At 61.9% G+C, this 56,218-nt stretch carries 54 protein-coding genes and 1 tRNA gene (1 of these 55 cut by a window edge); 16 read left to right on the top strand and 39 right to left on the bottom strand.

From position 1 onward, the window contains the following. Positions 1-2,388 carry the 3' portion of an efflux RND transporter permease subunit gene (locus FGK63_RS14465; protein WP_138843490.1) on the top strand. 1,419 nt of this gene lie to the left of the window's left edge, so the window shows 2,388 of its 3,807 coding nt (coding positions 1,420-3,807); its start codon lies off the left edge, out of view; it ends in the stop codon at positions 2,386-2,388. Here FGK63_RS14465 and FGK63_RS14460 read toward each other — a convergent pair whose 3' ends face one another. The 3 genes from FGK63_RS14460 to FGK63_RS14450 all read right to left on the bottom strand — a co-directional run bounded on the left by FGK63_RS14460 (position 2,389) and on the right by FGK63_RS14450 (position 7,233). Continuing rightward, positions 2,389-3,945, bottom strand: coding sequence for a phospholipase D family protein (locus tag FGK63_RS14460; protein ID WP_138843488.1), 1,557 nt, complete (start codon positions 3,943-3,945; stop codon positions 2,389-2,391). Positions 3,946-4,029: 84 nt separating this feature from the next. Beyond that, complete coding sequence (locus FGK63_RS14455) at positions 4,030-5,853, bottom strand: ABCB family ABC transporter ATP-binding protein/permease (RefSeq protein WP_138843486.1); 1,824 nt, start codon at positions 5,851-5,853, stop codon at positions 4,030-4,032. Positions 5,854-5,910: 57 nt separating this feature from the next. Then, complete coding sequence (locus FGK63_RS14450; protein WP_246044038.1) at positions 5,911-7,233, bottom strand: LysM peptidoglycan-binding domain-containing protein; 1,323 nt, start codon at positions 7,231-7,233, stop codon at positions 5,911-5,913. A 178-nt stretch (positions 7,234-7,411) separates the two neighbouring features. Here FGK63_RS14450 and FGK63_RS14445 point away from each other — a divergent pair, with 178 nt between their 5' ends. Next, on the top strand, positions 7,412-7,963 hold the full coding sequence (locus FGK63_RS14445; RefSeq protein ID WP_138843483.1) for an LOG family protein: 552 nt from the start codon (positions 7,412-7,414) through the stop codon (positions 7,961-7,963). Here FGK63_RS14445 and rarD read toward each other — a convergent pair. From rarD to FGK63_RS14430, 3 genes are read right to left on the bottom strand one after another with little or no spacing between them, the layout of a single operon-like run. Further along, complete coding sequence (rarD, locus tag FGK63_RS14440; RefSeq protein WP_138843481.1) at positions 7,870-8,820, bottom strand: EamA family transporter RarD; 951 nt, start codon at positions 8,818-8,820, stop codon at positions 7,870-7,872. The genes FGK63_RS14445 and rarD overlap by 94 nt on opposite strands. A 43-nt stretch (positions 8,821-8,863) precedes the next feature. Further along, positions 8,864-9,745, bottom strand: coding sequence for a metallophosphoesterase (locus tag FGK63_RS14435; RefSeq protein ID WP_138843479.1), 882 nt, complete (start codon positions 9,743-9,745; stop codon positions 8,864-8,866). Between the two features lie 4 nt (positions 9,746-9,749). Beyond that, a complete protein-coding gene (locus FGK63_RS14430) occupies positions 9,750-10,349 on the bottom strand; it encodes a superoxide dismutase (protein WP_138843477.1) in 600 nt (199 codons plus the stop codon). 107 nt (positions 10,350-10,456) lie between these two features. Here FGK63_RS14430 and FGK63_RS14425 point away from each other — a divergent pair, with 107 nt between their 5' ends. Further along, positions 10,457-11,218 carry an FkbM family methyltransferase gene (locus FGK63_RS14425; RefSeq protein ID WP_138843475.1) on the top strand — a complete coding sequence of 254 codons (762 nt, stop codon included), beginning with the start codon at positions 10,457-10,459 and terminating at the stop codon, positions 11,216-11,218. 32 nt (positions 11,219-11,250) lie between these two features. Here FGK63_RS14425 and FGK63_RS14420 read toward each other — a convergent pair whose 3' ends face one another. From FGK63_RS14420 to FGK63_RS14400, 5 genes are all read right to left on the bottom strand, one after another. Then, entirely contained in the window at positions 11,251-11,817 is a 567-nt protein-coding gene (locus FGK63_RS14420; protein ID WP_138843473.1) for a sarcosine oxidase subunit gamma, read from the bottom strand. Beyond that, the gene (locus FGK63_RS14415) at positions 11,810-14,824 is read right to left on the bottom strand and encodes a sarcosine oxidase subunit alpha family protein (RefSeq protein ID WP_138843471.1); all 3,015 of its coding nucleotides are present in this window, start codon (positions 14,822-14,824) and stop codon (positions 11,810-11,812) included. The genes FGK63_RS14420 and FGK63_RS14415 overlap by 8 nt, the downstream gene beginning before the upstream one ends. 69 nt (positions 14,825-14,893) lie before the next feature. Continuing rightward, positions 14,894-15,223, bottom strand: coding sequence for a sarcosine oxidase subunit delta (locus FGK63_RS14410; RefSeq protein ID WP_138843470.1), 330 nt, complete (start codon positions 15,221-15,223; stop codon positions 14,894-14,896). 4 nt (positions 15,224-15,227) lie between these two features. Further along, on the bottom strand, positions 15,228-15,596 hold the full coding sequence (locus FGK63_RS14405) for a TfoX/Sxy family protein (RefSeq protein WP_246044037.1): 369 nt from the start codon (positions 15,594-15,596) through the stop codon (positions 15,228-15,230). 16 nt (positions 15,597-15,612) lie between these two features. Continuing rightward, positions 15,613-16,857: a sarcosine oxidase subunit beta family protein gene (locus tag FGK63_RS14400; RefSeq protein WP_138843468.1), complete on the bottom strand. Its 1,245-nt coding sequence runs from the start codon at positions 16,855-16,857 to the stop codon at positions 15,613-15,615. Between the two features lie 174 nt (positions 16,858-17,031). Here FGK63_RS14400 and ccmI point away from each other — a divergent pair, with 174 nt between their 5' ends. The 3 genes from ccmI to FGK63_RS14385 are packed head-to-tail and all read left to right on the top strand — an operon-like array spanning position 17,032 to position 18,985. Further along, entirely contained in the window at positions 17,032-18,261 is a 1,230-nt protein-coding gene (ccmI, locus tag FGK63_RS14395; RefSeq protein ID WP_138843466.1) for a c-type cytochrome biogenesis protein CcmI, read from the top strand. Further along, a complete protein-coding gene (gene ruvX / locus FGK63_RS14390; RefSeq protein ID WP_138843464.1) occupies positions 18,258-18,722 on the top strand; it encodes a Holliday junction resolvase RuvX in 465 nt (154 codons plus the stop codon). Before ccmI ends, ruvX begins: the two co-directional genes overlap by 4 nt. A 17-nt stretch (positions 18,723-18,739) precedes the next feature. Further along, positions 18,740-18,985 (top strand): DUF1289 domain-containing protein, encoded by a 246-nt coding sequence (locus tag FGK63_RS14385; RefSeq protein WP_138843462.1) that lies wholly within the window; start codon positions 18,740-18,742, stop codon positions 18,983-18,985. Positions 18,986-18,997: 12 nt separating this feature from the next. On the opposite strand, the gene FGK63_RS14380 is transcribed toward FGK63_RS14385, so the two are convergent. From FGK63_RS14380 to FGK63_RS14350, 7 genes are all read right to left on the bottom strand, one after another. Then, entirely contained in the window at positions 18,998-19,354 is a 357-nt protein-coding gene (locus tag FGK63_RS14380) for a YybH family protein (protein WP_138843460.1), read from the bottom strand. Positions 19,355-19,398: 44 nt separating this feature from the next. Beyond that, on the bottom strand, positions 19,399-20,127 hold the full coding sequence (locus tag FGK63_RS14375; protein ID WP_138843458.1) for a SpoIIAA family protein: 729 nt from the start codon (positions 20,125-20,127) through the stop codon (positions 19,399-19,401). Positions 20,128-20,166: 39 nt separating this feature from the next. Continuing rightward, positions 20,167-20,952, bottom strand: coding sequence for a hypothetical protein (locus tag FGK63_RS14370; RefSeq protein ID WP_138843456.1), 786 nt, complete (start codon positions 20,950-20,952; stop codon positions 20,167-20,169). Next, positions 20,946-21,770 (bottom strand): sulfite exporter TauE/SafE family protein, encoded by an 825-nt coding sequence (locus FGK63_RS14365; protein ID WP_138843454.1) that lies wholly within the window; start codon positions 21,768-21,770, stop codon positions 20,946-20,948. Before FGK63_RS14365 ends, FGK63_RS14370 begins: the two co-directional genes overlap by 7 nt. Before the next feature lie 29 nt (positions 21,771-21,799). Then, entirely contained in the window at positions 21,800-22,795 is a 996-nt protein-coding gene (gene dusA / locus FGK63_RS14360; protein WP_425471857.1) for a tRNA dihydrouridine(20/20a) synthase DusA, read from the bottom strand. Positions 22,796-23,030: 235 nt separating this feature from the next. Continuing rightward, on the bottom strand, positions 23,031-23,636 hold the full coding sequence (locus FGK63_RS14355; protein WP_138843452.1) for a UbiX family flavin prenyltransferase: 606 nt from the start codon (positions 23,634-23,636) through the stop codon (positions 23,031-23,033). Further along, positions 23,633-25,141 carry a UbiD family decarboxylase gene (locus FGK63_RS14350; protein WP_138843450.1) on the bottom strand — a complete coding sequence of 503 codons (1,509 nt, stop codon included), beginning with the start codon at positions 25,139-25,141 and terminating at the stop codon, positions 23,633-23,635. The genes FGK63_RS14355 and FGK63_RS14350 overlap by 4 nt, the downstream gene beginning before the upstream one ends. A gap of 134 nt (positions 25,142-25,275) precedes the next feature. Here FGK63_RS14350 and ubiT point away from each other — a divergent pair, with 134 nt between their 5' ends. From ubiT to FGK63_RS14325, 5 genes are read left to right on the top strand one after another with little or no spacing between them, the layout of a single operon-like run. Continuing rightward, on the top strand, positions 25,276-25,818 hold the full coding sequence (ubiT, locus tag FGK63_RS14345) for a ubiquinone anaerobic biosynthesis accessory factor UbiT (RefSeq protein ID WP_138843448.1): 543 nt from the start codon (positions 25,276-25,278) through the stop codon (positions 25,816-25,818). Further along, positions 25,818-26,795, top strand: a complete 978-nt coding sequence (gene ubiU / locus FGK63_RS14340; protein WP_138843911.1) for a ubiquinone anaerobic biosynthesis protein UbiU — start codon at positions 25,818-25,820, stop codon at positions 26,793-26,795. Before ubiT ends, ubiU begins: the two co-directional genes overlap by 1 nt. 4 nt (positions 26,796-26,799) lie before the next feature. Beyond that, positions 26,800-27,705 carry a ubiquinone anaerobic biosynthesis protein UbiV gene (gene ubiV, locus FGK63_RS14335; protein WP_138843446.1) on the top strand — a complete coding sequence of 302 codons (906 nt, stop codon included), beginning with the start codon at positions 26,800-26,802 and terminating at the stop codon, positions 27,703-27,705. Positions 27,706-27,714: 9 nt separating this feature from the next. After that, positions 27,715-28,908, top strand: a complete 1,194-nt coding sequence (locus tag FGK63_RS14330) for an NnrS family protein (protein WP_138843444.1) — start codon at positions 27,715-27,717, stop codon at positions 28,906-28,908. Then, entirely contained in the window at positions 28,905-29,426 is a 522-nt protein-coding gene (locus FGK63_RS14325) for a DUF2478 domain-containing protein (protein ID WP_171052657.1), read from the top strand. The genes FGK63_RS14330 and FGK63_RS14325 overlap by 4 nt, the downstream gene beginning before the upstream one ends. Before the next feature lie 29 nt (positions 29,427-29,455). Here FGK63_RS14325 and FGK63_RS14320 read toward each other — a convergent pair whose 3' ends face one another. Genes FGK63_RS14320 through FGK63_RS14305 form a run of 4 tightly spaced genes read right to left on the bottom strand, consistent with a single transcriptional unit; the run spans position 29,456 to position 35,791 of the window. Further along, a complete protein-coding gene (locus tag FGK63_RS14320) occupies positions 29,456-31,435 on the bottom strand; it encodes an oxidoreductase (protein WP_138843440.1) in 1,980 nt (659 codons plus the stop codon). Next, complete coding sequence (locus FGK63_RS14315; protein WP_138843438.1) at positions 31,432-32,166, bottom strand: NAD(P)-binding domain-containing protein; 735 nt, start codon at positions 32,164-32,166, stop codon at positions 31,432-31,434. Before FGK63_RS14315 ends, FGK63_RS14320 begins: the two co-directional genes overlap by 4 nt. Continuing rightward, positions 32,166-34,211: an oxidoreductase gene (locus FGK63_RS14310; RefSeq protein WP_138843436.1), complete on the bottom strand. Its 2,046-nt coding sequence runs from the start codon at positions 34,209-34,211 to the stop codon at positions 32,166-32,168. Before FGK63_RS14310 ends, FGK63_RS14315 begins: the two co-directional genes overlap by 1 nt. Positions 34,212-34,222: 11 nt before the next feature. Continuing rightward, positions 34,223-35,791 (bottom strand): trimethylamine methyltransferase family protein, encoded by a 1,569-nt coding sequence (locus tag FGK63_RS14305; RefSeq protein WP_138843434.1) that lies wholly within the window; start codon positions 35,789-35,791, stop codon positions 34,223-34,225. A 106-nt stretch (positions 35,792-35,897) separates the two neighbouring features. Between FGK63_RS14305 and FGK63_RS14300 the strand changes: the two genes are divergently transcribed. After that, positions 35,898-36,506, top strand: coding sequence for a TetR/AcrR family transcriptional regulator (locus FGK63_RS14300; protein WP_138843432.1), 609 nt, complete (start codon positions 35,898-35,900; stop codon positions 36,504-36,506). Positions 36,507-36,766: 260 nt separating this feature from the next. Here FGK63_RS14300 and FGK63_RS14295 read toward each other — a convergent pair whose 3' ends face one another. The 5 genes from FGK63_RS14295 to FGK63_RS14275 all read right to left on the bottom strand — a co-directional run bounded on the left by FGK63_RS14295 (position 36,767) and on the right by FGK63_RS14275 (position 41,079). Beyond that, positions 36,767-37,318: a hypothetical protein gene (locus FGK63_RS14295; protein ID WP_138843430.1), complete on the bottom strand. Its 552-nt coding sequence runs from the start codon at positions 37,316-37,318 to the stop codon at positions 36,767-36,769. Between the two features lie 63 nt (positions 37,319-37,381). Further along, positions 37,382-37,891, bottom strand: coding sequence for a hypothetical protein (locus tag FGK63_RS14290; RefSeq protein ID WP_138843428.1), 510 nt, complete (start codon positions 37,889-37,891; stop codon positions 37,382-37,384). Further along, complete coding sequence (locus FGK63_RS14285; protein WP_138843426.1) at positions 37,891-38,142, bottom strand: hypothetical protein; 252 nt, start codon at positions 38,140-38,142, stop codon at positions 37,891-37,893. Before FGK63_RS14285 ends, FGK63_RS14290 begins: the two co-directional genes overlap by 1 nt. Before the next feature lie 34 nt (positions 38,143-38,176). After that, positions 38,177-40,765, bottom strand: coding sequence for a hypothetical protein (locus FGK63_RS14280; protein WP_138843424.1), 2,589 nt, complete (start codon positions 40,763-40,765; stop codon positions 38,177-38,179). Then, positions 40,762-41,079, bottom strand: coding sequence for a hypothetical protein (locus tag FGK63_RS14275; RefSeq protein WP_138843422.1), 318 nt, complete (start codon positions 41,077-41,079; stop codon positions 40,762-40,764). The genes FGK63_RS14280 and FGK63_RS14275 overlap by 4 nt, the downstream gene beginning before the upstream one ends. Positions 41,080-41,656: 577 nt before the next feature. Here FGK63_RS14275 and FGK63_RS14270 point away from each other — a divergent pair. Further along, positions 41,657-41,929, top strand: a complete 273-nt coding sequence (locus tag FGK63_RS14270; protein WP_138843420.1) for a hypothetical protein — start codon at positions 41,657-41,659, stop codon at positions 41,927-41,929. A gap of 521 nt (positions 41,930-42,450) precedes the next feature. Then, a complete protein-coding gene (locus FGK63_RS14265) occupies positions 42,451-43,191 on the top strand; it encodes a hypothetical protein (protein ID WP_138843417.1) in 741 nt (246 codons plus the stop codon). Between the two features lie 111 nt (positions 43,192-43,302). Here FGK63_RS14265 and FGK63_RS14260 read toward each other — a convergent pair whose 3' ends face one another. From FGK63_RS14260 to FGK63_RS14220, 10 genes are all read right to left on the bottom strand, one after another. Continuing rightward, a complete protein-coding gene (locus FGK63_RS14260; RefSeq protein ID WP_138843415.1) occupies positions 43,303-43,662 on the bottom strand; it encodes a hypothetical protein in 360 nt (119 codons plus the stop codon). Between the two features lie 479 nt (positions 43,663-44,141). Further along, positions 44,142-47,714 carry a DUF927 domain-containing protein gene (locus tag FGK63_RS14255; protein ID WP_138843414.1) on the bottom strand — a complete coding sequence of 1,191 codons (3,573 nt, stop codon included), beginning with the start codon at positions 47,712-47,714 and terminating at the stop codon, positions 44,142-44,144. 536 nt (positions 47,715-48,250) lie between these two features. After that, the gene (locus FGK63_RS20780) at positions 48,251-48,424 is read right to left on the bottom strand and encodes a hypothetical protein (RefSeq protein ID WP_171052656.1); all 174 of its coding nucleotides are present in this window, start codon (positions 48,422-48,424) and stop codon (positions 48,251-48,253) included. 169 nt (positions 48,425-48,593) lie between these two features. Then, on the bottom strand, positions 48,594-48,803 hold the full coding sequence (locus tag FGK63_RS14250) for a hypothetical protein (RefSeq protein WP_138843412.1): 210 nt from the start codon (positions 48,801-48,803) through the stop codon (positions 48,594-48,596). Further along, positions 48,800-48,985 (bottom strand): hypothetical protein, encoded by a 186-nt coding sequence (locus FGK63_RS14245; protein ID WP_218961144.1) that lies wholly within the window; start codon positions 48,983-48,985, stop codon positions 48,800-48,802. The genes FGK63_RS14250 and FGK63_RS14245 overlap by 4 nt, the downstream gene beginning before the upstream one ends. Before the next feature lie 95 nt (positions 48,986-49,080). Continuing rightward, the gene (locus FGK63_RS14240) at positions 49,081-49,590 is read right to left on the bottom strand and encodes a hypothetical protein (RefSeq protein ID WP_138843408.1); all 510 of its coding nucleotides are present in this window, start codon (positions 49,588-49,590) and stop codon (positions 49,081-49,083) included. Between the two features lie 2 nt (positions 49,591-49,592). After that, entirely contained in the window at positions 49,593-49,832 is a 240-nt protein-coding gene (locus tag FGK63_RS14235; protein WP_138843406.1) for a hypothetical protein, read from the bottom strand. 20 nt (positions 49,833-49,852) lie between these two features. Continuing rightward, positions 49,853-50,428 carry a hypothetical protein gene (locus FGK63_RS14230; protein WP_138843404.1) on the bottom strand — a complete coding sequence of 192 codons (576 nt, stop codon included), beginning with the start codon at positions 50,426-50,428 and terminating at the stop codon, positions 49,853-49,855. A gap of 207 nt (positions 50,429-50,635) precedes the next feature. Continuing rightward, positions 50,636-52,294, bottom strand: coding sequence for a site-specific integrase (locus tag FGK63_RS14225; protein WP_138843402.1), 1,659 nt, complete (start codon positions 52,292-52,294; stop codon positions 50,636-50,638). A gap of 113 nt (positions 52,295-52,407) precedes the next feature. Then, positions 52,408-52,494 (bottom strand) — tRNA-Leu (locus FGK63_RS14220). Positions 52,495-52,635: 141 nt separating this feature from the next. Between FGK63_RS14220 and FGK63_RS14215 the strand changes: the two genes are divergently transcribed. After that, positions 52,636-53,295 carry a DsbA family oxidoreductase gene (locus tag FGK63_RS14215; protein WP_138843400.1) on the top strand — a complete coding sequence of 220 codons (660 nt, stop codon included), beginning with the start codon at positions 52,636-52,638 and terminating at the stop codon, positions 53,293-53,295. After that, complete coding sequence (gene lipB / locus FGK63_RS14210) at positions 53,295-53,993, top strand: lipoyl(octanoyl) transferase LipB (RefSeq protein WP_281282122.1); 699 nt, start codon at positions 53,295-53,297, stop codon at positions 53,991-53,993. Before FGK63_RS14215 ends, lipB begins: the two co-directional genes overlap by 1 nt. A 423-nt stretch (positions 53,994-54,416) precedes the next feature. Here lipB and FGK63_RS14205 read toward each other — a convergent pair whose 3' ends face one another. Both FGK63_RS14205 and FGK63_RS14200 read right to left on the bottom strand, forming a co-directional pair. Continuing rightward, positions 54,417-55,349 (bottom strand): cation diffusion facilitator family transporter, encoded by a 933-nt coding sequence (locus tag FGK63_RS14205; protein WP_138843396.1) that lies wholly within the window; start codon positions 55,347-55,349, stop codon positions 54,417-54,419. Between the two features lie 19 nt (positions 55,350-55,368). After that, positions 55,369-55,794 carry an HIT family protein gene (locus FGK63_RS14200; RefSeq protein ID WP_246044035.1) on the bottom strand — a complete coding sequence of 142 codons (426 nt, stop codon included), beginning with the start codon at positions 55,792-55,794 and terminating at the stop codon, positions 55,369-55,371. Positions 55,795-56,218: the final 424 nt, after the last annotated feature.

The raw sequence follows: 56,218 nt of genomic DNA, 5'->3' as shown, positions 1-56,218 counted from the left end.
GCCTCGCTGGTGGTTGCGTTGATCTACCTGCCGGTGATGGGCGGCGTCTCGGGCCGCCTCAGCCGGGTTTTCGACCGCGCCTCGAATTGGCTGCGCGCGCGGACGCCGTGGTGGCTGCGCGCCCTACTGGTGCCCCCTGCCCTCTACATGATCTTCCTCGGCGCCATGCAGTTGCTGAACCCGCATTACCTGCTGCCCCAAGGTGCGCCGGGCGGGACGGCCCTGGGCGCTCTGATCTTCCTGTCCGGCGCGTTTGCCGGCTCGGTGACGCTGGGCGCGGCGCGGATCGAGTTCGCCGACGACCGCATCCACACCGCCAAGGAACACACGCTGTTCGGCCGCTTCATCCAGTTCATCGCCGGCAACCCGATCATGCCGATCGTGTCCATCTTCGCGGTGTTCTTCGCGGTCTACCAGGTCGCCTTTGTCATTTTCCCCGAGAAAACACGCGGCGTGGAGTTCTTTGTCGAAAGCGAGCCTGAACAGGCCACCGCCTATGTCCGGGCGCGGGGCAACCTGTCGCTGGCGGAAAAGGACGCGATGGTGCGCGCGGCAGAAGAGGTCATCGGATCGCACCACGCAATCACCAACGTCTTCGCCTTCGCCGGCCAGGGCGGGCTGAACCAGAATACCGGCGGCTCGCAGGCCCCGGCAGACACGGTTGGCCGGGTCCAGTTCGAGATCATCCCGTGGGAGGACAGGCCCAAGGTGTCGCAGCCCGTTGCTGGCGGGCGATTCTCGCGCGAGGTGGTCGCCCCCGACTATGACGGCGATGCGGTCATCGAACAGTTGAACGCGGCACTGGCAAAGCTTCCCGGGTTCGAAGTCGAGATCGAAGTGCTGGGGCGCGGCCCCGCCTCGGCCAAACCTGTGCATTTGCGGATCAAGGGTGACAGCTGGGACGACCTGACCACGGCGACCGAAGCTGCGCGGGCAACCTTCGACGCGACCCCGGGGCTGATCCGGATCGAAGACAGCTTGCCCCTGCCCGGCATCGACTGGCAGATCGACGTGGACGTGGCCAAGGCCGGCCGGTTCGGCGCCGACGTGGCGACAGTGGGCGCGATGGTGCAACTGGTGACTCGCGGCATCCTGCTGGGCGAAATGCGCCCCGAAGGCAACGACGAGGAAATCGACATCCGCGTACGCCTGCCCGAACAGGACCGGGTGCTGTCAACGCTCGACACGCTCAAGGTGCGCACGCCGGAAGGGCTGGTGCCGCTGTCGAATTTCGTGACCCGAACGCCGGTGAAAAAGCTGGCGCAGATCAACCGCGTCGACCAGGAACGGTACTATGACGTCAAGGCGGATGTCGAACCCGGCCTGACCAAGATCGTGACGACCGACGAAAACGGAACCGAATCGCGGCTGGCGCTGGTTCGCGAGGCCGCCGATGGCGCGTCTGCCCAAGGCGAAATCGTCGAAAGGGCCGACGGCAAGCCCTTTGAACTGGTCCAACTGACCGAGGCGGACAATGTCGAGGACCTGCGCGCCGCCATAGCCGCGGGCGAGGCCAGGTTCGCGCCGGTCAATCCGAACGAACGGATCGCCGTTCTGACCGAATGGCTGAACACCGACCCCCTGCCCGCAAGCGTAAGCTGGGAATGGACCGGCGACCAGGAAGATCAGGCCGAAAGCCAGGAGTTCCTGTCCAAGGCGTTCCTCGCCGCGCTGGGGCTGATGTTCGTGATCCTGCTGGCGCAGTTCAACTCGTTCTACAACTCGGTTCTGGTTCTGCTGGCCGTCGTCCTGTCGACGACAGGCGTCCTTATCGGGATGATGGTGATGGACCAGCCCTTCTCGATCATCATGACCGGCACCGGCATCGTGGCTCTGGCCGGGATCGTGGTGAACAACAACATCGTGCTGATCGACACCTATCAGGAGTACAGCGGCTACATGCCGAGGATCGAGGCCATCGTGCGCACCGCCGAGGCACGCATCCGCCCGGTGCTTCTGACCACGCTGACCACGATGGCGGGCCTGACGCCGATGATGTTCGGCCTGTCGCTCGATTTCATAGGCGGCGGCTATTCCATCGACAGCCCCACTGCGCTGTGGTGGAAACAGCTGGCGACGGCCGTGGTGTTCGGACTTGGCATCGCGACGGTGCTGACCCTGATCGTGACCCCCTCGTTCCTGGCCCTGCGCGTCTGGTTCTCGACCTACATGGTCTGGTTGGGCCGGTTGCTCGCCCGACTGACCGCGGGCCGCTCCAGCCGCATCGCGCGCGACATGGCGCTTGGCCGGACCGCGCGCAACCTGCACGCGACCGAGATCATCTGGACCGAGGATACGCTCCAGCCGGTCGATGGCGGCGAAAGCCGGGCACCCGAGGATGCCGACGGCGACATGCCGCCGACCAAACCGCTGCGAGCTGCCGAATAGCTACAGCATCCACTGGATTGGTAGCCAGCCCATGACCCGGACCAACGTCCGGCTCATGCCGCTGGTATTCGGTTCCTCGACGTATAGACGCTCGCTGCCATCCGCCAGGGTTTCGCGCCAGACCATGTTCCCGTTGTCGTCGTACACGACGCGATAGGCCCGCGCGGCCAGGTTGCTGTCGAAATCACCCATGAGTTCTTGGGCAAGATCGGGGCTGCGGACCAGGAAACCCATTTCGGTGTTCAAGGAAGCAGACCTGGGGTCGAAGTTGAAAGATCCCACGAACAGATACTGCCTGTCGATGATGAAGGTCTTTGCGTGCAGACTGGTATTCTCGGATCCGACCAGACCGAATTGCTGCAACAGGTCGGGTTTCACCTGATCCGACTTGAGTTCATGGACCTCGACCCCGGCATCCAGCAGCTTGTCGCGGTACTGCCGGTAACCCGAATGAACCGGCAGCACATCCGTCGCCTCCTGCGCATTGGTCAGCGTCGCGACGCGCAATCCCTCACGCGCCCAGTTCGACAGAATGTCGGTCAGGCGGTCTCCCGGGACGAAATAGGCCGAGACCAGCATGATCTCGCTGTCCGGCCGCTCGATCAGTTTCAGCAGCCGGGAAATCATGAAATCCTCTTCGGACGCTTTGGCCAGACCTTTGCCTGGATCATCGCTGACCAGGTCCATCTCGACCCATTCAAATGCTCGCGCATTGTCCAGAAGCTCGTTTTTCAGCGGCAAGTCCCTTACCGCGCTGGCATAGGGTTCTCCTCCCGGCAGGGCCAGAACCTTCGCGACGGAACGTTCCAGGATGCTCCGCTCGGCCGGCTGCTGCGGCAGCACCAGTGACACCGGGACCGATGACGGGCTGGCCCAATAGAGGTCGAAATCCTCGGACACGGCGCGGGCCGCTTCGCCCAGCGCGACCACGTCGAGATCGAAATAATTGACCTCCAAATCTCGGGCAAAGTAGATGTTGCCGATGTTGCGCCCGCCAACGACGGTGGCGACACCGTCCACCGTGAAGCTCTTGTTGTGCATGCGCCGGTTCAGCCGGCTGAAATCCAGTACGTAAGAGATCATTCTCGGCGATCTGAGCATGAACGGATTGAAGAGCCGCACCTCGATGTTGGGATGGGCGTCCAACTCGGCAAGCTCGGGGTCCAGATCAGGCGTCCCGTTGTCGTCCAGCAAAATGCGCACGCGCACCCCGCGGTCGGCGGCGCGTTTCAGTGCGTCGAGCAGCAGAAGGCCAGTGAGGTCCTTCTGCCAGATGTAGTAACGCGCGTCGATGCTCTGCTCCGCCAGATCCGCCAGTTGAATGCGCGCAGCAAAGGAACTGTGCCCGTCCTGAAGCCGGGTGATGCCCGAGCGCCCCAGGTTCTGTTCGACCAGCGGCAGAACGATCCGGCCCAGCGTCGTCTCGGTGCTGGCAGGAACGGCGGTGGTCGCGGGTGCGGCATCGTTCGACGGCACGGGATAGAGAAATCGAAACCCGAAGCTCGCCACAACCAGAACGACCGCCGAGATCAGGAGAAAACGAAGCAGTTTGAACATCCCGAGCCCCTCAAAAGTCAATGCTCGGACCCAAGCTAGCCGTAAATCCGCAATCACAACAAGGCTGAGACGGGCTCCCGGCGGTCAAGCCGCCTCGGCGTCCGCCTGCTGACGGCTCCAGAGTTGCGCGTAGCGCCCGTCACGGGTCAGCAACTCGTCATGGGTACCCTGCTCGACGATCTCGCCGCGCTCCAGCACCACGATCCGGTCGGCTTCGGCGATGGTGCTGAGGCGGTGGGCGATGGTGATCACCGTGCGCCCCTCGCCCGCGCGGGCCAGCGCATCCTTGATCTCCTGCTCGGTCTCGGTATCAAGCGCCGAGGTAGCCTCGTCCAGCAGCAGGATCGGCGGGTTTTTCAGCAAGGTGCGGGCGATGCCCACGCGCTGTTTTTCGCCACCCGACAGTTTCAGCCCGCGCTCGCCCACCTTGGTGTCGTAGCCTTCGGGCAGCGAAGCAATGAAATCGTGGATCTGCGCCGCGCGGGCGGCGGCTTCGATCTCGGCCTGCGTCGCGCCTTCGCGCCCATAGGCGATGTTGTAACGGATGGTGTCGTTGAACAGCACCGTGTCCTGCGGAACCACGCCGATGGCCGCGTGCAGACTGGTCTGGGTCACGTCGCGCACGTCCTGTCCGTCGATCTTCAGCGAACCGCCGGTCACGTCGTAGAACCGGAACAGCAGCCGCCCGATGGTGGACTTGCCCGAACCGGTCGCGCCGACGATGGCCACGGTCCGCCCTGCCGGCACGTTCAGCGAAATACCCTTGAGGATCTCGCGGTCGGGGTCGTAGCCGAAATGCACATCTTCAAGGCTGACCTCGCCCCCCGAAACCTGCAGAGGGCGCGCGCCGGGCTTGTCCGTCACTTCCGAGGGCTGTTCCAGCAGGTGAAACATCTGCCCCATGTCCACCAGCGCCTGGCGGATCTCGCGATAAACCGTGCCTAGGAAGTTGAGCGGCACGGTGATCTGGATCATGTAGGCGTTGACCATGACGAAATCGCCGACGGTCAGCGATCCGCCCTGAACGCCGATGGCGGCCAGGACCATCACGCCGATCAGGCCGCAGGTGATCAGGAATGACTGGCCAAAATTGAGGAAGGCCAGCGAATATGCCGTCTTCAGCGCGGCCTGGGCATAGGCCTTCATCGACATGTCGTAGCGTTCAGCTTCGCGCGCTTCCGCGTTGAAATACTTGACGGTTTCGAAGTTCAGCAGGCTGTCGATGGCGCGCTGGTTGGCTTCGGTGTCCTGATCGTTCATCTCGCGGCGCAGCTTCACGCGCCATTCGGTCACCGCGAAGGTGAACCAGATATATAGCGCGATGGTGACGGCCACGACGACCAGATACCATACGTCGAACAGCCACATCAGGATGACCGCCACCATCAGCAGTTCCAGGATCAGCGGGCCGATCGAAAACAGCAGGAAGCGCAGCAGGAATTCCACGCCCTTGACGCCGCGTTCGATGATGCGGCTCAGGCCGCCGGTGCGGCGGGTGATGTGATAGCGCATCGACAGGCGGTGGATGTGCTGGAAGGTTTCCAGCGCCAACGCCCTGAGCGCCCGTTGCCCTACCGGCGCGAACAGGGCGTCGCGGAGTTGCTGGAACCCCACGGTCATCATCCGTGCCATGCCATAGGCGACCGTCAGACCAACCGCGCCAAGGGCCAGCGGCGGCACGCCTTCTCCTGCCAGGCTGTCGACCGCGCCCTTGTAGAGGATCGGCGTGTAGACCGCGATCAGCTTGGCCAGAACCAGCATGGACATCGCCAGAACGACGCGCTTTTTGACCCAGGTTTCGTCCTTTGGCCAAAGATAGGGCGCGACCCGGCGGATCGTGCGCCAGCCCGAGCGGCGTTCGTCCTCGGGCGGCAGGTCGTTGGAGTGCAAAGGGGTCAAACGTCTCATCAATTACCTTGCCTGCGGTCCGATCTACCTCGTGCCCCCAAGGGCCAAGAGCGGACATCATTCCGGGATGGTGAAGACCTGCCCGGGATAGATGAGATCCGGATCGCGGATCGCATCCTTGTTCGCCTCGAACACCCTGACGTACAGGATGCCGTCACCGTAGCGCTCGCGCGAGATCGCCCACAGGGTATCGCCCTTCTGCACGGTCACCGCGCGGATCGCCGGCTGCGGCTCCTCCGCTCCGTTATCGGCGGATGGCTGCGGTTGCAGCGTTTCGATCGGCTCGCGCTTGAATGGCGTCTCGAGCCGCCCCACCACCTCGCCTTGTTCGTCCACCGCGTCAAGGCGCAGGGTATAGACGCCGGGCTCGATTCCGTCGATCTCGCCGCGCCATTTGCCCTGCTGGTCGGATGGCAGATCCATGACCCGGCGGTTGTTCAGGTAGAGGCGCACCACCGCTCCGTCCTGCGCGCGCCCGGTCAGTTGCACCTCGCCCGTGTCGGAATAACCGATGGTGTCAAGCGCCACCGGTTCAGGAGGGGCCTCGGCCTGCGCCGCCGGGGCCTGGATCAATTCCACCCCACTTTCGCCGGACCGCAGAACGGCGATCTGGGTGTCCGCTTCGGTCGGTGCGGCTTCTGGCTGCGCCTCTTCGGTGGTCTCGACCTCCGGAGCGTCCGGGGTTTCCTGCCGACCTTGGGTATCGACAGCGCCCGCCGTCCTATCCGTGCCGGCTTGCGCCGGTACATCGGCGGCGCCTTCGGCGGCTTCCGTTTCGCTGTTCACAGTCTCTCCAGCATCGCTCCCGCTCTCAGCGGCGGGCTCGGCGCTTGCCACCTGCTCGGGCTGTTCTTCCGGTTCCGGCAGGGCGGCGATCAGGTAATCGTCCGAGCGGGCGATCTGCCCTCGTTCCTCGATTTCCAGAACCAGCCCCCGCGCGGTGCTGCTGAACGGAAGTGCCACGAACTCGGCGAATTGCCCGCTGCCATCGACCTTGAACGTGTGAACCTCGGCCCCATCGAGCATCACCCTGACCGTGCTGCCGGGCGTCGCATTTCCGGACAACAGAGCGGTGCCATCCGTTTCGACAAAGATCTGGTCCAGTTGCGGAGCGGCCAGAGCCGCAGGCTCCTCCGCCGCGGCGTCGGTTTCAGCAGACTCGGCCGCGGCGGGGGCCGTTTCTTCGGCGCCAGCCGCATCTTCGCCGGCCGGGGTTTCCTCGGCTGGCGTCTCTACTTTGGCCTGATCTTGAGACTCGGACTTGGGCTCGGGCGCGGCTGCCTGCTCGGCAGGTGCAGGTTCGGGTGTTGGATCGCCACCAAAGACCCCCGAAAAATAGAGCCCTGCCAACCCGACGAGCGCTATCCCACCCGCGACCATACCTAGCGCAAATGCACCGAAGCCTCCGCTTCCCGACTTGGCAGCCATTCCGTTCCTTTCAGTCCGTGATCGCGGCCTGCTCTGGCGGCAGACTTTTCGACCACGCAGTTGAGACAATTTATCAATCCCGTTATCAGGGGTCAAAACAGTTCTGACACAAGCCCGGAAAGCCCTGTTCATGCCTCACAAATCCGTCTGTGTGTATTGCGGGTCACGCAATGGCGCAATTCCGGCCTATACCGAGGCCGCCAGGACCTTTGGAAAGCTTTTGGCGAGCGAAGGCTGGCGGCTGGTTTACGGCGCCGGCGACGTGGGCCTGATGGGCGAGGTCGCGCGTGCGGCGCAAGCGGCGGGCGGCGTCACCTTTGGCGTGATCCCGGTGCATCTGGTTCGCCGCGAAGTTGGCAAGACCGATCTGACCCACTACGTGATCACCGAGACCATGCACGAGCGCAAGAAGGTCATGATCATGAATGCCGACGCGGTGGTCGTGCTGCCGGGCGGCCCGGGCTCGCTGGACGAGTTGTTCGAGGCGCTGACATGGCGGCAACTTGGCCTGCACGACAAACCGATCCTGATCCTGAACGTCGACGGCTACTGGAACCCCTTGCGGGCGCTGCTGGACCAAGTGATTTCTCAGGGTTTCGCCGATCCTTCGCTGGGGGAATTCCTGATCTGGGCGGACACGCCCAATGCCGCGATGGACGCCCTGCGGGCCGCCCTGTCCTGAGACAGCGCCGCAAAGGAAAAGATCGCCACGGCGCTCCAGATGAGCGCAAAGGCGATCTGATGCCATAGGGTGAACGGCTCGCCAAAGGCCAGCACCGCGCAGAAGAACTGCAGCGTCGGATTGATGTATTGCAGAACGCCGACCGTCGACAACCGCACCCGCCGTGCCGCATAGCTGAACAGGATCAGGGGAACCGCCGTCAGTGGCCCGGACAGGACCAGCAACAGGCTGGTTTGCCAGCCCGTACCGAAATGACCCTGCCCGTTGCCGTGATACCAGGCCAGGAGAACCAGCCAGAACGGCAGGTAAATCAGGATTTCGCAGGTCACCGAGACCACCGGCCCCAGCGCCAGCCCCTTTTTCAGCGCGCCGTAGACGGCAAAGGACGTGGCGAGGATCAGCGAAATCCAGGGGGTGACTCCCAAACCGACGGTAAGAACCAGAACCGCGGCCAGCGCAAGAGCCACGGCGCCCCATTGCGCGATACCCAACCGCTCGCCGAACCACAGCCAGCCGACGAATACGGTCATCAACGGAAAGATGTAGTAACCCAGCGACGCTTCGGTCGTCCGTCCGATCTGGACCGACAGGATAAAGACGAACCAGTTGACCGAAATCATCGCCGCGGCCAGCGCGATCACCCCAACCTGCCTGCGGCCCCGGAAGGCTGTGCCGATTTCGCTCAGCCGCCCCTGAACCGCCAGGACGCCGGCAAACAGGATCACCGACCAAAGCGTTCGGTGCGACAGGACCTCGGGCGGCGGCACGTGCGCCAAGAGCTTGTAATACAGCGGAGAAAGGCCCCAGATCGTGCAGGCCCCGACCATGGCGAGAATGCCCCTGAATGCTTGCGTCATGACCGCCCTCCGCGCGCAGCGCTGACACTCGGCAGTGCCAAGGTCAAGCGGACATCTCGACCACCGTGATCTCGGGCGTCACGCCGAAGCGGACCGGCAGGATGGAACAGCCGATGCCGCCCGAGACGACGAGATCACGCCCCTTTTCCCGAACATGCCCATAGGCGTAACGGTTGCCATATTTCGAAGGCACTACCGGCGAATACCCGAAACACCTAACCTGCCCGCCATGGGTGTGCCCGGACAGGGTCAGGGCGACGCGTTCCGGCACTTTTGGAAAGATGTCTGGCTCGTGCGCAAGAAGGATGGCCGGGGCATCTTCGGGGATCTTTGCCATCGTTCCCGGCAGATCGTCGACGCCTATGAGGCGGCCGTTGCTTCGCCGCAGGGCAAGCTGATCGCCCAGACCCGCCAGCCACAACCCATTGGGCAACTCGAGGGCATCATTTTCCAGGACGGGTATGCCGTTCTGCTCCAGCGCCGTTCCGGTTTCGACCGGCCCCGCGCCCCGCATCTGCGCGGCCGGGTCATCCCACCAGTCATGGTTGCCCAGAACGGCAAAAACGCCCAGAGGTGCGCTCAGTTTTCCAAGAATGGCAGCTGTATCCTTGACCAGTACGGGCTCGGTCGCGAACCCGTGGCTGGACGTCAGATCCCCAAGCACCACGATCAGATCGGCGCCCAACGCGTTCGTGCGGGCCACGATGCGGCGGAGGCGCGCGCGGGTAACGTAGGGCTCGCCCGCGTGCAGGTCGGTCAGGACGGCGATCCTGACCGGCTTATCCGAAGGCCAGTCGTCGCGCCGGATGCTCCAGCGGCGCACGCGCAGCCGAAGCGCGGGTTCGATGAGGAACCCGTAGGCGGCGACGAAAAGGCCTGCCAGAAATGTCGCCAGCAGGCCCTTGATGAACCCTCTGCGGGTCAATGGATCACATCCGCGACGCGACGTTTTCCCAATTCACCAGCTTGTTCAGGAAGTTGTCCAGGTAAGCGGGGCGCTTGTTGCGGAAGTCGATGTAGTAGCTATGCTCCCACACGTCGCAGCCCAGAAGTGCGGTCTGACCGAAGCAGAGCGGGTTGACGCCGTTCTCGGTCTTTGTCACCGCCAGCGAACCGTCGGCCTTCTTGACCAGCCACGCCCAGCCCGAACCGAACTGGCCGGCGCCGGCAGCGGCGAATTGCGACTTGAAATCGTCAACCGAGCCGAAATTCTCGACCAGCGCCTTTTCCAGCTCGCCCGGCATCTTGCTGTCGCCCGGCCCCATCATCTCCCAGAACTGGTTGTGGTTCCACAGCTGGCTGATGTTGTTGAAGATCCCGTTCTGCGCCACGGCGGATTTGTCGTACGTGCCGGTGATGATCTCTTCCAGCGACTTGCCGTCCCACTCGGTCCCGGCGATCAGCTTGTTGCCGTTGTCGACATAGGCCTTGTGGTGCAGGTCGTGGTGATATTCCAGCGTTTCCGCCGACATGCCCTTGGATGCCAGCGCGTCATGTGCATAAGGAAGGTCTGGAAGTTCAAAAGCCATCTTGGCCCCCTGTTGAAATAAGTGTTGCGTTCCCATGGCTAAATGCTTTGGCTGCAGCCGCAGGTCAAGGGTCGAGGCGAGAAATCGACGAACCCGGAGGCAGGACCATGCTGACCAAAGCGCGCAAGATGTTCTACCGCGCCCGCGGCTACTATGCGGGTCAGCTGAATGGCGAGAGCTTTCGACTGGATCCCTACCATTCGAAATTCTGGCGCAAGGCTTCGGCTGGCAACTGGGAGCCCGAGACCTTTGCCGTTCTCGACCGGCACCTGACGCCCGACCACGATTATCTGGACATCGGCGCCTGGATCGGACCCACCGTCCTTTATGGCGCCCGCAAGGCCCGGCATGTCTGGTGTTTCGAACCCGACCCGACCGCCTTCCGCCATCTGGCCTGGAACCTGGAGCTGAACGGCATCCGCAACGTCTCGGCCTTCGGCGTGGCGCTGTCGGACAGGTTCGGTATGGCGCGCATGGCGTCGGTGCGGGGCGAACCGGGGGATTCGACCACCTCGCTGCTGAACGACGCGACGCATGGCACGGATACACTGACGATCGCCTGGGATCAGTTCGCCGCGGCAACCGATCTGGTTGACGTGTCGCTGGTGAAGATGGACGTGGAAGGGGCGGAATACTCGGTCCTGCCGACCATGCTGCCCTGGCTGAAAGAGCACAAACCGGCGCTCTATTTGTCGACCCATGCGCCCTATCTGCAAGCGTATGAGCGGGCCGGCCAGATGCAGGCCCTGTTCGACGCCCTGTCCTTCTATCCGATCTGCACGGATGACCGGGGGCGGACGGTCACGGCCCGAGACTTCGCAAGTGAAACCAGCCTTGGACGGTTCGGGACTTACCTGTTCACGAATTGAAACGGCCCCCGAAGGGGCCGTTCGCAGCAGTGTCAGTAGACGCCCACTTCGCTGCCCGGCTGCGCAGCAACCTTGAGCAGCTTGAAGGCGTAGTCGGCTGCCGAGCGGAAACAGACCACGCGGAACGTGTCCGCCCCGTCCATCCAGAAGGCCCCCGCCACCTGCGCCAGGCGCGAGCGACGGATCTGGCCGGGCTGGAACGCCTCTTTCGACAGATCGACCGGGGAAACCTTGCCCATCACCTCGCGGGCATAAGGACCCGAGACGCGAAACACCGCCCGCGCGTCCGAGACGTTGACCGCCAGCGAATGGGTACCGTCCAGCGCCTTGTTGATCTCGGCAAGCTTGGCTTCGACCTCGGCATAGGGAACAAGCACCAGCAACTCGTCCGGCGACATCCAGCACAGGCCGGTCTCACCTTCGACATTCGCCTCGCGCTGGCCGGGCATCTTCTGTCCAGTGGCGGCCGTGGCGGCCTTGATCACGACCTTGTCGCTCAGATCGCCGCGCAGGGTGATCATCCCCTGCAGACCGCATTCCTCGATCCTGGCGATGCCGTCGTAGCTGGCGTGGTTCAGTGCGCTGATGGGTTTAGACATTCTGCTTTTCCCCGTCCTTGTCGTAGAACACCGGGTCCACGATCTTTGCCTTGTAGGATTTGCCGTCGGTGCCCGGGAACTCGACCACCTCGCCCATCCGGTCCGGACCGTGCTTGATGAGACCCATGGCGATGCCTTGGCCCAGCGTTGCCGAGTAATAGGTCGAGGTGACGCGCCCGATCATGTTGCGCTGGCCATTGGCGTTCACGCCCTCGCCCACCGCATAGGCGCCGTCCGGGATGACCGATCCATCCACAGTCTCCAGACCCACCAGTTTCCAGCGATCCGGGTCGGTCATGTGCGCCCGTTCCTGCGCCCGTTTGCCCAGGAAATCCACTTTCTTTTTCGAGATCGCCCAGTGCAGCCCCAGATCCTGCGGGATCACGGTTCCGTCGGTCTCGTCACCGATCATGATGAAGCCCTTTTCGGCCCGCAGGATGTGCAGACACTCGGTGCCGTAAGGCATCACGCCGAACTCTTTCCCGGCCTCGAGAAGCGCATTCCAGAAGGCCATTCCCTGCGACGCGGGAACCGCGATTTCATAGGACAGCTCGCCCGAGAACGAGATGCGGTAGGCCCGGCAATCGAAGCCGCCGATCTGGCCGTCGCGCCATTCCATGAACGGCAGCGCCTCTTTGCCGACATCCATGCCGCCCAGCTTCTCCAGCACCTTGCGGGCGTTGGGGCCGACCACTGCGATCTGAGCGTATTGCTCGGTCACGTTTGCGACATAGACCTTCCAGTCCCACCATTCGGTCTGCAGCCATTCTTCCATGTGGGCATGGATGCGCTCAGCCCCGCCGGTGGTCGTGTGGCACAGGAACGTATCCTCGTCGATGCGGGCGACGACGCCGTCGTCGATGAGGAAACCGTTCTCGGAACACATCAGGCCGTAGCGGCATTTGCCGGGCTTCAGCGTGGACATCATGTTCGTGTAGAGCATGTCCAGGAACTTGCCGGCGTCAGGCCCCTTGACGATCAGCTTGCCAAGCGTCGAGGCGTCGAGCAGGCCCAGCTTCTCGCGGGTATTCTTGACCTCGCGATTGACCGCGTCATGCACGGTTTCTCCAGGACGGACGTAGGTGAAAGGACGCCGCCACTGGCCCACCGGCTCCCAGTCGGCGCCGTTGCGATCGTGCCAGTCGTACATCGGCGTGCGGCGGATCGGCTGGAATACCTCGCCCCGTGCCTCGCCGCCTATGGCCCCCATCGAGATGGGTGTATAGGGCGGGCGGAACGTGGTGGTTCCGACCTTCGGGATCTCGGCCTCAAGCGCATCAGCAAGTATCGCCAATCCATTGATATTGCTCAGCTTACCCTGATCCGTCGCCATGCCCAACGTGGTGTACCGCTTGGTATGCTCGACGCTTTCGTATCCCTCGCGAGCGGCCAGTTGCACGTCCGAAACCTTCACGTCGTTCTGGAAGTCCAGCCAGGATTTCATGCGCAGCTGGATGTCCGCATTGGCAGGCATCAGCCAGACGGGCTGCATCGGTGCTTCCTCCGTCGCCTCGCCCAACGGAGCCTTGGCGGATTTCGGCTTGAAACCGGCGCCCTTGGCCGCAGCCTCACCCGCTGCCTGCGCATCGCTCAGGACATCGCCCAGCGAAAGCGGGCCGTTGGCCGATCCGGCGGCCACGACGAAGCCTTCGCCATTGGCACCCAGTGGCGGCCTCTCGGGGTCGGGGCGGAAATGGGCGTTGTCCTCGTCCCAGATCAGTTTGCCGCCACAGTGGGACCACATGTGCACGACCGGCGACCAGCCGCCCGACATGGCGACGGCGTCGCATTCCACTTCCTCGCGGGCGCCACCGACGCCGTCCTGGTTGCAGATCGCAACCTTCTTGACGCGCTTGCCACCCTTGACCTTGGCGACGGCCTTGCCGGGATCTACACGAATGCCGAGAGCGCGGGCCTCGTCAGCCAGCGGACCGGCCGATGCGCGTGCATCGAGGATACGCAGCACGTCGACGCCGGCCTTCTTGAGAGTGATCGCGGTGCGGTAGGCGTCGTCGTTGTTGGTTGCGACGATGACCCGTTCACCCGGTGTAACGCCCCAGTTGACCACATAGTCTCGCATAGCCGAGGCCAGCATCACACCCGGCACGTCGTTGCCGGCGAAGGACAGCGGACGCTCGATCGCGCCAGTGGCCGTCACGACCTGCTTGGCCCGGATGCGCCACAGGCGGTGACGCGGGCCCTGCGCGCCCGGTTTGTGGTCGGAAATCCGCTCGTACCCCAGCACGTAGCCGTGGTCGTAGACCCCCGCCCCCATGCAGCGCAGGCGCAGCGTGACGTTGTCCATTGCTTCCAATTCGGAAACAGTTTGTTCCACGAACTTATCCACAGGCTCGCCATCGATGGTTCCGCCATCGACCGGGGCACGTCCGCCCCAATGCGCGGTCTGCTCGATCAGCATGACCTTGGCGCCGGACTTCGCCGCAACCCTGGCCACCTGCAGACCGGCGACGCCGCCGCCGATGACGAGAACATCGACGAAGGCATAGAAATGTTCGTAGGTGTCCGCGTCGCGGCTGTCCTTGTCAGGCGCCTTGCCCAGACCGGCCGACTGGCGGATGAACGGTTCATAGACGTGCTTCCAGAAAGGTTTCGGGTGGATGAACGTCTTGTAATAGAAACCGGACGGCAGGAATCTGGCCAGGCTGTTGTTGACCACTCCGATGTCGAATTCCAGGCTCGGCCAGTGGTTCTGCGAAATGGCCTTCAGGCCGTTGAACAGCTCGGTCGTGGTGGTGCGCTGGTTCGGCTCGAACCGGCTGCCTTCGCCTAGGCCGACCAGGGCGTTGGGCTCTTCGGCCCCGCTCGCGACGATGCCGCGGGGACGGTGGTACTTGAAGGACCGGCCCACCATCATCTGGTCGTTGGCCAGCAGCGCCGAGGCGAGCGTGTCGCCTTCGTACCCCTGCATCGACGTACCGTTGAAGGTGAACGTGACCTGTTTCGACCGGTCGATCAGCCGGCCCTGATTTGCAAGACGGGTGCTCATGTCATGCGGACCTTTCGCAGATGGAGGCGTCGGAGCCTCCGGCGGGAGTATTTTTGAAAAGATGAAGCATCAGGAGAATTCTCTCCACGACCAGCCGGGGCGTTTGGCGGTGATGGCATCCCTGATCTGCTTCGGCGGCTCGGTGGTCTGGGCGGGATAGGTGCCGAAAACCTCGAGCGTGTTGGTGCAACGGGCGGCATGGAACCACTTGCCGCAGCCGTTGCTGTGGCGCCAGCGTTCGAAATGCACCCCCTTGGGGTTTTCGCGCGTGAACAGGTAGTCGTGGAACTCGTCCTCGGACGAGCCGGGGCCATGGCGCTTGATATGCGCTTCGCCACCGGCGGAGAGCTCCGATTCTTCGGCGTCGACGCCGCAATAGGGGCAGTTGAGGATCAGCATATGTTCATCCTTTCGGCGGCAAGCTGGCAGCGTTGGCCAGCGACAATTCAGTCAGTTTGGCGCGCAGTTCCGCGTCCTCGAAGCCTCCGGCGTCCACTTCGACCATCCCGCCCATCGGGCGACCGGTGAAGGAGAGCGGCTGCGCACCGAGGCTGATCGCCTCGGCCTCCCGCTCCTTGCCGGGGCGGTACATTGCCCCGTCCTTGTGGACGCCGCAGACCATGTTGCCGTGGAGCAGAAAGCACAGGCCGCCGAACATCTTCTTTTCGGTCAGCCCCGGCTCCACGCCGAGATCGGCGCGCATGGTTTCGGCCATGTCCTCGGAATAGGCCATCACGCCCGTTCCATTGGAACGCCCATGCGCTCCGGACATGTCCGAGGTTTCATCATCAGTGCGCCACCCCCGCGGCGACGCTTTCATCGATGAAACGGCCCTCTTTGAACCGGTCCAGCGAGAAGGCTTCGGTCAGCGGCGAATGGCCCGTGGCCATCAGCTGCGCCATGCCCCAGCCCGATCCGGGGATCGACTTGAAACCGCCGGTACCCCAGCCGCAGTTGATGAAGCAGCCCTGAACCGGCGTCTTCGACAGGATGGGCGAGCGGTCGCCGGTCATGTCCACGATACCGCCCCACTGACGCAGCATCTTGAGCCGCGAGATCATCGGGAAGGTTTCGACCAATGCGCGGACGGTTTCCTCGATATGGTGGAAGCTGCCACGCTGGGTGTAGTTGTTGAACCCGTCGGTGCCGCCGCCGATCACCATCTCGCCCTTGTCGGATTGCGACATGTAGCCATGCACGGTGTTGGCCATCACGACCACGTCCATGCAGGGCTTGATCGGCTCCGAGACCAGCGCCTGCAGCGCCAGCGACTCGACCGGCAGACGGAACCCGGCCATCTCGGCCAGCTGGCCCGAGTGACCTGCGACCACGATGCCCAGCTTGTCGCATTCGATCGCGCCCCTGGTGGTATCCACGCCGACGACACGCCCGTTTTCGGTGCGAACGCCGGTGACTTCGCATTTCTGGATGATATCCATGCCCATGTTCGAGCACGCCCGGGCATATCCCCAGGCCACGGCATCATGACGGGCGGTGCCGCCACGCTCCTGCCAGAGCGCGCCCAGAACCGGGTAGCGCGGACCGTGCAGGTTGATGATCGGCACAAGCTGCTTGACGCGTTCGGGTGTGATCCACTCGGTCTTGACGCCCTGAAGCGCGTTGGCATGCGCGGTGCGCTTGTATCCGCGGATCTCGTGCTGGGTCTGGGCCAGCATCATCACGCCGCGCGGGCTGAACATGAGGTTGTAGTTCAGTTCCTGGCTGAGATCCTCGTAGAGTTCGCGCGCTTTCTCGTAGATCGCGGCCGAGGGATCCTGCAGGTAGTTCGAGCGGATGATGGTCGTGTTGCGGCCGGTGTTGCCGCCGCCCAGCCAACCCTTTTCGATCACGGCCACGTTCTGGATGCCGTAGTTCTTGCCAAGGTAATAGGCGGTCGCCAGTCCATGACCGCCCGCGCCGACGATGATCACGTCGTAGCGCTTCTTGGGCTCCGGCGAACGCCAGGCGCGCTCCCATCCGGTGTGATATCGCAGCGCTTCCCGCGCCACGGCAAAGGCTGAATAGTGTTTCATGAGCGAATCCGATCGGTTCGTGATTGGTCGCAGGTATGCCGCGCGGCGCGAGTCTACCCCTGCCGTACAGCGCCGCAATAGAGCACTATTGCGACATGGTGGCCCCCAGCGGCCATTTGCCCCTTTTTTCATCGCCCGCACAGGTCTAGATGAGGGCAACACTCTGGAGAGCACATGACGTTCTGGATCCTGATTTCCCTCATGGCGCTGGTAATCGCGGCGGTCCTTGGCTTGACCATGCTGCGCGGCCGGCGAAACGGCGAACCTGCGGCGGCCTATGACCTGCGGGTCTACCGCGAGCAACTGGCGGGCGTCGACCGCGACCTTGCGCGCGGCGTGATCGCCGAAGCCGATGCCGACCGCATCCGCACCGAGATCTCGCGACGCATCCTGGCGGCGGACGCGCAACTGCAGCAGGAACGCGACGGCGGCGGCCCCGCCAGTCGCACGACCCTTGGCGTCGCGGCCGTCCTTGGCGTCCTGCTGATCGGCGGAGCGGTTTTGATCTATCAGCAGTTGGGCGCCCCGGGATACGGCGATCTGCCGTTGTCGCTGCGGCTCGAGATGGCCGAGGAGATCCATGCCGAGCGCCCGGATCAGGCCACTGCCGAGGCGCGCATGCCCGCTTCGCCCGAACCGGAGATCGAAGAGAATTACGCGAATCTGCTGAAACAGTTGCGCGAGACCGTCGCCGGGCGTCCCGACGACCTGCAGGGCCACATGTTGCTGGCCCAGCACGAAGCCAATGTCGGCAACTTCAAGGCCGCTTACGAAGCCAAGCAGCGGGTGATCGAACTGTCGGGCGACAGCGCCACGGCGGAAGATCACGCCGAACTGGCGGAACTGCTGATCATTGCCGCGGGCGGCTATGTCTCGCCCGAGGCGGAGGAAGTCTTGGACCAGGCGATTGCGCTGGATCCCTCGAACGGGCTTGCAGCCTACTACCGCGGCCAGATGCTGACCCAGGTCGGACGCCCGGATCTGGCGTTCCGGTTGTGGGACGAAGCCTTGCGGACCGCGCCAGCCGGGGCACCCTGGGCCGATGCGATCCGCTCGCAGATCGAGGAACTCGCCTATCGCGCGGGCGTGGACTACCAGTTGCCGCCGTCCGGGTCCGCTCCGATGGCCGGCCCGAGCGATGAAGATGTCGCTGCCGCGGGCGACATGAACGCCGAGGACCGGCAGGAGATGATACAAGGCATGGTCGATCGCCTGGCCGACCGGCTTGCGACCGAGGGCGGATCGCCCGAGGAATGGTCCCGCCTGATCGACGCCCTTGGCGTTCTGGGCGACACCGAACGGGCCGCAGCGATCCATGACGAGGCGCTTGCCGTTTTTGCCGGCAATCCGGACGCCCTAGACCTGATCGGCGCCGCTGCGGAAAAGGCCGGGCTGACCCAATGATCCACGATGTATTCGAGGATTTTGCCGGGGCGTTGACGCCGATGACGGCGCTCATGGGGCTCGACCTGGGTGACAAGACGATCGGGGTCGCCGTGTCTGACCGGATGCGCGGTGTCGCGAGCCCGCTCGAGACGGTGCGGCGCAGGAAATTCACGCTCGACTCGGAGCGGTTGCTCGAGATTGCCGCCGACCGCCAGATAGGCGGCATCCTGTTGGGCCTGCCCAAAAACATGGACGGGACTGAGGGGCCGCGCTGCCAATCGACCCGTGCTTTCGCCCGGAATCTGTCGCGGTTGACCGATCTTCCCATCGGGTTCTGGGACGAGCGTCTGAGCACCGTGGCGGCGGAAAAGGCGCTTTTGGAGGCGGATACGTCTCGAAAACGTCGCGGACAGGTTATCGATCACGTCGCGGCCGGTTATATCCTTCAAGGGGCGCTGGATCGAATGCGCTTCTTGTAACGGGTCGGAGACGGCACATGACGAACATGGTTTGGAAACGGAACGAGGTCGAAAGCCCTTGCATCCAGATCTGTGTCGTGCATCCGACCGAACGCATCTGCACCGGCTGCTACCGCACCATCGACGAGATCAGCCGCTGGTCCAAGATGGACAGCTCCGAGCGTGGCGCGATCATGGAGGAACTGCCGGCGCGCAGGCCCCTTCTCGCCAAGCGGCGCGGCGGGCGCGCGGCTCGGCTGGACCGGAAAAGCGCAGCCGAGTAAGGAAGCACCCGTCTACGCTTCGTTCATGCTGCACATGCGGATCTGCCACCGTCCATCCTTTTGACGTTCAAACACGTTGAGCGACGTCCCCTCGCCCTCCGATTCGCCTTCGGAAAACCGGGCAAGGCACCATGCCAAGTCGCCGGATTGCCCCGCTTCGACCACCTCGACCCTCTTGTCCTCCGCGCCGTCCTGCATCCATTCCCGGTGAATACGCTCGATTTCGGCGCGTCCAAACGCAGCTGGGCCGTAGGGCGAGATGATCCGGGCATCGGTTGTGAATACCAGGGCGCAAGCTGCGGCGTCGCTGACTCGATAGGCCGTGACATAGTCGTCCAGCAGCTTCTGCAACTCGTCCTCGATGGCCATACTTGACTTCCAGCTTTCGGCCCAGTGAACAAGGCCAGCAACCTCTAACCCGCGGCCAGCCAGGCCTTGGCATGTTCCATCTCGTCTGACGGGAAGAACTGGGTCTCAGCCTTGACGAGATGCCTGCCCACCCGCTGCGCGATGCGCTGCCACGCCTTGTCTCCGACAATCGCCGCGCGTTCGAGCAGCGGCGCGTGGTTGCGCACGAGGTGGAAATGCGCCGTCAGCGCGGAAATACCCTGCCAGCCCTCGAAATCGGACAGGTCCAGCAACAGGCGGAAGCCGTTGCGTTCCCGGATGCGGGCGTCCAGATCGCCCTCGGCACGTTCATAGGCTTCGGGGTTCAGTTCACCCTGCAACTTGACCTGGATGCACGGTCCTTCAAGGCCGATCACGTGGATCGAGCCCAGTGATTCCCGTATCCAGCGCCGCGCTGTTTCCAGATCCGCCAAATCGAAGACCTGCACCGGGCACGGCATGATCGGCGCAGCCAACCGAACACCCGTCTGCACCCATCTTTGATCCGAAACGACCGCGACACGGTCAAAACCGCTCCAATGGCCGAGGCCCAGCTTGGTGTCAGCCCAGGCCGCGCCAAGATCGTAACCGCTGAATTCCTGCCCCATGATTACGAGCAACCGGATCCGGTCATGTTCGGTCAGCGCGGCTTCGACGGCGGGCACCAGCATGTCCGCATAGTCGGAACTGGTCACTTCACCCGAAAGTTCCGCCTCGATCAGGGCCCCATCCATATGCGTCGTGATAGAAATCATCGTTCGAATTCCTCCCAGGCATTCAAATATGGCAGGAGGTTACGGGGTTTCGATCCATTCGGCTACTCCCCCGGGCAGCTCCGGGCGGAAATAGGCAATCATCCTGCCGTCAGGGCCGGACGCGGCACTCTCTCCCCACGGCGCGACGCCATGCAGGCAGTGACGGTGCAGCAGATAGGCTTCGCCCGGGCGGGCCGGCAGTTCGATACGGGCGCAGGTATCGAACACCTCGCGGCGCGCGGCCTGATAGGCATCGGTGATATCGACCTCGTGCAGCCTGTCACGCGGCAACCCCTCGAAGGCCCGCGCGAATGCGGCACCCAGAACCCTGTGGCTTTCGTCCCAGACCACCATCGGCGCGGCGTCGGCGCCAGCCTCGGTCAGGGGCAGGCCCAGGATCCAAGCATGGGGTTCGTCCACCCTTCGGCGGCGGTCCGGTCCGGTTGGCTTCAACCCATCCACATGCGCCGCGTCCCGTCGCGCGCGATAACGGGTCGCCGCCTCGCCCTCGCCGCGCCGAGGCCTGGGGTAGCCCGGATAGATGACCGAAACCTGCCCCTTGTGCAGCGGATGAAGACCCAGATGCCGCCTGATGAATTCGACGGCCTGCCCGTCTAGTGGCCCCGAATTGCCCACCCTGCCCTGCGCATCGTTTGGCAGCGCATCGACTCCGATGAACCAGGTGCCCTCGCAATCTTGCCACTGGGCGTGGACGGGATCACCGACCGCGGCCCGTGCGACCGGCAGCGCGTGACCGATCCAATCCAGCAGAACCGGATCACGGGGAAAGCGGACCCAACCCCGTTTCAGGAACGCCTCTACCATCCGAGCGCCTTGCGAAGCATGTTCAGCGCCACCAGCGTCAGAAAGATCGCAAAGACACGTTTCAGCGGTTTGGGATCCATCGCATGGGCCAGTTTGACACCCCAAGGCGCGGTGATCATCGTCATCGCGATGACGATGCCGAAAGCGACGAGGTTGACCGCACCCACTGTGAACGGCGGTCGATGCTCGGGAGCGATGTCGAGAAACAGGAAGCCAAGGACAGACGGCACCGCGATGATGACGCCGAACCCGGCAGCCGTCGCGACGGCGCGATGGATCGGCGTGTTGTAAAGGCTCATCAGCGGCACCCCGAAGCTGCCGCCGCCAATCCCCATCAGCACCGAAAGAAACCCGACCGTCGGTGACAGCACAACCCTGCGCAACCCGCCCGGCATCGCGTCGCCCAGCCGCCATTCCGCCCGACCGAGGCCAAGATATGCGCCGATCACCATGCCAAGAACGCCGAACAGCGCCTGCAACGCCTCGGACCGCAAGGCCGAGGCAACCGCCACGCCCACAATCGCCCCGACGACGATGCCCGGGCCCCATCCGCGCAGGATGGTCCAATCAACCGCCCCCTTTTTGTTGTGGCTGAGAACCGAGCGGAGCGAGGTCACGACAATGGTCGCCAGCGAGGTCGCTAGGCACATCTGCATCAACTGCGGCCCGCCGTAGCCAAGGGTCTGGAAAGCATAGAAAAAGGCCGGCACAAGGACGATGCCGCCGCCCACACCCAGCAAGCCGGCCAGAACGCCGGCAAAAGCGCCGATCGCAAGCAGAAGGCCCAGCATCTGGGCCAGCAGCATTGAATCCGGCATCGTCCCCTCCGAAATGGTTCCGGGTCTGCTTAAACCACCTCGGCCGTACGTTCCATAGGCGCGACACGTTCCAGCGCAGCCAACACAAGTTCGGGTCCGGCGCCGTCGCGCACGGCCCCTTCGGACAAGGCGCGGCGCCAACCGCGCGCCCCTGGCCGACCGGCAAAAAGACCCAGCATGTGACGCGTGATCTGGTGCAACCGGCCTCCGCCGGAAAGGTGCCTTTCGATATAGGGCAACATCGCGTGAACGGCATTCACCGGGTCCGTCGCGGCGCCGATGCCGAAGATCTCGGGATCTGCGGCGCAGAGAATGTCGGCGGGCTGATGATAGGCGGCCCGTCCGATCATCACGCCGTCCAGCCCGGCACCCAAGTGTCGCTTCGCTTCGTCCAGCGAGGCGATGCCACCATTGATCGAAATGTGCAGATGCGGAAATTCCCGCTTCATCCGGTGCACGAGATCGTAGTCCAACGGCGGGATGTCCCGGTTTTCCTTCGGGCTTAGCCCCTGCAGCCACGCCTTGCGCGCATGGATCGTCACCCGTCCGCAGCCGGCCGCGCCGATCCGGTCCAGGAACTCGGGCAGAATCTGTTCTGGGTTCTGCTCGTCAACGCCGATGCGGCATTTGACGGTCACTTCGACATCCACCGCTTCGCGCATCGCCGCCACGCATTCTGCGACGCGGACCGGTTCCTTCATCAGAACGGCGCCGAACGTGCCGGACTGCACCCGGTCCGAGGGGCAGCCGCAGTTCAGGTTGATCTCGTCATATCCGGCTTCGGCCCCCAGCCGCGCCGCCTGCGCAAGCTCTTCGGGATCCGATCCGCCAAGCTGCAGCGCGACCGGATGCTCTTCGGTGCTGAAATCAAGCAGATGCAACGCCCCGCCCCGCACCAGCGCAGGCGCGGTGACCATCTCGGTGTAAAGCAGCGCCCGTGTGCTCAGAAGCCGGTGCAGGTACCGGCAATGGCGGTCTGTCCAGTCCATCATGGGGGCGACGGACAGGCGAGCGGCGTGTCGCAGCGTTGTATTGTCCCGTTTCTCTCGAATCTCTGAACCCGTCACGTTTCGCACTTTCCCAGTGTCGTCCCGATTCTTACCATTTACTGCAAGGATGTTGCAGGTCTGTCGGCAAAGGCTCCGTCTAGCATTTCGGCGGCGCACAAGGCCAGCCGCTTTGTATCGGGTTTCTGCTTTCGGTCGATTGGCGTCCTGCAGTCAGATGCCACGACCGGCACGGAAGAATGGTAATACTGCGCTACAAGTCGCCCACGACCCGTTCAGCCAAGCCAGGCTCATCGTCCGACCATTGCAACGCGATCGGTTTCGCCACGCCCAGCAGGTCGATAGCCCGAGCGGCGATCTGGTCGGTGATGTCCTGCACGCTCACCGGGAGAAGATAGAAGGCCGGAACCGGAGGCAAGAGGATGGCGCCCATCTCTGCTACGGCGGTCATGTTGCGCAGATGCGCCAGCGTCAGAGGCGCTTCGCGCGGCAGCAGCACAAGGCGGCGGCGTTCCTTTAACTGGACACCGGCTGCGCGGGTCAGAAGATTGTCGTCCAGACCGTGCGCGATCGCGGCGAGGCTGCGCATCGAACAGGGCGCGACGATCATGCCGGCGACGGGGACGGACCCCGACGCAATGCTGGCGCCGATGTCCCGAACGGAATGGGTGCGGGTGGCCATTGCGCCCAGCCACTGCAGCGCGTCGGCGCCGCATTCGGCCTGTAGCGTGCGCTCGGCCGCAGGGCTGACGACCAGATCGACCTCGGCGCCCAAGGCCCGAAGTTGGCGCGCGACGGACAGGCCAAGCGCGGCGCCCGAAGCGCCGGCTATGCCCAGAATCACCCGCGGCGCGGTCACGAGGCCAGCTCCGGCAGGACCCGCCCCAGCAGGTCGGCGGCAAAGGCCGCATCGCCGGGATCGGTTCGCATCACCTCGCCCCAGTCCCGCCGGGTTTCGGACCCGATCTTGGTGGTGGCATCAAAGCCGATCTTTCCGGCCAGCCCCGGCTGTGGCGAGGCGAAATCCAGATAGTCCATGGGTGTGTTCTCCAACAGCATGATGTCTCGGCCCGGGTCCATCCGTGTCGCCAGCGCCCAAGCGATGTCATCCCAGTTCGACGGGTCGATGTCCTCATCTACGACTACGATCATCTTGGTATAGCTGAACTGCGGCAGCATCCCCCACAGCGCCATCATCACGCGCCTCGCCTGACCGGGATAGCGTTTGTCGATGCTGACCACGGCCATCCGGTAGGAGCAGGCCGCAGGCGGCAGCCAAAGATCCCGGACCTCGGGGATCTGCGCACGGATCGTCGGCAGGGCAAGCCTGTTGAACACGCCGCCAATGATCGCCGGTTCGTCCGGCGGACGACCCGTGTAGGTCGAAAGATAGAGTGGGTCTTGGCGATGGGTGATCGCGGTGATCCGAACCACCGGAAACGGTTCGGCCTGATTGTAATAGCCCGTGTGATCGCCGAACGGTCCCTCGGGCGCCGTCTCGTCCGGTGAAACCCACCCTTCGAGCACGATTTCCGCATTGGCCGGCACGAGCAGAGGAACGGTTGCGGCCGGCACCAACCTTGGCCGGCACCCGCTGAACGCACCCGAAAAGGTCAGTTCCGACACGGTTTCCGGCAGCGGCAACGCGGCGGACAGCAGCAGGGCCGGGTCGGCGCCAAGGACGATCGCCACCGGCGTCGGCTCTCCCGCCCTGCCCCAGCTGCGGTGATGAGCGGCCCCGCCACGGTGCGGCAGCCAGCGCATGATGACCCGGCTTTTGTCCAGCACCTGAACCCGATAGACGCCGGCATTGTATCTGCCTGCTTCTTCGGCCTTCGACCCGTGGGGCCGCGTCAGTACGACTGGCCAGGTGATCAGCGGTCCGGCATCGCCGGGCCAATGGGTCTGCACCGGAATATCGGACAGGTCCACGTCCTTGTCGCTGCGCACCACCTGTTGAACCGGGGCGGAGCCGCAGATCTTCGGCCGCGTGGTCAGTGCCGCCTTCAGCATCGGCCAGCGTGACAGCGCATCCTTCAGCCCTTCGGGCGGAGCAGGAGAACGAAGCGCCGCAAGAAAGGCGCCCAGATCCTCCAGCCGGTCCTCGCGCACCCCCAGACCGGCCGCTACGCGCGAGGCGGTTCCGAACAGGTTGGTCACGACCGGCATCCCGGCCATACCGCCGTCCTCCCTTACCGGCCTGTCAAAGCGCAGGACGGGGCCGCCGCGCTCGAGCACGGCGCCATGAACGGCTGTCATGCGGTGGCGGACGGGAACGGGGTCGGCAACCGGCTGCAGTTGGCCGGTCTCGGTACACCAGTCCAGGAAACCCCGGAGGCTTGGATATGGCGGAAGGTCGCGGATGTCCGCCTCCTGTTCTTTTTGCAGCGCCTACCAGCAAAAAGGCGGCCGGAGTTTGACTTTTGTCAGGTGCCCGACCTTGGCCATTTCCTAGAACGGCGGGCGAAAACACAGCCAACAGGCGGAAAGGATTCCTGTTGAACGAAAACCTCGTCTCGATCCCCAGGGTGCCCTCGGTACTGGCCCGACCGTTGGGTCTGGCACCGCTTGCGCCTTTGTCCCTGTCGCTCAATGCCTTCGCCCGCGCAGTCGCCCGCAATCATCCCGGGCTGTTCCGTCGCCTCGGGGATCACGCGCATTCGACCTTCGTCTTGGACCCTACCGACCTGCCCTTCGCCATCCTGCTCGAGCCGCGTGGCGGCGCGCCCAAGGTTAGCGTCGGACGCGGCGCGGTTCGCGGCGACGCCCGGATCGCGGGACCGCTGGCGGCGTTTCTGGGGCTGGTGCACGGGGCCTTCGACGGCGACGCGCTGTTCTTTTCCCGCGATCTGGTGATCGAAGGCGACACCGCCGCCGCGCTGGCCTTGCGCAACGCCATTGACGACGCCGAATTGGATTTCGCCGACGAGGCCGCGCGCCTGTCCGGCCCCTTCGCCGCCCCGCTGCGCCGCCTGATCGCCCTGACCGAGCGCCGCATGGGCATCTGCCTGTCCCGTCCCCCCGAGGAGGCCGCATGGTAATGGAAATCGTCTGTCCCGCCGGTACCCCGGCCGCCCTGCGCGCCGCGGTCAAGGCCGGCGCGCATACCGTCTATTGCGGGTTCGCCGATGAAACCAACGCCCGCAACTTCCCCGGACTGAACTTCAGCCGGGAGGAGATGCAGGAGGGCGTGCGCTTCGCTCATGCCCACGGCGCCAAGGTTCTGGTCGCGATCAACACCTATCCCCGAGCAGGATCCGAGACGCTTTGGCGGCAGGCGGTGGCCGATGCCGAAACGGCCGGCGCCGATGCCGTCATCCTGGCCGACCCGGGATTGCTGGACTACGCCGCCCAATCCCACCCCGATCTGCGCCGGCATCTGTCCGTACAGGCGGCGGCGGCCAATGCCGATATCATCAACTTCTATGCGCGTGCCTTTGGGGTGAAGCGGGTCGTGCTGCCGCGCGTTCTGTCGGTGCCCGAGATTGCCGCGATCAACGCCGAGACCGAGGTCGAGACCGAGGTTTTCGTCTTCGGCGGCCTGTGCGTCATGGCCGAAGGGCGCTGTTCGCTTTCTTCTTATGCCACCGGCCAGTCGCCGAACATGAACGGGGTCTGTTCTCCGGCCAGCCATGTCGAGTACCGCGAAACCGGAGAGGGGCTTGATGCCCGGTTGGGTGGTTACACGATCCACCGGGTCGGTCGGGACGAGCCAGCCCCCTATCCAACCCTTTGCAAGGGTTGCTTTACCGCCGGCGGTAAGACCGGGCACCTGTTCGAAGATCCCGTCAGCCTCAATGCCGAGCAGTTGATCCCGCAACTGGCCAAGGCCGGTGTCACCGCTCTCAAGATCGAGGGACGGCAACGGTCGCGGTCTTACGTCGCGCAGGTGGTGCGCAACTTCCGCACCGCGGTCGACGCCCAGGCGGCGGGCCGGCCCATTCCGCAGGGAATGCTGGCCTCCCTGTCCGAGGGACAGGCCACCACCACCGGCGCCTACAAGAAAACCTGGAGATGAAACCATGGAACTGACCGTCGGAGCCAACCAGTTCTTCTGGACGCCCGAAGCATGGTCCTCGCTCTACGAGGATCTTGCCCATACGCCGGTGGACCGCGTCGTGCTGGGCGAACTTGTCTGCTCCAAGCGGTTGCCGTTCTACCAGGACAGGATTCCCGCGGCGGTGACGACGCTGCTGGAAGCGGGAAAGCAGCCAATTCTGACTAGTCTGGCGCTGGTCACGCTCAAGCGCGAGCGCAAAATGACTGCGGAACTGGCGGAAATGGGAATCGAGGTCGAGATCAACGACCTGACCGCGCTTGCGACGCTGCCCGAAGGCGCGCGGTTTTCGGTTGGGCCATTGGTCAACGTCTACAACGAAAGCACTTTGGCATGGCTGGCCGGGCGCGGCGCGACCCGCGTCTGCCTGCCGCCGGAACTGCCGATCGGCCCGGTCCGGACGTTGGCGCAAGCAGGCCGCGATCTGGGCGTGGCGATCGAGGTCTGGGCACAGGGTCGCCTGCCGCTGGCGATCTCGGGGCGTTGTTACCACGCGCGTCGGCATGGCCGGACCAAGGACAATTGCCAATTTGCCTGCGAAGAAGACCCCGACGGGCTTGACGTGCGCACCCTCGAGAACCGCAGCTTCCTGGCGATGAACGGAGTGCAGACCCTCTCCGAGTCCCATGCCTGCGCCGACTACCAGGTCGAGTTGCTGCGCGACGCCGGGATTTCCGCGCTGCGCCTGTCGCCGCAGACCGGCGATTTCGCGGGGTTGTGCCGGCTTTGGCGGCAACGTCTGGATGGCGAAATCGCACCCGGCGAGGTCGCGGCGGCGCTGCGACGGGCAAAACCGGACATCCGGCTGAGCGACGGGTTCCTGACCGGGGCGAGCGGCGCCGAATGGTCCGGCGCCCGCGCCGGCAGTTGAGACGACCTGATGAGCGCGGCGGGCCAGTTCTGGGACGCGGCATTCAGGCCGCTTTTCCTGGCCACCGCGCTTTGCGCCATCGCCGGGGCGCTATGGTGGCCACTGGGGTTGCCGATGCCGGGTCTGCTGCCCGCGGGGCTCTGGCACGCCCACGAGATGTTGTTCGGGTTTGCCGGTGCGGCGGTTGGCGGCTACCTGCTGACCGCGCTGCCCAGTTGGACCGGAATGCCGCCCATCAGCGGCAGGCCGCTGGTGTTTCTGACCTTGTCCTGGATCCTGGCCCGAATTGCCGCCTTCCATGCCGGATACCTGACCGCACCGGTTCTGGCATTGGCGGGTGCAGGTTACTTTCTGTTTCTGGCGATCCTGCTGCTGCGCCGGATCGTTGCCGCGAAAAGTTGGGGCAAACTTGGCTTCGTGTTTATTGTGCTGATCCTTGGCGGCACCGACGCGGTGCTTCTCTGGTCTGTTGCAGAAGGACACCTTGCGCTCGGTCGGGACGCCACCGGGACCGCGGTTCTGCTTTTCGCCATGCTGATGTCGCAGATCGGCGGCAAGGCGGTGCCCGCCTTCACCCGGAATTGGCTGTCGCGATCCGGGCACGGCTGCGCAAAATCCCTGCCCAGATCGCCCCTTCCGGCGACGGTTCTGCTGGCGGGCGCAATTTTGTGCGAAACGACTGGATACCGCCAATTGGCCGGCATCCATCTCGTCTCGTCTTCGGCCCTACTGCTCCGTCTCATGCGGGACTGGCGCAGCCTTGAGGTCCGCAGCGAACCGCTGCTTGTCGCGCTGCACCTGGGTTTCCTCTGGCTGCCCGTCGGTCTCGGGTTGGCCGGACTTGCCCGGCTGATGCCGTTGCCAATCTCGGACACCGAAATACTGCATGTACTTACGGTCGGGGCCATGGGCGGGCTGGTCTTTGCCATGGCGGGACGCGCCGCAGCGCACCGCGACAATGGCCGGCTGCGCGCCAGTCCCCGGTTCGCCACAGGCGTGGCATTGATCTGGCTGGCAGCCTGTGTTCGTGTCCTGCTGCCCGAAAACCTAGCGCTTTCGGGCACGTTGTGGTGCCTTGGCTGGGCCGCCTTCACGCTGGACCTGTTGCCCAACCTTGGCGGGCCTGTCGAAAGACCGATCCTCAGTGGCCGCCGCTTGCCGGCCCCGGCCGGAAGAGAAAACACCGAATGGAGGGAAGCATGAAAATTGGAGTCGTCAGCGCCGAAGGGCGCGGGGAAACCGACCGGCTTCTGGCTGAAGTGGCCGATGCCATGCAGGCCGAGGGCATCAGAACGGCAGGCATCGTCAAGGTGCTGGAACATGTCAGCGCCTTCGAGAACGGCTGCGACATGAAGGTCAGGGTGCTGCCCGACGGGCCCGTCATCAAGATCACCCAGTCGCTGGGTCAGGGATCCGGCAGTTGCCGACTTGACCCCAGCGCGATCGCGGAAAGCGTCGCGCAGGTCGAAAACGGCACACTCGACGACGCCCATCTGCTCATCCTGAACAAGTTCGGCCCGGAAGAGATCAACGGGCGTGGCTTTCGCGGCGTGATCGGCAAGGCGCTGGACCTGGGCATTCCGGTTCTGGTCGGGATCGGCAGCGCCAGCCGTGCCGAGTTCGACACCTTCTCGGGCGGTCTGGCCGAGACCCTGCCGGGCGAAACCGAAGCCATCCGGGATTGGTGCATGGGCGCGGTGCGTCATCGCACCGAAGGGTAGGCATCAGCGACACGGACCTGCCGCGATATTCACAGGGCCAGGCCGGTTTTCCTGCCCTCATAGATCGCTGCTGCGGCAAGGCGCGGAGCATGCGCGTCACCGACCAGTCTTGGCACGATGCCGCGTACGCGCAGCCCGGCCTGCAACTCCGTGTCGGCACGGTTTCCGGTCGCAAGCACAAGGGAATCCGCCTGTATTTCAGAGAGTTGCCCAGTCAGCAGGCAGAGTGCGGTGGCGCTCCGCCCCGTCCACCCGGTGATCGCGCTTTCTGTCACGAAGGTCGCACCCAGTTTGGCGAGCGTTTGTCGGGCAGGAAAATCGGTCGCCGAGCGGACCAGCTCTTTGCCGATCATTGCGTCCGGTGTCACGATCGTGACCTGATGCCCGGCTTCGGCCACATACCAGGCTGTCCCGATCCCGCGCCAGTTGCCGCCCTCGTCCAGGACGATGACATGCCTTCCCAAACGGGCCGCGCGGCCCATCACGTCCTCGGGCGACCAGACGTTGCCGTGTTCGATGCCAGGAAGTTCAGGAACATGCGGCAGAGCCTTCTGGAAACCGGTTCCCGCCGGCATCGAGCCCGTCGCCAGCACGATCTCGTCCGCACCGATGGCGGCAACATCGTCGGCCTCCATGAATGTGTTGAAGCGCAGATCGACGCCCAGCTTTTCCAGCTGCCGCCCGTACCAGCCGATCAGGTCGGTGATCTGGGCGCGACGGGGTTGCAGACCCGCCAGCCGGAACTGCCCGCCAAGTTCGGGCGACGCCTCGGCAAGGATCACCCCGTGCCCCCGCTCGGCCGCGACACGCGCCGTTTCCAGACCAGCCGGGCCCGCGCCGATCACCAACACGGTTTTTGGCTTGTCAGCAGGCGTGAACCGGTCTCCGCCCCACAGATGTTCATGCCCCGCGGACGGGTTGATGAGGCAGGAGATATGGTAGTCGCGCCCCCGGCGGCCCCAGCATTGCTGGTTGCAGCTCAGACAGCCACGGATGTCGCCGGTCCGGTCCTCGCGGGCTTTGGTCACCAGGTGCGGATCGGCGATCTGCGCCCGGACGAGCGACACCAGATCCGCCTGCCCGGCGCCAAGCACGGTGTTGGCGTTTTCAGGCGTGCGGATATTGGCTTCGGCCGTGACCAGCGAATGCCGGACCACCTGTTTCAGCCGCTCGGCCAGATCGGCCCCAAGGTTCTCGGCATACTGAAAGCTGGGCAGCAGCTTGTAAAAGTCGAAATAGCTGCCCGACCCGACTGTGACATAATCCATCAGCCGTTCGGCATCGTGCAGGGCGACGATCTCGACCATCTCGTCGCGGCTCAGACAGACCTCCTTGTCGGAATCGTCGTTCACCGACAGGCCGACGATGAAATCCTCACCGCAGGCGGCGCGGATGCGCCGCAGGATCTCGCGGGAAAAGCGGGTGCGGTTTTCAAGACTGCCGCCCCATTCGTCCTCGCGCCGGTTCGAGAACGGTGTCCAGAACTGGTCCAGCAGGCAGTGATAGGCGGCCCAGACCTCGACGCCGTCGAATCCGGCCTTCTGGCAGCGGACCGCAGCCTGCACGAAGCCTTCGATGGTTTCCTCGATCTCGTCCCCGGTCATCGCGTGGCTGCCGTCGTTGTCGTGGTAACTCGGCCCGCCCGAAGGCGACCAGTTGGCGTGCCAGCTGTTGTCCCAGTCGCCATGCGCGCCGACATGGTAGAGCTGCTGGATCATCACCGCCCCTTCGGCCTTGCAGGCTTTGGTCAAGCGGGCGAATTGCGGGATCACCTCGTCGCTGGAGTGGCGGAAGTTTCCACGTGTCAGAACGGCGGCGGCATGCACCGGCATCGGTTCGACCACGATCATCGCGGCGCCGCCTATGGCGCGTTCGAGGTAATAGGCCAGATGCTGATCGCCGGGCAGCCCGTCCTGCGCCATGTTCGTCGTGTGGGCGCCAAAAACGATCCGGTTCTTCAGGGTCCTGCGGCGCAGTTTGACCGGGGCAAAGACGTGCTTGAGGCTCATGAGCCATTCTCCAGCCTGTCCAGACCGTCCGACAGGGTCTTCCCCATGTCGCTATTCTCCATGTGCAGTCGAAGGCGCTGGTTGTAGCCGCCGGGGGTGTTCAAAGCCTCGATCAGAGGAGCGCAGGCCGATGCCTCGAGCGATGACGCCACGAGCAGCCTGAGAAACCGCTCGCCCTGGTCACGGTCCGAGACCCGTTCGCCCAGCCAATTCGCCGCGTCCTCAACCATGCGCGCGACCGGCGACAGCACGGCCTGGGCGCAGAGATAGGCGGCCATCTCTTCGGCGTTTGCCAGTTCGAAGACCGAGTTGCGGGCGCCGAAGATTTCGCGCACCAGCGCCCCGTCGCCTTGCATCATGATCGGAGAGCCGCCCCGCGCAATTCCGGGAAATGGCATCATGATCGCCGCCGCCACGGACGGCGCGACGAGTTTTTGCACCTCGTCCAGCGTAGCGCCCGCCATCAGGGTGATCACGCGGTGATCCACACGGAAGTTCAAGCCGTCCAGGACGCTGGGCGCAGCATCGGCCATCAGGCCCAGAAACACGACGTCGCTTTGATCGAGGACGGTTTGGTTCCGGGCGACCGCAACATTGCCGAATTCGGCGGACAGGGCGGCCGCATGTGCGGCGCTGCGCTCGGACACCGTGATCTGGTGCCCGTCGTCCACCGCGATCCCGCGCACCACGGCCGAGGCGATGGTTCCCGTGCCGATCACCCCGATCCGCATCAGATGTCCTTTACCAACCGCAGCGCATCGTAAATGGCCGCGTGCGTGTTGCGGGCACTGACCGCGTCGCCGATCCGAAACAGCCGGAATTCCCCCGACGGGTTGCGCGTGATCTCTTGCGGACGGCCCGCGATGAGCGCGTCGTAGTCCACCGCACCTTCATTCGACGACAGCGGCTTCAGATCGAAATAGAGATCGGCGAGCGGCAAGGTGCCGTAGTTCACGACCACCTGGTCGTAGAGCTTTTCGGATGCGAAGTCGCTGTAATCCGTGCCGATCCTGGCCTTCAGCTGATTGCCCTCTCTGGTCACGTCCAGTAGGCGGCGGGTGACGGTGAACGTCACGTCCTTGTCCTGAAGCGAACGCATGTAGGGCACAAGGTTCATGCCCATGATGTCGGGGGCGAACGTGCGGTCGGGCGTCATCACTTCGACCGCAGCCCCCGCGTTCGCGGCCACTTCGGCGGCCATCAGGCCGGGGTGGTCGCCGCTTTCGTCATAGATCAGAACGTTCTGCGCCGGTTTCACGTCGCCCGAGATCAGATCCCAGGACGTGACCACCAGATCCTGTTCCCGGCCGCTTTCGAACAGTTCGGTATTGGGCAGGCCACCCGTCGCGACGATGACCACATCGGGGTTCAGCGCGGTGATATCGCCGGCCTCGGCCCATGTGTTGAAGCGGAATTCTACGTCCCGCGCCGCGCATTGCGCCATGCGCCAGTCGATGATGCTTATCATCTCGCGACGCCGCGGGTTCTGCGCGGTCAGGCGCACCTGTCCTCCGGGGTCGGGCTGCGCCTCGAACACGGTGACGTCATGGCCGCGCTCGGCGGCGACGCGCGCGGCCTCCAGACCGCCGGGACCGGCGCCCACGACGACGACCTTCTTCCGCTCGGCGGCAGGAGTGATCTCGTGCGGCATGGTCAGTTCCCGTCCCGTCGCCGCATTGTGCATGCACAGCGCCTCGCCCGCTTGGTAGATGCGGTCCAGGCAGTAGGTCGCGCCGACACAGGGACGAATGTCGTCCTCGCGGCCTTCGATGATCTTCCTGACGATATGCGGATCGGCCATGTGCGCCCGGGTCATGCCGACCATGTCCAGAAGCCCGGCCGCCACGGCATGACGCGCGGTCGCCACGTCGGGGATTTTCGCTGCATGGAAGGTCGGCATGCCCGTCGCATTCTTCACCTCGCCCGCGAAATCCAGATGCGGCGCGTTTTTCATGCCCTGCACCGGTATCACGTCGGTCATGGCCGGGTCGGTGTGGATGCGCCCCCGGATCACGTTGAGGAAATCGACCATCCCGGTCGCGGCCAGCCGCTTGGAAATCTCGATACCTTCCTCGGGGGTGATGCCGCCCTGCTGCGCCTCGTCCGCCGTGTAGCGAAGACCGACGATGAACTCGTCCCCCACCCGCTTGCGGATCGCCCTCAGAACGTCCATCGGGAACTGCAGGCGGCTGTCCAGAGTCTGCCCGCCGTAAGGTCCCTCCAGATCGTTGGTCAGCGGCGACCAGAACTGGTCCAGCAGATGGCCGTACACCTGCAGTTCAACCCCGTCCATGCCGCCGTCCTTCATGCGCTCGGTGGCGTCGGCGAAGTCGTTGATGATCCGCTCGATGTCCCAGTCCTCGGCCAGCTTGGGAAACGACCTGTGCGCAGGCTCGCGATGCTTCGAAGACGAGACCGAAGGCAGCCAATCGCCCTTGGCCCAACCGGTCCGCCGACCCAGATGTGTCAACTGGATCATGACGGCGCAGCCGTGGTCGTGGCAGGCGTCGGTGAGCCGTCTGATCCACGGCACCACCTCGTCCTTGTAGGCGAGAATGTTGTTGAAAACCGGCGGGCTGTCCTTGCTGACCGCCGCTGACCCTGCGGTCATCGCCAGCGCCACTCCCGCCTTGGCGCGCTCGGCATGATAGGCGGCATAGCGTTCCTTCGGCATCCCATCCTCGGGATAGGCCGGTTCATGGCTGGTCGTCATGATCCGGTTGCGCAGGGTCAGATGCTTGAGCTGGAAGGGTTGCAGCAGGGGATCGTTCGACATTCCGTTCTCCCTCAGTACCATGCGTCGGCCACCGAGGCCTTCTTGCGGGCGATGAAATCCTTCAGCGCCTCATCGGTGGCCTCGTCCATCGGCGGCGCCTCGTAGGCGTTCAGAATGTCTTTCCAACGCTTGTTTGCACGCTGGGCATAGTCGACGCTTCCCTGCTCTTCCCAGGTCTCGAAGGGCTGATCGTCGTTCAGCGCGCTGTCCCAATAGGCGGTCTCGTAGTGGCGCAAGGTGTGTTCCGTGCCGAACAGGTGCTCGCCCGGCCCGTTCTGCGCCAGCGCCTCGAAACCCAGCGTGTCTTCGTTGACGTCGATGCCACCGAGATAGGCGTGAAGCGCGCCGCACATGTCCGTATCCATCACGAATTTCTCGTAGGACATCGACAGCAGCCCATCCACGAAACCCGCCGAGTGAAGGATGTAGTTCGCGCCGCCCTGCACGGCGGACATCATCGACATCATCGCCTGCTGCATGGCCTGCCCGTCGGGGCGTTTCGAGGTGCTGAAGTTGCCGGCGCAGCGCAGCGGCATGTTCAGCCGGCGCGCCAGCTGGCCCATCACCAGCGATCCCAGCGCCGGTTCCGGCGTTCCGAAAGTCGGCGAACCCGAGCGCAGCGACATCGACGACAAAAAGCCGGCCAGAATGGTCGGCGCACCGGGCCGGACCAGCTGGGCCAAGGCGCAGGACGACATGGATTCGGCCAGACACTGCGCGATCGATCCCGCCATCGTCAGCGGCGAAACCGCACCGCCCAGCAGGAAGGGCAAGTGGATCGAACCCTGCCCCGCCTCGGCATAGGTGCGGATGCCGGCCGTTGTCACGCCGTCCAGCACCAGGGGCGAGGTTGTGTTGAAGTTGCCCATGATGACGCAGTTCTGATCCACGAAATCGGCGCCGAACAGAACGCGGCACATCTCGATGCTGTCGGCAGCGCGCTCCGGAGCGGTGATCGAACCAAGGAAGGCGCGGTCGGAATAGCGCATGTGGGCATAGACCATGTCGAGATGCCGCTTGTTCACCGGCACGTCGGTCGGCTCGCAAATGGTGCCGCCCGAATGGTGCAGCCAGGGCGAGGATTGCGCCAGCTTCACGAGGTTCTCGAAATCGGCGATCGTGCCGTAGCGGCGTCCGTTGTCCAGATCCATCACGAACGGAGATCCGTAAGACGGCGCAAACACCATTGCGTCGCCCCCGATCTCGACGTTGTTCGCAGGATTGCGGGCGTGCTGGACAAAGCGCGCGGGCGCGGTTCTCAGGATCTCGCGGATCATGCCCGGCTCGAATTTCAGGTTCCAGGCCTGAGCGGACACCTCGGTCACCTTCGCGCCCGCTTCGCGGAACAGGCGCACGGCTTCGGGATCCTCGCGAAACTCGATGCCGATCTCTGCCAGGATGCGGTCCGCAGTGGCCTCGATCTTCTCGAGCGCCTCTTCGCTCAACAGGTCATAGGTGGGAATTTTGCGCGTGATGAAGGGAACGCGAAGGTGAAGGTTTTGTCCCGGCTGCGCCGAACGTGCGGCCTTGGAGCTTCCGCGGCGTGCGCGCCGCGACGGGGGTTGGACTGCAGTTTCCATGGGCGAATCCTCAATCACGCGGGATGCTGACGACGGCCATGTTCATTATCTTGACACATGTGTCAATCTTCTTGTGCATACATGTCAGCAATGTTAGGGAATACGCATGGACGATATATCGAAAAACGGTTCGACCGATGCCGCCTGGCTGGACGCTGCCTATGATCTGCTGACCGACAGCGGCGTGGAGGCCGTGAAGGTCATGCCCCTGGCCAAGAAACTGGGCGTGTCGCGCACCGGGTTCTACTGGCACTTCAGGGATCGCGAGGCACTGCTCGAAGCGATGGTTCGTCGCTGGGAGGAGAAGAACACCGGCAACCTGGTCGCGCGCACCGAAGCCTATGCGGAAAGCATTGTCGAGGCGATGTTCAACCTCTTCGATTGCTGGCTGGACGACGATCTTTTCGATGCCAAGCTCGATCTCGCCATCCGGAACTGGGCCCGCAACGACCCGGACCTGCAGCGCCGGTTGGACAACGCGGACCAGAGGCGCCAGGAGGCCCTGACCAACATGTTTCTGCGCTTCGGTTTCAAGGAAGAACAGGCGCGCGTCCGCGCCATGACCGTCATGTACACCCAGGTCGGCTACATCTCGATGCAGATCGAGGAGAACCGTGAAACCCGCCTCGGCAACATGCCCGATTACGTGGAGGTCTTCACCGGCGTCAAACCCTCGGACTCGGACATTTCGCGCTTCATGAGCAGGCACGAATAGGGGTTCGCACGATATGTACGTTTGAACTGGAGGTGTCGGATAGCTATCGGCAGACGAGAAGTGTCCGATTCTCAAGCCGAATTGGCAGGTGTTTTAGAGAAATGGTGCGGTCGAGAAGACTCGATACTCGGATTTTTCTTCCAAGTATTGATAAATAAAGGAAAATTCGAAAACGTCACACAGGGAAATGTCGTGTTCTGTGTGACGTTTTTTGGGGGGCTACGTGACCGCGTTTAGCGGTGTGAATTCAACCGTGCTACTTATTTCATTCGGTCGGTAGCATGTGGCGGTATCGTCAGAAATATCGGTCCATGCGAACCGTTTTGGTTGGTGGCGTCGTTTGCCTTCAAAACGTCATAGGTCCAGCTTCTGTCTCGAACCAGTGACTTGCCAAACGATGCGGCGATGGCGGGTCCAAGCTCTTCCGGATAGGCCTTCAAGGCGCTCTTTATCTCAACACTTGTTTTCGAAATGCTGGCCTGAGCCGTTTGCAAATCCGCCTCCAACCGCAAAATCCGTTCACTGTTCACAGCGGTCACGGTCGATAGGTCGCCTAGTTTTTCCGCCAGTTGGTCAACTTTTCGATTGGTGTCCAAAGTGGTGGTTTGGATTCCATTCAGTGTTGAGTTGAGGTTTTCGAAGCTGGTGCCAAGAGTGGTGTTGATGGTGGCAATAGCGGTATCCAAACTGGCGGTGCGAGCTTTGACAACGTAGTCAGCCACCAAAAATGCTAGTCCGGCACTGCCTGCCCAAGTCAACCCTGCGCGCAATAACCAAATACCCCACCCAACCTGATTTGCTGTTATCTCCATGTAGCTTCTCCGTGCAGGTAATACAGGCCGCAAGTAGTGCACGCTTAGCCACCGGTGAAAAGGTCAAGTTTCGTTTTCAGCCGCGCGCAAGGCTTTCTGTTCTTGGTGCGTCGCGGGCTGGGCAGGTGCCTTCGATGCCACGATTATGCCGCTCACCTTATCCAGCACACCGGACAGGGCGTTGACGTCGATCTTACCCACGGCGGCGGGCTTGTCGGATTTCTGCGCCATGCTGTTCTCGAAGTTCAGCACGGACTCGATGGATTCAACTGCCTTGTTGGCCGATTTCAGATCGCCCGCCTCCATCGCGGCTTTCTTGATCAGATTGTAAGCATTGACCAACCACGCGGGGGTGATGCCAATGGCCGCAAGGCTTGGACCTTCGTTGAATTCCCGCATGCCCTCAGCATGAATCTCCGCGATTCTCAAACGAACGTCCTGTCGGCTCGCTAGGTGCGAGGCATGGGCTGGACTGGGGCGATAACCACAGGCTGCGTAGGACTCGCCTTGAGGCTCCCCACGTGCCAGCCGTTGTGCGAATTCTTCATGGCGGGGATTGCCGAGACGGGCCATCAGGCGACTCCCTCAACAGGTTCCAGCTTGGCAATATCGATGCTAACGGGCGTGTGTTCTTCCGGGACTAGCTCGAAGACATTGTTTCCATCGTGCAGTTCTACAACGGCGTGACCGCCGTACAGGACCACAGCTTGGTCATAGTTAAGGATCACACGCGCGACGCCCTGTGTCGTGAGCAGGTAGCGCCCGCCGTCGGTGGTGATGGTGCGGACCTCGTAAGAGTCTGCGTTTTTGAATAGGGGTGTCATGTTTGTTCTTTCTTACTCGATAGGTGGGGACGGCTCAGAAGCCGCCCCGTGGATTCAACGCCCCGCCGTAACCGGCGGCGGCTGCAATGCGTTCCTCGATCAGCCCTTCGATGCCTTCGCGGACTGCCTGCCCGATCCGCGCCGCGTTCTCTGGGCTATCGTCGCCGCCTTCGACTTTCACTTCGGTGTGGATGCCACCATTGATGACGACGCCCCCCGATCCTCCGGACATCTCCACCGGCACCTTGCGGCCCCTACTTAGCGGTATCACGGCCTCGTTAGGGTGTAGAATACTAGGCAGCCCGTTGGAGGTGTTGGCGGTGCCTTCCGCGTAATGCGGGGCGTTGGCGAAGTTGAATGGGTCGGGGGCGTCGCTGTATCCCCCTTCCTTGAACATGGGGATTCCGAAGAAGCTGCCCGCGATGCTTGCGACCGTAGATAGGATGCTGCCGGTACCGCCTGCCGCTCCTACCGCACCACCTGCAGCGCCCGTCAGCGCGGACGCGCCGCCGGTCAGCGCAGATACGGTCTGTTTGCTGAAAAGCTGCTCGGTCAGCGCATCGGCAAGGGCGTTTGACAGGCTGTTATACACGCTGTCCGCCAGCGTCTGGGCAAAAGATTTGAAATCGCCGTCCATTGCGGAACGAAGGCCTTGACGAAGACCGCTTTTGATACCCTCTTCGGTCGCTTCCTGAAGTCCGCCGGATTTGTTGGTCTGCACGATCTTGCGAAGTTGTTCGTTCGCGCTGGCGACGGCGTCAGCTTGACGGAGTGCCGCCATGGTGGATTGATCGACTGCTCCACCCCCGGCAAGTGTGGCTTGCGCAAAGACGTCCGCAGCGACACTGGTCTCGAACAACCCATCCTTGAGCGCCTGCAGCGCGATTGCCTCTGCCTGCAGACGGGCTGTGGTTCGCTCTAGGTCGCTCTCGCGATCAGCACCTTTGGTCCGTGTCGTGGTGGTCAACGTTGGTGGTGTGTAACCGTTCCCAAACTGGCGCGGGTCGCCGCCGCGTCCGCTGTAGACCTTCGAGTCCTGTAGATTCCTAAGGTTCAGCGCCGAATTCAGCGAGATGCCTAGATTTGCCGCCAATTCCGCCGCTTCTTTGGTCGCGTCAGAAATGCCCTTCGAGATATCAACTTCGGCGATTTTCAGAACGTTCTTGGCACCTTCGGACAGTTCGGATGCCAAGCTATTTGCGCTAGACGCTGCATCGCTGGTCACGCGATGCAGGACTCCACCGTCTTTTGCGGCCTGTAGCAATGCCTTGGCGATCTGGTCTCCGACAGGCCCGCCAATCTCTTCGGCGACGGAGCGGGCGCGGCTGAGGTTTTCAACGAAGCTGTTCACGTCTTTTGATGTGAACACCGCCTGAACGGCGGCTTCCAGCTTCTGAAATTCGCCGTATGCCATGCCAGACTTGGCAATAATCTCCTGCATCTGGCGGAGGTAACCAGAGTCAACTGAACCGGGGTTCGCGAAATCTGCCCAGAAAATTTCGAACGCGCCGGAAAGGCTGGTCAGGCTGGTGCTCGCCTTCTCAATTTCCTTTTGCATCTGGTGCGAAATGACGGCGAATTCTGCCTCTCGAAGGTCGTCAATAAGGGCCTGCACCTCGCCTGCGACTTCACCGAATGCGCGCTTCAAATGGGCTGCGATCTGTTCCGCTGACGCGGACGACGTCTGCTGCAGCGAGTCCAGTGCAGAAGAAAGTGCGTGAACCGTGTTCTTGGCCTTCTCGGCTTCGTCGTCGGTCTTCGTCAGTGCTGGGACAAGGACGCTGGCAAGAATGCCACCGACCGTACCAGCGGCCACGCCGACGGGGCCGAACGCCATGCCGATATCAGCGAATTGCAGACTAATGCTCTGCGCAAGCTGGCCTGTTGCTTGGTAGCTCTGGACCATTTGCGAAATCTGGAATCCGAGTTGACGCGAGTCGAAATTCTGGCCCCATCCGGCGCGGGTGCCGAACAAGCGCGCCTGTTGTGCTGCGGCGTTGGCAGCGGCGGCACCTGCACCGATGTATGCGGCCTTGGCGGCGTTGATGTTTTTTGTCGCCTGTGCCTGCGAGATCGCCCCGGCACGTTGTGCCTGTTCTGTGGCGATCACGGCGCGACGGTAGGCATGTGTCCCGGTGGCGGTCTCATCTAGAGCGGCGCTGGTGCGCTGGAACTGGGTCCGGAGTCGCTGAATTTCGGTGGCGTCTCGAACCTCTTGGCGCACCTCGTGCAGGGATGCAGCAAGACGATCCTTGGCCGCTCGGAGTTCGTTCGTGGTCAACGTCGCGGCGGACGTTTCCTTGCGGAATCTTTCCATCGCGTTGTCGACTGCGCGGAGGCCTGCGGAGTTGCCAATTTTGTTCAATTGCCTGTGCAGCGTCCCCACCGAGGACTCGGCAGATCGAACGGCGGCATTGATAGCTGTAAACTGAGCCTGAACGTTTTTCGGTGCGGTGGTCTTGGTGACCGCGTCGACCTTCTTGAAAAGGCCATTGGTATCGCGTTCAAGGTCCTTGGTGGCCTGTTTTACGGCAGCAAGGGCGCGGCGGAATTCGTCCGCACCGCGACGGGCGGCGCTCGCGTCGATTTTAAGTGCGAGGGTGTTTGTCAGGGTGCCGCTCATTGTCGGGCCTCATGCAGATGTGCACCCCGGCGGGATGCAGGGGCGATTTCGTCTAGGATGTCCCTGCGCCATGCCGCCATGTATGCCGACGCCGCATTGTTCTGGAACTCGGTGCGCGTTGCGTACTTCGCGGCAATCTGGCGGAGTTCGTCCTTGGTGTATTTCTTCCGGCGTTTTCGGACCATGTGGTCAAACAAAAATGTCAGGCCGCGACGGTGAATTTCACGGTATTCGCTTGGGTACTTTTTAGCCATTTCACCGCGTGAGCGGCATTCGCGGGCGCGGTCGGCTAGATTAGCTAGGTGGGTATTCATGCTCGTTCTCAGGGAAGGTTTCTTGTGTGTTATAACATAACATAATTGCAGCGAAAAAGCAAACCGTCGGGCCAAACGGTCACGCCCTCATGGCGATGTGCAGTCATTATGTAATTGCAAGGGAAAGGCGCGATTTTTTCTATAAAATACGGGTATTTGTAGCGGAATGGCGGGGGTGCTGCGGCGGGGTGGGTCCCCCGTGACTGCCTGCCTGCATATACGCTGTACCCTCCCCGCCTTCGCTCAACCTAGGGTAGTACCGTCAGTGGGACCCCAGAGGCCTCTCAGAGGGTCACACAGCGCCGCTAACGCGGCCCTCACCTCACCACATCACCAGCAACTTACCAACCTCAGCACGCGGCTGTGTGGCGCTGTGTAGCTGTGTGGGAGGGTCAGCACGTGCCGCCATCAGGCGGGGTCAGTAGGTCAGTAAGTCATCCCGCTAACGCGGGGACACACTGTCTCGGTGGGGCGGTGTGCGGGTGTGTGCGCGTCTTTCCTATGTCCCCGCGTAAGCGGGTTGACGCTACAGTCCGTCCGTGGTCGGTTGGCCTCGCCTAAACGAAGGGGATTGGCAGTGGGAACGCTCTTACTAATCATCGGTTTAACTGTAACCATCTTCGGAATTGTCATGCTGAACCCAGTGATTGGCCTTGTCGGATTGCTCGTCGTTGCCTTAGGCAGCATGTTAAGAAATTCCAAGCGCACAAACGCACTTTTGGAACACCTAGTAGACCCAGAAAAAAAGAGCCGAGAAAAAGCTGCCGAAAAGAGTGAGTTTCGCGCGAATATCCTTACGGCGGTGATAGTCGTCGTAGCGATTTACGTAGGCCTTCTCCTACTTCAATGAGAACGCGAACGCCGCCCAATTAACCGACCGCTCGGTCGTGCATATAATCTCCATTATGCTAAATCATGAATCTAATGTTTTCAGGCACTTAGCCAGATTCCTGCTTATTTCGGGGATTGTCGGGCAATCTGTGCAGGAATGCGCAGATGGGTTATTGTTTGTTTTCAGTGGGTTAGTCTGATTTGGGTCAGAGTGGTTTACTTATGTTGGTGGGATGGTGTGTGCGGGCGTTAGCCCGCGCCTGCCCTGCCCTTTCGATGCTCTATGTGCAAAATGAGCGGCGCTGATGAGTGGGGCATAGGCAACTTTGTTACTTCCTTGACGGTTGCGCAAACGGAGATCGGCGGCCACAGAAAGGTCCGGAAGGGACCCATTGTGACGTTCTATGGAGGAAATGTCAGACAATTGAGGGCGGGTTGTTGCGAACAGGTGCAACTGGTGGAGCTAGCTTGATATTGTCGGACTTGAACTCGGTCAGGCTCTGGATAGGGTAACTTCCAGACATACAAGGGAATTGCCTAATGACCCAAAAGACGTGCTTTGTCGTGTCCCCCATTGGCGACAGGGGGACAGATGTGAGGCGACAGGCTGATTGTGTTCTTGAGTACATCATCAAGCCTGCGCTTGCGGGCTTGGATTACGATGAACCAATCCGCGTTGACCGTCTCGACAAGCCCACGCACATCACCACCGAAATAGTGCAACATCTGATTTCGGCGGAATTGGTGATTGCTGATTTGTCAGGGTCAAACGCAAACGTGTTTTATGAACTCGGTATTCGGCATGCCTTCCAGAAACCCTGCATCATGCTTTCCAACTGGGACCCGCGCCCCCCGTTCGATGTGAGTGGAAGCAATATCATTCAATACGTGCACGACGATCCGAGTTCGCATTCTGAGGCAGTCACGAGAATACGTAACCAAATCGAAAAATTCGGAGACGGCAATCCGGTCAGCAATCCGGTGACAGTCGCCAACGGCTTTACCAAACTGGAAACAAGCGGGGACGATAAAGACCAGATCGTAGCGACACTGGTTAAGAAAGTTGACGACCTTTCTGGACGGCTACTAGCCTTCGAAAGGAACCGCGAACTAGTAAGTGACCTGTTGACGACGAGAAATGCACTTGCAGATTTCTCGCCGGAGAATTCCGCAAACAGAAACGCGCTGCGTGCGCGAATTTACTCTGATGATGTTACGGGAGTTAAGCGCGCGGCATGGACAATCAGGGGGGTCGACAAAGACAGCGATCAACAGGATTAGCCAAAAAGCGGTCAGTTGATTTCTGATCTGGTTTGGGATTTCGGTAGCCCATTCAACAACCCAAACGGTGGAACGGTCGCAGATCGCGACCGCCACACTCTTCTCTGCAGGTTAGCTAATCGCCAAATGGCCAACCTTGCCATTTGATAGCCGGAAGTTGATGTCTGCTTCCGATTTGAAACGGTCAATAGCGACCAAAGAAGTTCCCGTGACGTTGTTCGAGCAAGTCAGCGGAACGGTGATAACTGAGTTTGTCGCGTTGTATTGCTGGGACTTAGTAAGCTTTCCGGTGCACTGCCATCCGTTTACACTGGTGATTGTGAAGCCCTGCTCCATTGCATTGTTCTGCCAGACTTCTCCAACCACTGGTTCGCCGGTGGTCGTCTGACCAGCTCCACCTCTAGACATCTCGCATCCAGACAAAATCACTGCAGCCGCAATCGCGATAGTGCACCGAACTAACGTTTTCATTCCATTGTCCCTTTTCCAATTTTAGTCTTATTTCGAGACTTTCCAACAACCAACCACCGATCTCAAGGGCAATCATCAGTTGCGACACGGCGACACACTGCTCTGATTTCGGTTTGGGCGACATTGGGCGACAAATTGGGCGACAATTTTTTGCCGATTGGGCGACACGAACCCCATATAAATAAGGGGTGGGCGACACTGGGCGACACTGGGCGACACTGGGCGACATTGGACGACACTGAATCCGGTGTGACACACCGCGATTGAGGAGGCACAGCGTAAGCGGAGTGAGAGGGAGAGAGTCGACTATCTTTTTTCAATAATTTGTCGCCCAGTGTCGCCCAATCCATATTTTAATAGCAAAAATGTCGCCCAATCGTGTCGCCCACTTGTCGCCCAATGTCGCCCAATTTGTCGCCCACAGACGAAAAACCCCGCCTGACGGCGGGGTATTCCTGTCTCGCTGGGTCACTGCGTGATCACATGCCCAATTCGGCGCGTTTCAGTTTCAGGTTCCGGACGGCCCTGCCGTCACCCCCCGCCGCCTGCGCCACATGTACAGGGAGTCGGGTCTGAGGCGCTTCCCGGTCGGTCTTACGCACTACAGTCTTGCCCAGTACGTTGACCAGTTCGGCTCGCTTGATGGGCACGCCGAAAACCTCCGCCGGTTTCGCAATCTGCTCCCAATCAAGATAGATGTGGTCGTCGTCGTACCAACCAACCGGCGTCCCCCGCGCGATGTTGCCGTCAGCTTCACCGACCACGGTATCCTTGCCAGTGGCTTCGTTCGTAAAGACTTCACCCGCCTTGATAATCGTCCGACCCCACATGCCGTTCAGCTTACTCAGGATCGTGTCTAGCAGTGCATCCCCACCGGACGCCGCGCTTGCCTCATCCGACGACGTGAACACGTCCCACGCCTTGAACACTGCCTTCCTAATCGCTGTCTTAGCCTTGTCAGGATCACCCAACACCCCGGCGTCAGCCGCGATCTCTCCACCCCGCAGAATAAGCGCAAAAGGCTTGGCGGCACGTTCGATCACCGGCGGCTTTCCCTTCGAAAGTTCCGCTATGATTACGTCAACCTCGTCGGCAAGTTTCTGGCGATCAAACGCGATGCCGGAATCGATCATGTAACGGACCATCACCGGCCCTGCGTGACCGTAGTTGTACCGCACCGCTTCAAGGATGCTTCGTTTGTCCTTGGAGACATGCAACCCATCGCTACCCACGTCGATATCCGGAAACCGTGCGACCAGCCCGTCGCGGTAGTTGCCCCCGCCTGACTCGATCTCTTGTTTGATCCCGAATTCCGACGACATGACGACGAACGGGTTAAACCTGACACGCTGGGCCAGTCCGATGTTTCGATCTTTTTTCCGGGCCTTTGAAACGCCGACCGCCATTCCGAACAGAACGGATTCCAAGTGTTTCTTGTCCTGAAACGCGCCGATTTCGTCGAACATGAATGTGGTGTGTGTTGTAATCACACAAAGGTCTTCGATTGCGTTTGTGGTCGTTTTTGCACTGTGAAACCCGCCGTCGCCTTCTTCCGGCGAACCGAACACTGACGCGCCCAATTCCTGCCCCAGCGACTTCCCGAGCGACGAATGCCCCGAAAGTACAATCCCGCAAGACCGCTCCTTCAGGATGCCCAAAAGCGGACCTGCGAAACCAGCCGCAAGACCGAGCGGCCAATAGAAGTTTGTTTCGGTGTACTTGAAACTCTCGACCGCAGCCGCCGTGAACTTGTCCACCTCGCCGCGCGGTTTGACGACTTCAAACCGGGCACCCTCAGACAGCCGCATTTGTCCGGCACCGTCCTTGGTCAAATATTCCCCGGTCGGCAGCATGTAACCGTCGATTTCGCCATGCTCGTTACGTGTCCAACCCGGCGACTCAATGGTCGGAATTTGGCGTTGCGGCGTGATACTGTTCAACAGCATCTGCAAGTTGATCTTGGCATTCTTCCCGACCGGCAACCACAATCCACGGTCAGACAGGATATCAAAAACGGCCTTCGGGTCGCTGCGGATTTCGGCAAGCGACAATGTCACTTCGACACGCTTTCCGTTCTCACCTTCAAACGAGATGATACGCCCCGCACCTTCCGTTCCGTCTGCATTGGACGAACGTCCAACAACATCAAACGCACCGCAGATTTCTACCGGCTCTGGCTGTTTAGGTTCATCCTCGCCATTTTCTTTGGCTTCTTTGCATGCCTGTTCCCATGCCTGCACTTCAGCCTTTGATGGCCTGCGATACATCCTGTCGCCAAGACGCCGGTAACGACTATCAAGCCAGCTCTCAACCGGTTCGAATTCGTCCGTGCCTGCGTTAGCAGGACCGTCTTGCCGTCCTGGCGTGCCGCTGACTTCCTCGCCCGCTGGCATGAGGTACATCGCGTCTTCGTCGTACAGCACCTCTTCCTCGAACCAGCCTTGCGCCAGCATCTCTTCCAGAAACTGAAGCTTGTGACGTCCTTGGCAGGAATCGTGGTGGCAGAATACGGTCCAGTACCCTTCCTTTGCGTCCAAGGCGTCAATCGCCATGGTGCCGGTGCCACCTTCCTTGGAATGCTGGTGTTCGAAGGGGCATTCGAGATGCACATGGCCCTGTGCCTCGCCACCCGCATGCCGGATTTTGTCCGAGCATTCGGTTTCCAACAACGTCGCGATCTGGAACCGGTCCTTTGCGCCGTTACGGCCAAAGTGCCAGTCGTTGAGGCTCTTGCCAGACGGCGTAGAACAAAGCGGACTGCCCCACCGGTCAACCTCACGGCCTGCCCCCGCCACCTTGTCGCGACCTTTGGTGTAGTCGCTCTTTTTCATCACCGGCACGTCTTCGAACCGGAGCGGAGCGCCCCGGATGATCATGCAATCCCACTCGGCGTCTGGGGCATGGCGTGCTGTAAAGAACAAGCGACTCGGGTCACTACAGGAAACGTCCCAGTGAACTCCCAGCATCTCCCACGCAGCCCCAGTTACCTTGTCTTCCCACACCTCCAGCGACGCAGCCTGCGTCGGCGCAAGGTCGATCAGCTTAACCGCCTCTGCCAAAGGCAGGATGATCCGGAACTTGTCCAGCGGCGGCGTTTCCAGCGCGATCTTAACACCGTCCTTGGTCTGTTTTTTCGGGTCGGCGATACGAACCTGTGTGATGAACGACTCCTCGTATCGGCTCTTACCGTGCGCGCGGAGGAAGGTCTGGACGTCCGCCAATGTCGGTTCGGTGGTCAGGCCAAGCTTGCGGATAACCTCATCGCGCTTCAATTCCAGCCCAGATTTTCCATGGCTGTGGGAGGTATAAATCAGGGCGAACAGGCCAAGCGCCCGAATCTTGTCTTTCACATCATCGATCTGGGCACCGGAATCGATGTCCAACCCGAGTGCCGACATTTCGTCCATGGCATGCGCCTTACGCGCGCCGTCAATGGACGATCCGAGAACGATGGAGCCGCCTTCCTTGTGCTTGCTCTCTTGGTGACGTGAGAATCCCCAGAACGGGTCCTTCCGCGACCCTGTGCCGCCGCCTTCGATCCACTGCCCCCATGGCATGGTGACTTCTTTCCAGTCACCGTCTTGGGTGTTGCGGCGGTCTTTCGCGCCCCACAACTCACCTATCAGGAAGGTGGCGGGCTTCTGTAGGAAGTCGGCAAAACCTTCCGGTTCCGGGCCGATCAGGGCGGCGTCGTTCCAATCGCCGTAATAGTCGTCATCTCCATCGGAGATAGCATCATCGCCGCCAGCGTCTGCCGTCTCGCTGTACGCAGCCTCTGCGGTCAACTGACCTTCCGGCACCTCGCCTGCTGACGCAGGCGGCGACCACGGGCACAGAACCTCAGAAGGTTCCAAAATTTCCACCTCACCTTGCGGCGTCTCTTTGACCGCGACCACTGCATGGTCAGGGAAGAGGATCACGTTTCCCGCCGCCTCGAATGCATCGGCAATTTGATCCGGTGCCATGGCGGCGATACGTTCGCGCGATTGCGTCTCCGCTTCTGCACGCTCTTCGGCGGTCATCTGCGAGGTGATTGCCTGTGAAAGACTCATATGTCGTTTGTCCTTGTTCCATTGCGCTCTGAGCGCAGGACGCACCTAACCGCCGTCAGAAATGGTTCTGAACGTGTGGCGGATCGTTTGTTGGTGAACGTCCGGGGTTTGTGTTGATCGCCTCACACCCTATATGGGCAGAGGCGGGTTTTTTGCCCTTATCCGGGCTTCGGTGGTAACATCGCTATCAATCCACCTTGACGCGACCCTACTGGATGTGCATCGAAGAGTCAAGATGGCTCGCGATTCGCGTCATTTATGAACTTATTGCATTTTTATACGTAAAAACATGAGCTTTACTAACATCATGTATTAGGTGCTCATTGACCGGCAACGGTTTGACATTCCTTCGCTTTTCGGCTATACATTACGTGTTCCTCGGGTTTGTGGAACAGCTAACATCGCACTCCGACCCCCTGCCGTTGTACTCCCGGCAGGGGGTTTTCTTTTTTGGGACGCCAGCCGAGAAAACTTTTCGTCTTTAAGACGACTTTGCCAATTCACTCACTTTTATTTCAATCTGAAATATTTTGTGATCAGAAGCCCATTTCCCGATTTTTCGACATGGCGCGGGCATGCGCAGCGAGGGCTTTTTCCAACTGTGTGGTTAGCTGTCTCATCTCGGCGAAATGGAGCGGATTCATGCTGAGGTCATACAGTTTTTCCGTAGTCTCCACGATTTCGCGGGATGCTTGTTCAAGCTTGCTCATTTCTCAATTCTCTTGTTGGGAGGGGGTATGTGTGGGGCGGCGGTACAGGCTCCACCGCCCCCACCCACCGCACATGCAAAACGGCGGGAATTCTGTGGGGCGGCGGGTTCTAGCCCAACCCGCCGCCCCGACCCCCGACAGCAGGCGAAAACCGCCGGGGGAATTCTCGTTACGCTGGGCGGACCCAGACTCCCGGTCGCGGATTCAGGAATCCCGCCTTGCGAAGGGCTGGACGAATGGCAATCCCCATGCCGGTGATCCGGCGCACGTCGATTTCTGTCATGGTCAATTCCTCGCCCGGATGGTTCTCTGTGAAGATGTTCAAAGCATCAACCAGCGTCCAAAGTGGGGCGAAAATCTCGGCATCGCGCGGCATCATTGGACGGACTCCGGTGTCTCTGGCACATGGAACTCGCTCAGAATTCCGTCGCGGTTCAGGTCTAGTTCGGCGCGCGACCACCCACGCCCGATGTGCTGGTCATCCAGCCCCATCGCAGCCGCCATGATTGCCGCCTCTTCGATCAATCGCGCCTCTTCTGCGTCCAATTCGTCGCGGGTCATTTTCCTGCGCACCTTGGCAGCGCGCCGAAACTTTGTGTCGCGCACCGCAATGCGCTGTTTGGTTTCGCTGGAACCTCTGAGCATGACCCCCATGCTCATTTTGTGATCCCCCGTGCGGCGTTCATGCGTGCAACCGCGTCGTTGATCGTCTGAGCAACTGTGTCCGTGTCGGTGGCGCTGTAGGTCTCCGCCGGTCGCCGGTCGCCTCGGTCCGCTTTCGGGAGTGCGAACCCGTGCTTGCGCGCCAAGGCCATCCTGCGGGCGGGGCTTTTGATGCTCATAAGCGTCTCGCCATCCAATTCGCCGGACGATGTATCAGCACCCATCTTTGCCGCCTCTGCCACGCCTTCGGTACGTGCGAGGTGTTCCCGAACGGCGGCACTGTTCTGGCGGAGATTGTAGAGGGCATTGGACATGTCCGCCGCATCAAGTCCGCCATGGAACACCGCATCCCGGACCTGTACGAGACCGGCGATGTCATCCAAAGGCACCTCTGTGCCGAATTCTGCACGTGCTGCGGCGGAAATTTGGTGCGCGGCAGTCATCAAGGATGCCGCCTCAGATGTCGACAAGTTAGTTAGAAGTGCCTCAAGTTTCTCAGACATGGTCAGCCTCCATTCCGCGCGGCTGCGACGGCCTCAAGGGCGACAGCCTCAGCATTGGTCAGCGGCTGTCCCATTTCTGCGAGTGCCGCGCCAATGGTCTCGACCGAGTAGAAGCCCCGGACGCTTTTCATTTTCGACAAGGTCACCTCCATGACTTCGACAATATGACGTGCGCCAACTGCCCCGACTCCACGAGTCTGGGCGAGGATTGCGCACGCCGTGTTAACTTTCAGAAGATTCATAATTTTCTGCTCCGTTTTGGTTAGCTTGCGAGGTTGATTAGTTCGTCTGCGGTGACTGTCGCCATCACATGTTGTGTGATGTACGCGCCCCACTGACGCTCGGTGTGATCAGGGAATCCGTCGCGGCGCTGTCCGGTCATGCTGTAGGCCAGAATTTCCGGGCGCAGCGGTAGAAGGCCGAGACAGCGCCCGCCGTTGTAAAGGTGGCCCTTGCCCCACAGAGCTTGCGTCGCAGCCTTCGCAGCTTGCTCCGAGACTCTGGCGTACCTCTCGCGCTCTTCTCCACTAAAACTCTCGATCAGTGCAGCGGCGCGCGCGTCCGCGTCATGGCCCAAAGGTGCCGATGGATCAGTTTTGGAGGTATCTAGCGCGACAACAGCGCGTAGTTCGTCTCCACTCAGCCCACGCCTGCGGTTCTGCCGGAGCGCGACCACTAGGTCAGTCAGTCGAAAGCGGTCAGGCGTGCTACCAGTCCGCGCGCCGTTGACGTTCCAATCTCGTTCGCGCTCGATATGACGCAGCCAACGCCACATGCTGTTTACGCTACAGACTAGTGTGCTTTTCAGGTCGTCGGACCTGACCGTAAAATAGGTCATCGTTTCGCCTACCGTTCGTTTAATTTTGTGGATGACATGACCGACGGAACGCCCCGCGTTCGTACTCGGCCACTACTTGTCTTGATGTGTTGATTATATCCTTGACATTTCAAAATGTCAATCTGTAACGGTTCGAAGGTCTGATTCGGAAACAGGCAAAGAAAAGGGCCGCAAACGCGCCCCCTACCCCATCAGAATGTCACCAGATCAGTCGCGCATCGGGTCAACCTGCCTCAACGACTCCAGTAAGTACGTCATGCCTGCGCCCTCGCCGTAGCCACCTTCTACAGCGTCTTTGTTCGCACGCCCCGTGAGATACCGCCGATGCGAGTCGGGCATGCCCACATCGTCCGCCGCATCCTGCAATCGGTGGCGGAAGCTGTGGAAGGCGACCTTCCCACCCGTAATTTTCAAATTCTTCCGCAGGGTAGCGAACCGCTTGCCATATGGCCCGCTGACGCGGCCACGCTTGTCAGGCTGCAACTCCCCAAATCTCTTCGCGTACCGCTCCCACTGATCGAATGCCAAAGCCTCGGCGGGCATTACCTTCCGGCGTGCTTCGATATGCCCGCGCAATCCGATTTCCATCAACTTAGGATGTACCGGCACCCATCGAACCGTGGCCCCGCTTTTCGCGCGCATGTCTTCGCCTTCGTCGGTGATCTGCATAGACCAAACGCCGTCGCGTATCTCGAAATCACAAAGGCGAAGCTGACAGGTTTCCTGCAACCGCGTTCCGTGGTGTGCCGCTATCCATGGTGCCCAATAGTCAATTGTTGTTTTCGCATACTGCTCCTGATTGGACTGAGTGACGAAATCAAGAATCCGGCGCTCTTCATCCGGCGTGAACGGGCGGCGGTCTGCCTTCTGTTTTTCACTGTGCTTCTGCTTCACGCGGGGCAGTTTGTAATCGCCCCACGGATTGCCTTGGCGGTAATCTTGTTCCGCCGCAAAACTCAGGAGCCGCTTCATCACGGCCACGTACTTATCCCGCGTCTTGTCCGAAAGGGTGTCCCTCTTGTTCTTCTTCGCCCATGCGATGGCCTCATTGAATGCAAGGTCGCGAACAAATCGCCCGTCTGGCAACTTTGCCGACAAGACCGTGGGCAGGCCCTTAATCGCTTCGGCATAATCGCGAAGATGGGCCTTGGTCAGTTCAGTAACAGCGATCTCGCCATTCAGTTCATTGAACCGGCGGACATAGTAGCGGGCCGCGTCAGCGGTCTGAGGATCGACAGTCGGTGCCCACTTCTCGATTACATCGCGCAAGCTGAATACATCGCCCACAAGGTCAACGTCCTGTCCGATCTGGCGAAGGACACGCCCCCGCGCATTTGTCTGCGCTTGAACCGCCGCTGACGCGGCCCGGTGCTCTGCCACTGCGACCTGCAATTCTTCCTGATCAGTGACGTTGTCGGTCACAACTTTTGTAGGGGGCGCGCCCGTTCTCTGAACCACAAAGGAGTCGCCTCGGATATATTCGACTTCGCCGCCTTCTATGTCGGTGGAGCCTGCGTCAGCAGGTGCACCAGCCTGCATGAATGCCAGCGCGCGCTTTCCATCCTGAAATTGCTTAAGCAGGCCAGACAACCCGCCCGCGTTATCCAATAGCGCCCTCTGATCCGGTGGCAGGTTCCGTGCCAGCGCCTTCCAGCCCTCTTCTGCCTTGGCCTTGTCCTTCTGTGCATCCATCACAGCGAGGATTGCCCGAACCTCTTTTTCTGCGGTGCGAGGGTCCGACGTCTTCAGGCTCTTCTGATAGAATTCCTTGCCGTCGTATTGGTCCTTCAGTTCCGCCGGGACTCGAATCTTGGCGTGATATCGCCCTCGAAGCTGGATGGTCCCGGTTACCTTTGGCAGCGCCATGTCGTCACCTCAAAATGGAATCGTCACACACCATTGTGTGACGGTTTGTGTGACGTTTTGCAAGGCTATAGCCCTGTTTTCCTTAATGTTCTTTGTTTTTATGGGAAAAATGATGGTGCGGTCGAGAAGACTCGAACTTCCACGGGAGTTACCCCACAGCGACCTCAACGCTGCGCGTCTACCAATTCCGCCACGACCGCACTGCCTTGGCTTGGTAGAGGGGCGTATAGACGGTCGCGCGAGGGATGTGAAGAGACAAAAATCGCTACAGATTGATTTCCCCGACACGCCTCATATCTGTAGGGTCCGCCCGTCGCACTGTGCATCTGAAGGAACACTCGATGACCGCTCCTGACAACCGGCCCGTCGTTCAGATCGACATCGTCTCGGACATTGTTTGCCCGTGGTGCATCGTCGGATTCCGGCAACTGGACAAGGCGTTGGCGGATCTGGAAGTTCTTGCCCGCCTCAGATGGCATCCCTTCGAACTCAATCCCGATATGGGGCCCGATGGCCAGAACCTGCGGGAACACATTGTCGAGAAGTACGGATCGACGGCGGAGCAGAGCCAGCAGGTGCGCGATCGCCTAACGGCCATGGGCGCGGAACTGGGCTTCACATTCAACTTCACCGACGACAGCCGGATCGTGAACACCTTTCCGGCGCACCAGTTGCTCGACTGGGCCGAAGGCCAAGGCCGGCAGCATCCGCTGAAGATGGCCCTGTTTCAAACTTATTTCACGCAGCAAAAGGATGTCTCTGACATCGATGTCCTGATCGGGGCCGCAGAAAGCGCCGGTCTCGACCCGGTGGCCGTGCGGCAGGCGCTCGAGTCGGGCGCGTATGCGGCGCCTGTGCGCGAGAAACAGCGGTTCTGGACCAGCCGCGGTATCTCCGGCGTTCCTGCGATGGTGTTCGGCGGCAAGTATCTGGTGACCGGCGCGCAGGGCGGCGACACCTACAAGCAGGTGCTGCAACGCTGCCTGTCCGAGGCCGCCTGATCCCCCTTTCGCAGGTCCGGCCTTCGCGATATGCACGCCTCATGGAATGGAAGATCACAGACGGTCTGACCGAATATGCCGAAGCGGTGGCCTTCATGGAGGCCCGCGCCGCGGCAATTGCGGCCGGCGAGGCGGAAGAGTGCATCTGGCTGCTGGAGCACCCCCCGCTATACACCGCCGGCACCTCGGCCCGGCGCGAGGATCTGACCGATCCCGACCGTTTCCCGGTCTTCGAAAGCAAACGCGGCGGACAGTACACCTATCACGGGCCAGGGCAGCGCGTGGTCTACGTCATGCTGGATGTGGGCAAGCGCGGTCACGACGTGCGCCGCTTCGTTCAGCAGCTTGAGACCTGGGTGATCGCGGCCCTGGCCGAGTTCAACGTGCGCGGGGAAATCCGTGACGGCCGGGTCGGCGTCTGGGTGCAACGCGAAGACAAGCCGCTGACCGCCCTTGGCAAACCGGCCGAGGACAAGATCGCCGCGATCGGCATTCGCCTGAGAAAATGGGTGAGCTTTCATGGCATCTCGATCAATGTCGAGCCGGATCTGGACCATTTCTCGGGCATCGTGCCCTGCGGCATTTCCGAGTACGGCGTGACGTCCCTGGTCGACCTGGGCCTGCCGGTCACGATGGAGGATGTTGACGTGGCGCTGCGCAAGACCTTCGACGAGGTTTTCGAAACTGCGCGCGGCTGAACTGTCGGCAACCTAAGGGACGGCGGCGTGAGGGACGGCGGCGTGCGAATTCTCCGGAATCCCCGGATTCGACCAAGCAAATGTGCCCGAAAATGCGCGTTTGCGACTCAGCAATTGAGTCGAAAGTTGGCCCTTTATCACCCGCCGCATGAACAATCCGGAAAAAACCATTCTTATGTTTCATGTCGAAAAGTCGGAAAGCGACCATTCCCAAAAAAATATCCTTTGTTTTCAGTAAACGCGTGAACGGCGATCGGACTCGGACGTCGCTTTTGGGTTATAGTGATCCTGCCGTTCTTAGAGTGAGTGGTGCGTTAATGCCGGCCATCATGGGCACACCCATGAGAACCGACAATGTGTTTGTGTACGAGTCTGCCGTTCCGACCCCATAATCGGAACGGCAATTCGTTTGTCGAACCGAAACTACTCCTGATCATGACCGAAACGGGCCGATCCGACGCAGGCGTGCGACGAGCATTCCAGTTCCAGCGTCGCGTGCCTGACGCCGAAGCGCTTCGCCAGTTCGGCCTTCACGGTCGCCTTGATCCCGTCAGCCTGCCCCCAGGCTCCGGGTTCGATCACCAGATGGGCGGTCAGCGCCGCCTCGCGTTCCTGCATGCTCCACAGATGCACGTGATGCACCTCGCGCACGCCCTCGACCGCCTCGATCGCGCCTGCGACCTCCTCGGGGTCCAGACCAGGTGGCGTGGCCAGCATCAGAACGCGGATCGATTCCCCGATCTCGGACTTCACGTGCCACAGGATGTAGGCGGCGATCAGGATGGTCACCACGGGGTCGACCCAGGTCCAACCGAACAGGATCACCGCGCCACCGGCTAGGATCACCGCCACCGACCCCAGCGCATCCGCGATGTTGTGAACGAAGGCGGCGCGGATGTTCATGCTGTCCTTGGCCATTGCATAGGTCAGGGCCGCCGTCACCAGATCAACGATCAGCGCAAGCGCCGCAATCCAGACCACCATCCAGCCATTGATCGGCTCCGGCTCGAAAAACCGCAGGACGCCCTCGTAGACCAGATAGACCGACAGCACGATCAGGGTGGTGTAGTTGACCAGCGCCGCGATCACCTCGGCCCTGCCATAGCCGAAACTCATTCGTTCATCGGCCGGACGCCTTGCGATCTTGCGGGCCGCGAAGGCGATGATCAGAGCGATGGCGTCCGAGAAATTGTGCAGCGCATCGGCAATCAGCGCCAGCGACCCCGAGAATATCCCGCCGATCACCTGCGCCAGCGTCAGGAACAGGTTTACCGCGATGGCCCATGCGACGCGGGCGTCTCCGGCTTGCGGATCGATGTGGTGGTGATCATGTCCGTGCGAATGATCGTGCGGCATGTGGTGCGCGCCCCGCCCTTCAGGTCAAAGCGGCGCGTATCTTCTCGGCGTGACCGGCGATCGCCGCCATGTCGCCCATGTTTCCCGGGGGGCGCAGACGATCGCCTTCGCGGCGCGGCAGGACGTGGAAATGCAGGTGAAACACCTCCTGCCCGCCCGCGGCCTCGTTGAATTGCTGCACCGTAACCCCCTGAGCATCAAAGGCTTTCATGACCGCGCGGCCCATCTTTTGCACCGTCTGCATGACCGCGGCCATCTGCTCGGGCGAGGCGTCCAGCAGGTTGCGGCAGGGGGTCTTCGGGATCACCAGAAGATGCCCGTCGGCGCGGGGCATGATGTCCATGAAGGCCAGCGTGTCATCGTCTTCGTAGACGCGGGTCGCCGGAATCTCGCCGCGGAGGATTTTTGCAAAGATGTTGTCGGGATCGTAGTCCATGTCGGGCATCCGTTGGGTCAGAACTGTCGCGAGAGTTGTGGGCCAGCCACCCCGCCGGGTCAACCCGCGCCTTGACCGCCCCGGTTGCCAAGCAAGGGGGATTGTACGGTGAATTGTCCGTATTGTACCGGGGCTTCAGGGGGAGCTGTCCATTTTGTACAATCGGTTTTGGCCCGGATCTTGGACGCACTGCACGACCCATCTCCGCAGAATGGCTGACCATGCCATCGCCCTGCCTGGCAGGCATTTGTTAACCGGGCGGATCGAGACTGCCGCCGATCGGATAAAAACGCCGCCCGTGAGAGACTTGGCCCCCATACTCGCCCCTTGCCCTTGTGCCTCGGCTGATGCAACCTTGTATGCGGAGGAGGGATGTCAGTTTCACCGCTGGGTCCGTTGGCAAACGAACCAGCGTGGCGCCATGCTTTGGGAG

The sequence above is a fragment of the Ruegeria sediminis genome, from assembly GCF_005938215.1.
Taxonomy (GTDB): Bacteria; Pseudomonadota; Alphaproteobacteria; order Rhodobacterales; family Rhodobacteraceae; genus Ruegeria; species Ruegeria sediminis.
Note: the sequence above shows the minus strand (reverse complement) of the source record. Positions and strands in the feature narration are given on the sequence as shown.

What these genes read in the sequence shown, in the direction of transcription:
- FGK63_RS14260 (WP_138843415.1), bottom strand. Translation starts at nt 43,662, where the DNA reads ATGAAAACGTTAGTTCGGTGCACTATCGCGATTGCGGCTGCAGTGATT.
- FGK63_RS14460 (WP_138843488.1), bottom strand. Translation starts at nt 3,945, where the DNA reads ATGTTCAAACTGCTTCGTTTTCTCCTGATCTCGGCGGTCGTTCTGGTT.
- ubiU (WP_138843911.1), top strand. Translation starts at nt 25,818, where the DNA reads ATGGAAATCGTCTGTCCCGCCGGTACCCCGGCCGCCCTGCGCGCCGCG.
- FGK63_RS14455 (WP_138843486.1), bottom strand. Translation starts at nt 5,853, where the DNA reads ATGAGACGTTTGACCCCTTTGCACTCCAACGACCTGCCGCCCGAGGAC.
- ccmI (WP_138843466.1), top strand. Translation starts at nt 17,032, where the DNA reads ATGACGTTCTGGATCCTGATTTCCCTCATGGCGCTGGTAATCGCGGCG.
- FGK63_RS14370 (WP_138843456.1), bottom strand. Translation starts at nt 20,952, where the DNA reads ATGGTAGAGGCGTTCCTGAAACGGGGTTGGGTCCGCTTTCCCCGTGAT.
- FGK63_RS14400 (WP_138843468.1), bottom strand. Translation starts at nt 16,857, where the DNA reads ATGAAACACTATTCAGCCTTTGCCGTGGCGCGGGAAGCGCTGCGATAT.
- FGK63_RS14265 (WP_138843417.1), top strand. Translation starts at nt 42,451, where the DNA reads ATGACCCAAAAGACGTGCTTTGTCGTGTCCCCCATTGGCGACAGGGGG.
- FGK63_RS14330 (WP_138843444.1), top strand. Translation starts at nt 27,715, where the DNA reads ATGAGCGCGGCGGGCCAGTTCTGGGACGCGGCATTCAGGCCGCTTTTC.
- ubiV (WP_138843446.1), top strand. Translation starts at nt 26,800, where the DNA reads ATGGAACTGACCGTCGGAGCCAACCAGTTCTTCTGGACGCCCGAAGCA.
- FGK63_RS14215 (WP_138843400.1), top strand. Translation starts at nt 52,636, where the DNA reads ATGACCGCTCCTGACAACCGGCCCGTCGTTCAGATCGACATCGTCTCG.
- FGK63_RS14410 (WP_138843470.1), bottom strand. Translation starts at nt 15,223, where the DNA reads ATGCTGATCCTCAACTGCCCCTATTGCGGCGTCGACGCCGAAGAATCG.
- FGK63_RS14280 (WP_138843424.1), bottom strand. Translation starts at nt 40,765, where the DNA reads ATGAGCGGCACCCTGACAAACACCCTCGCACTTAAAATCGACGCGAGC.
- ruvX (WP_138843464.1), top strand. Translation starts at nt 18,258, where the DNA reads ATGATCCACGATGTATTCGAGGATTTTGCCGGGGCGTTGACGCCGATG.
- FGK63_RS14275 (WP_138843422.1), bottom strand. Translation starts at nt 41,079, where the DNA reads ATGAATACCCACCTAGCTAATCTAGCCGACCGCGCCCGCGAATGCCGC.
- FGK63_RS14200 (WP_246044035.1), bottom strand. Translation starts at nt 55,794, where the DNA reads ATGCCCGACATGGACTACGATCCCGACAACATCTTTGCAAAAATCCTC.
- FGK63_RS14365 (WP_138843454.1), bottom strand. Translation starts at nt 21,770, where the DNA reads ATGCCGGATTCAATGCTGCTGGCCCAGATGCTGGGCCTTCTGCTTGCG.
- FGK63_RS14320 (WP_138843440.1), bottom strand. Translation starts at nt 31,435, where the DNA reads ATGAGCCTCAAGCACGTCTTTGCCCCGGTCAAACTGCGCCGCAGGACC.
- FGK63_RS14425 (WP_138843475.1), top strand. Translation starts at nt 10,457, where the DNA reads ATGCTGACCAAAGCGCGCAAGATGTTCTACCGCGCCCGCGGCTACTAT.
- FGK63_RS14445 (WP_138843483.1), top strand. Translation starts at nt 7,412, where the DNA reads ATGCCTCACAAATCCGTCTGTGTGTATTGCGGGTCACGCAATGGCGCA.
- FGK63_RS14205 (WP_138843396.1), bottom strand. Translation starts at nt 55,349, where the DNA reads ATGCCGCACGATCATTCGCACGGACATGATCACCACCACATCGATCCG.
- FGK63_RS14240 (WP_138843408.1), bottom strand. Translation starts at nt 49,590, where the DNA reads ATGTCTGAGAAACTTGAGGCACTTCTAACTAACTTGTCGACATCTGAG.
- FGK63_RS14300 (WP_138843432.1), top strand. Translation starts at nt 35,898, where the DNA reads ATGGACGATATATCGAAAAACGGTTCGACCGATGCCGCCTGGCTGGAC.
- FGK63_RS14310 (WP_138843436.1), bottom strand. Translation starts at nt 34,211, where the DNA reads ATGTCGAACGATCCCCTGCTGCAACCCTTCCAGCTCAAGCATCTGACC.
- FGK63_RS14235 (WP_138843406.1), bottom strand. Translation starts at nt 49,832, where the DNA reads ATGAATCTTCTGAAAGTTAACACGGCGTGCGCAATCCTCGCCCAGACT.
- FGK63_RS14295 (WP_138843430.1), bottom strand. Translation starts at nt 37,318, where the DNA reads ATGGAGATAACAGCAAATCAGGTTGGGTGGGGTATTTGGTTATTGCGC.
- FGK63_RS14250 (WP_138843412.1), bottom strand. Translation starts at nt 48,803, where the DNA reads ATGATGCCGCGCGATGCCGAGATTTTCGCCCCACTTTGGACGCTGGTT.
- FGK63_RS14290 (WP_138843428.1), bottom strand. Translation starts at nt 37,891, where the DNA reads ATGGCCCGTCTCGGCAATCCCCGCCATGAAGAATTCGCACAACGGCTG.
- FGK63_RS20780 (WP_171052656.1), bottom strand. Translation starts at nt 48,424, where the DNA reads ATGAGCAAGCTTGAACAAGCATCCCGCGAAATCGTGGAGACTACGGAA.
- FGK63_RS14315 (WP_138843438.1), bottom strand. Translation starts at nt 32,166, where the DNA reads ATGCGGATCGGGGTGATCGGCACGGGAACCATCGCCTCGGCCGTGGTG.
- FGK63_RS14230 (WP_138843404.1), bottom strand. Translation starts at nt 50,428, where the DNA reads ATGACCTATTTTACGGTCAGGTCCGACGACCTGAAAAGCACACTAGTC.
- FGK63_RS14380 (WP_138843460.1), bottom strand. Translation starts at nt 19,354, where the DNA reads ATGGCCATCGAGGACGAGTTGCAGAAGCTGCTGGACGACTATGTCACG.
- FGK63_RS14415 (WP_138843471.1), bottom strand. Translation starts at nt 14,824, where the DNA reads ATGAGCACCCGTCTTGCAAATCAGGGCCGGCTGATCGACCGGTCGAAA.
- FGK63_RS14285 (WP_138843426.1), bottom strand. Translation starts at nt 38,142, where the DNA reads ATGACACCCCTATTCAAAAACGCAGACTCTTACGAGGTCCGCACCATC.
- FGK63_RS14375 (WP_138843458.1), bottom strand. Translation starts at nt 20,127, where the DNA reads ATGATTTCTATCACGACGCATATGGATGGGGCCCTGATCGAGGCGGAA.
- FGK63_RS14225 (WP_138843402.1), bottom strand. Translation starts at nt 52,294, where the DNA reads ATGGCGCTGCCAAAGGTAACCGGGACCATCCAGCTTCGAGGGCGATAT.
- FGK63_RS14305 (WP_138843434.1), bottom strand. Translation starts at nt 35,791, where the DNA reads ATGGAAACTGCAGTCCAACCCCCGTCGCGGCGCGCACGCCGCGGAAGC.
- FGK63_RS14325 (WP_171052657.1), top strand. Translation starts at nt 28,905, where the DNA reads ATGAAAATTGGAGTCGTCAGCGCCGAAGGGCGCGGGGAAACCGACCGG.
- FGK63_RS14255 (WP_138843414.1), bottom strand. Translation starts at nt 47,714, where the DNA reads ATGAGTCTTTCACAGGCAATCACCTCGCAGATGACCGCCGAAGAGCGT.
- FGK63_RS14420 (WP_138843473.1), bottom strand. Translation starts at nt 11,817, where the DNA reads ATGTCTAAACCCATCAGCGCACTGAACCACGCCAGCTACGACGGCATC.
- FGK63_RS14450 (WP_246044038.1), bottom strand. Translation starts at nt 7,233, where the DNA reads ATGGTCGCGGGTGGGATAGCGCTCGTCGGGTTGGCAGGGCTCTATTTT.
- rarD (WP_138843481.1), bottom strand. Translation starts at nt 8,820, where the DNA reads ATGACGCAAGCATTCAGGGGCATTCTCGCCATGGTCGGGGCCTGCACG.
- FGK63_RS14430 (WP_138843477.1), bottom strand. Translation starts at nt 10,349, where the DNA reads ATGGCTTTTGAACTTCCAGACCTTCCTTATGCACATGACGCGCTGGCA.
- FGK63_RS14385 (WP_138843462.1), top strand. Translation starts at nt 18,740, where the DNA reads ATGACGAACATGGTTTGGAAACGGAACGAGGTCGAAAGCCCTTGCATC.
- FGK63_RS14405 (WP_246044037.1), bottom strand. Translation starts at nt 15,596, where the DNA reads ATGTCCGGAGCGCATGGGCGTTCCAATGGAACGGGCGTGATGGCCTAT.
- FGK63_RS14245 (WP_218961144.1), bottom strand. Translation starts at nt 48,985, where the DNA reads ATGACCCGCGACGAATTGGACGCAGAAGAGGCGCGATTGATCGAAGAG.